The following is a 57,671-nucleotide window of genomic DNA, read 5'->3' as shown; positions in this document are numbered from 1 at the left end:
TACCTAAGTCTTGTAATTCTTTACGCATTTTTTCATCTAATTTATCTGAATCAATCCATTGTTCATAAACTTGTTCCCAAGACATGAAACACACCTCTTTCAAAAATTTTCTTACCATTTAAGTATACCATTACTGTTATATTCAGCAAAGAAAACTTGTATTTTATCATGCTTGAAAAAAATATTTAACCTCATTTTGTGAAGGTGAATCTATTTTACCTAGAAAAAAAGAAGGCAAATGAAATCTGCCTTCCATAAACAATTAATTTTGTGCTTCGATATATTTATAGACTTGTTGACCTGCGATCCCGCCTTCACCGACTGCTGTTGTGATTTGACGTAGATCCTTCTCACGAGCATCTCCGATAGCGAAGACACCAGGGATTTTTGTTTTCATTTCGTGGTCTGTTTCGATCCAGCCGGCAGCATTTGTGATGCCGCTGTTTTTAAATGGTTCCGTCAATGGTTCCAAGCCAACATAGATAAAGGCGCCATCAGCTGGTTCCAAGTGGACTTCACCAGTTTTTACGTTACGGATTTGTGCGCCAGTCACGACCATTTCGTTCCCAACGATTTCTTCTACCACGCTGTCCCAGATAAATGAAATTTTTCCATTGGCAAATGCACGATCTTGAATGATCTTTTGTGCGCGCAATTCATCACGACGGTGAACGATCACGACTTCAGAAGCAAAACGTGTTAGATAGATGGCTTCCTCAACTGCTGAGTCGCCGCCACCAACAACGATTAAGCGTTTGTTGCGGAAAAAAGCACCGTCACATACCGCACAATAAGAGACACCACGACCTGCGAATGATTCTTCACCTGGCACGCCTAGCTTGCGATGGACACAGCCAGTCGCAACGATGATCGTTTTGGCTTGATAGCTTTTATCTTCCGTGATAACTTCCTTGTAATCGCCATGATCCTTGATATCTTGCACGATTCCATACGCATTTTCCGTACCGAATTTTGTGACACCATCATACATTTTCATGGCAAGCTCTGGACCCATGATCGATTCAAACCCTGGATAGTTCTCAACTTCAGCGGTATTGTTCATTTGTCCGCCTGGTGCCCCGCGTTCAATTAAAAGCACTTTTAAGTTTGAGCGTGAAGCATATAAGGCTGCGGTCATCCCTGCTGGACCCGCACCGATAATTATTACATCATACATTCAGTCATTCCCCCATTCGGCTTTACTTTACATCCAAGATGATATTCTGTCGACAAATCTGCTTACTAATTGTAACCTTCTCATAAAACTACGCGTCTTCTGAGCTGATCAGCTCTGCAAATGCACAGCTAACTCACTAATTAAGTAATAAAGAAATTCATTTTCCCAAAATCAGGGAAAATGAGCGTGTTTTCGTACGTATATCTTTCTGCTAGATATCACACTTCAAGCATTTCTTTTGATCACTAACAAACTTCGTCCTTTCATACTGCGAAAAGCAGAACAGGCAAAAAAGAAGGGCAATCATCCTGCGACGATTGTCCTTGTAAGATTATTGTTGGTTTTTCATTTGCTGCATCATTTGACGAACTTTTTTCTCTGAAGGTTTTTGCCCCATCGACATCATCATTTGACGTAACATATCCTCGTTGATTGGAGGATTCTTTTTGAAATAGTCTTGCATATATTTACGGGCTAAGAAGAAACCGCCGACAGCACCTAATAGTGCAGCGATTACTGCGATCAATACTACGATTCCAGTTGATACCATTTTCACCGCTCCTTTCCTGACACATTCTTATACATTTTACTAAAAGTTCCCCTAAAAGAAAAGCTGTTTTAAGAAACTTCAAATCCATACTAGGAATTTTTAGTTCAATCTTAAACTCATTTTTTTCTCTTATCAATAAATTATCAAGATTTTTGGAAATTCTGAATGCCTGAATTTGTGTAACTATCAAAAGATTTTCAATTAATATTAAACAAATGATGAAATATTGATGAGAATATGGTAAAATGCAAAACAATATCTTCCTCGCTGGTGGCTAAGTGAAGAGGTGCAATCATGAGAGACTTTTTAAGATCCGTCAACCGGATCGTGGTGAAGATTGGGACGAGTTCCTTGATCCACCCAAATGGCAAGATCAATTTTGATGGAATTGATCAACTAGCATTCGTATTAACTGACCTTCAAAATCAAGGCAAAGAAATAATATTGGTCTCATCTGGCGCGATTGGCGTTGGGATGGACAAGCTTCGAATACCTGAACGGCCGCAGGAAATTCCTGTGCAGCAGGCCGTTGCAGCAGTCGGTCAATCCGAACTGATGCATATCTACAATCAACGCTTTTTAGTTTACAGTCAACAGACCGCGCAGGTTTTATTGACGCGGGATGTGGTAGATTTTCCTGAAAGCCGCAAAAACGTAATCAATACATTGGAGCAGCTTATCTCGATGGGGATCGTTCCGATCATTAATGAAAACGATACAGTGGCAGTCGATGAAATGGACCACACACGTAAATTTGGGGACAATGACGAGTTATCCGCGATCGTCGCACAATTAATGGATGCAGATGTGCTGATCATGTTGAGCGACATTGACGGTTTCTATTCAGATAATCCCTCAACCAATAAACAAGCCATTCTCTACTCTACCGTCTCTACCATCAATCAAACCTTGATGGATCAGGCTGGCGGTGAAGGCAGTCGTTTCGGCACTGGTGGCATGGTCAGTAAATTGAAAGCAGCACAAAGAATCTTGGAAGCAAAAAGCGCGATGGTGTTAGCCAATGGGAAACCTCCCAGAATAATTTTTGATATTTTAGCTGGAGTTGAAGTCGGAACATTATTTAAGGAGGGAAAACATGGGTAATTTAATGAACACCTTAGGGCAGCAAAGCCGAGCAGCGGCTCAACAGTTGGGACAGCTGGAGACGGCTCAAAAGAATGAATGTTTGCTCCAGATGGCTAAAGATTTAGAAAAGAATGCAGCAGACATCTTAACAGCCAACCAAAAAGATTTAGATCAAGCGAAGGAAAATGGCATTCCAGATCCAATGATTGACCGCTTACGTTTGACTGATGACAGAATCAAAGAGATGGCTGAAGGGATTCGTCAAGTGGCTGCTCTACCAGATCCAATCGGTGTAGTAGAAAAAATGTGGCGTACCGAAGATCAGCTAATGGTTGGTCAGCAACGTGTTCCCTTAGGGGTGATCGGGATCATCTTTGAATCCCGTCCAAACGTAACCACTGACGCCGCTAGCCTGTGCTTTAAATCAGGCAACGCGGTCATCCTGCGAGGCGGCAAAGAAGCCTTCCATTCAAATCAAGCATTAGTCGAGCTAATGCAGCAGACACTGCAAAACTGTCAGCTGAATCCTGCGATGATTCAATTCGTCAGCGACACCTCCCATGATGTGGCAAACGAAATGATGCGCTTGAACGAATATCTGGATGTTCTAATTCCTCGCGGCGGTGCTGGCTTGATCAATCGCGTCAAAAACAGCGCGACCGTGCCAGTGATCGAAACCGGCACCGGAAACAACCACGTGTATGTTGATTCTGCTGCACAACTAGATATGGCGCTTGCTATCGTCAAGAATGCCAAGGTGCAACGCCCTTCCGTTTGCAACGCGATTGAAACACTATTAGTTCATGAAGACGTGGCAGCGGAGTTCTTACCGCTGGTTGAAAAAGAACTGACACCGCTAGTCACTTTACGAGGCGATGCTCAAGCGTTGAACTATTTAGAACAAGCAGAGTTGGCAACCGATGCGGATTGGACAACGGAATTTTTAGATTATATTCTGGCGATCAAAGTCGTTGCCTCCATTGACGAAGCGATTGAGCATATCAACCACTATAACTCCAAGCATTCCGAAGCAATCGTGACGGACAGCTATCATAACGGTCAAAAATTCTTAAAAGAAGTTGATGCGGCGGCGGTTTACATCAATGCCTCCACACGCTTTACCGACGGCTTTAAGTTCGGCTTTGGTGCGGAGATCGGAATCTCTACTCAGAAGCTGCACGCCCGCGGACCGATGGGCTTAGAGCATTTGACTTCAAGCAAATACATCATTTATGGTGATGGACAAATCAGAGAATAATGATAAAAGCACCTGCTCGTCACATTGAGTAGGTGCTTTTATCATTATTGTGCCTGTATTTTCGCTAGTAGATCAGGGTCAAACTGCTGTGATCGCAGCATCGCGATCTCAAAGCCATAAGGCGGTTTAGTATTCTTTTTATCTTCTCCAACATATGGTGTTTCCAGGATCTTGGCTAGATCGGTCAATTTTCCATGATGCACGATATAATTCAGCGCGTCAAAGCCAATCGTGCCAAAACCAATATTCGCATGACGATCCTTGTGGGAACCCATCGGATTTTTCGAATCATTTACGTGAACCACTTTTAAACGATCCAAGCCAATCACGCGATCAAATTCTTCTAGTACACCATCGAAATCATCCTTCACATTATAACCTGCATCATTTGTGTGGCAGGTATCAAACGTGACCGAAAGCTTTTCATTCAACGTCACCCCATCAATGATATACGCCAGCTCTTCAAAGGTTTTGCCTAGCTCTGTTCCTTTTCCTGCCATAGTTTCCAAAGCGATTTGCGCGCGTTGATCTTTGGTCAGTACTTCATTTAATCCTTTGATGATTTGATCCAAACCAGCCTTTTCGCCTGCGCCAACGTGCGCTCCAGGATGCAAAGTAATCTGCATCGCCCCTAAAGCCTCTGCTCGCATGATTTCATCCCGTAAAAATTGAATAGCGAATGGAAACATCTCCGGCTTTTTCGTATTGCCCAGATTAATGATATACGGGGCATGCATGACGATATTCGACAGACCGTGCTCCTTCATGAATGCCTCTCCCGCAGGAATATTCATTTCATCAACCGGCTTGCGGCGGGTATTTTGCGGTGCGCCGCTATAGATCATAAACGTTGATGCTTCATAGCTGGCTGCCTCCTGCGCTGCGCCCAGTAGCATTTCTTTTCCTTTCATACTTACATGAGAACCAATTAACATAAAAACCTCCAGATTTTTTATTTTATAGGAATAACATTAGACTCGTCATCAACGGCAAACTGATCAGAAAACTTAGAGACGAGGTAAACCCAACCACTTCCGCTCGCATTCCTGCAGCCACACTATTGATCACGCCAAATGTCGGAATCGGTCCGACTGAAACAAGACATAAAACGACTTTGATGATAGCCGGTAATGGCAGCAGCATGAATAGAACTGTCAGTAGTAATCCAGCCCCATACTTAATCGCTAAGACACGAGCCACTAAAGTTAGATCCTTTTTCGGTAAACGAAGCTCCAAAAACAAGCCAATCATAAACATCGATAAAAAGGTATTCGCATTTGCGATCGGCTGTGCCATCTGAAAGAACGCTTGTGGCAGATCTATCTGCAAGATTCGTAAAGACAGCATGATCAAATAGCAAAGAAACGGAACCGAACGAAACAAACGACTGAGAACCTTTTTAGCACCGGGACTTCCCATGTTGCTCCCGCTGATACCCTCGATCACTACATTTGACCCACCTGCCAGCATGACACTATTACCGATATCAAAAAAGGATAAGATCGGAATCGCTTGCGGCATGAAGCTTTGGACAAAGGGGATTGCAAAATTTCCAATATTATAGCCAGAAACTCCATACATTAAGAACTCTCGCTCGACTCGTTCCTGCTTCTTTGATAACAAATGGCCAATAATGATCATCACGAGATTTAACAGTAATCCAGCTAAAATCAGCAACAGCAATTGATTCTTTACCACCAAGGATTGCAGATTCACAATGATCGCTGCCGGCAACGTGACATTGACAACGATTTTCGAGATCATCGAACCATCTGCCTTCATCAAAACGTTGAAGCGCTTCGTTAAATAGCCTATTACGATAATAACAAATAATCCCAACGAATTTAATAAAACTGCTCCCACACACTCACTCCTATATCGTATTAAGTGACTTGCCTATAGCTTGATTCTTTTTATCCTAATAGGTTGCAAAAAAAGAAACTAAGACTCATCTAATCTTTAAAACGCTTTCTATTACTACATAGAAAGAGGATTGCTCCAAAAAATGGTACAATCCCTTCCATAATTTTAACTAAAATTGTAAGACAAAATATTTCTTCTTGCCGCGACGAATAACGATGTACTCATCTGACAGCTTATCTTGATCACTTAATGTATAAGTTACATCCTGTACACGATCGCCATTGACATAGATTGCTCCATTATTGATGTCTTCACGTGCTTGACGTTTGGATTTTTCAATCCCTGCTGTCAATAGGATTTCAACTAAATTCAAGTCATCTTCCGCTTGAACCTGGTAGCTTGGTACATTTTTGAATCCTTGTTTGATTTCATCAGCGTTCAAGTTTTTTACATTACCACTAAATAGTGCTTCAGAAATATGCACAGCTTGATTATACGCTTCTTCACCATGAACCAAAACAGTCACTTCTTTAGCCAACGCTTTTTGGGCTGCTCGTTGCTCAGGCGCCGCAGTGAATTCAGCTTCAATTGCGTCAATCTCTTCTAAGCTTAGGAACGTGAAGAATTTCAAGAATTTGACGGCATCACGATCATCGGTGTTGATCCAGAATTGGTAAAATTCGTATGGTGAAGTTTTTTCTCCATCTAACCAAACCGCATTTCCTTCTGTTTTACCGAATTTAGTCCCATCGGCTTTTGTGATCAAAGGCATGGTAAAACCAAAAGCTTGTTTGCCTTCTTCACGACGGATCAATTCGATTCCTGAGGTGATATTGCCCCATTGATCACTGCCGCCCAACTGTAATAAACAGCCATAGCGTTTATTTAGTTCGTAAAAGTCGTAAGCCTGTAACAATTGGTACGCAAATTCTGTGTAAGAAATCCCCGATTCGATCCGGCGTTTAACACTTTCCTTACTCATCATGTAATTGATCGTAAAGTTTTTACCAACATCACGTAAAAAATCAATCATTTTTAATTCACTAAGCCAATCGTAGTTATTCGCGATAATTGCAGGGTTTTCCTTGCTTTCAAAGTCTATAATCCCTGAAAGCTGACTCTTAATATTTTGCGACCAGCTTTGAACAGTATCTAACGTATTCAATTGACGTTCTACATCCTTAAATGAAGGGTCTCCGATCATTCCAGTACCACCACCAACCAAAGCGATCGGCACGTGTCCGTTCTGTTGGAAACGACGCAACGTCAAAATCGGTAGTAAATGACCAATGTGCAGGCTGTCTGCGGTCGGGTCAAAGCCGATATATAGTTTAACAGACTCTTCGTTTAATTGTTTTTCTAGAGCTGCTTCATCTGTTACTTGAAAAATTATTCCACGGGCTTTTAGTTCTTGAAAAAAGTCTGAATGCATGTTTTTTCCTCCTAATTATTCTTGATGCGCTAACAAAATGTTAGGCATATGCTCATTACGCATATCATTCCTAAATGATTTATACTTTCCCATATTAACTGAAAAAACACGGAAATAAAAGCCATTCGTCAGATTTATTCCAAGTTCTAGCCCATTAGAATCGGACATATTCTAAAATGATCACTCACAATATAATAATGCTTGTTTTGTTTTACTTAACAATTAGTTGAAGTTTTGATTACAAACATTGCATCCGCTTGTTAATAGAAGTAAAACTTTGCTATAATTCAACAGATAATTAAAATGTAGAATCTAATGAGGTGGACTTTTTGGCTCACAAGAAAAAAATAAATAAGCAATCGAAAAAGAGCAGCAAAAGCAAATCAAGAACTAGTCTTGGAGGGCCTTTTGCACTTAACGTCTCTTTACGAGTGATTAAGTCCTTGTTACTGGGCTTCATTGTCGTGCTCTTTTTAGGCGGCATGCTCGTCGTCGGGATCGGCGCTGGGTATTTTGCTCATCTTGTCGAAGGGACACCGACGCCGACAAAATCAGAAATGAAGCAAAAAGTCGGCGATATCGCGGAATCGTCAAAATTACTCTATTCAGATGATCGCGAAATTGCGACGATCCAAGCAGATCCAATTCGCGAAAAAATCAATTCTGATGAAATTTCTCCGTGGGTAAAAAAAGCGTTAGTAGCGACCGAGGATGAAAACTTTTATGAGCACCAAGGAGTTGTTCCAAAAGCTGTCGTACGTGCCTTGTTAGGGGAGGTCGTTGGATTTGGTGCTGGTTCTGGTGGTTCAACAATAACGCAGCAATTGATTAAACAACAAGTATTGACCAATGAAACTTCCTTCAAGCGAAAAGCAAATGAGATCGTCTTATCTTTAGATTTAGAGAAATATCTAAGCAAAGATGAAATTTTAACTGCCTACTTGAATGTCTCACCCTTTGGCCGTAATAACAAAGGTCAGAATATTGCTGGTGTTGAAGAAGCAGCTATTGGTATTTTTGGTGTCCATGCAAAGGATTTAAATTTACCACAATCCGCATTTATCGCTGGATTGCCGCAAAGTCCTATATCTTATAGTCCCTATACCAACACGGGAGATTTGAAACAAGACTATTCACTGGGAATGGATCGAAAAGATGATGTGCTCTTCAATATGTACCGAGAACAAATGATTTCCAAGAAAGAATATGAAGATGCTAAAAATTACGATCTGGCAAAAGATTTCCAAGGACGTCAAGATGTAGAAGTTCAGCAACATGGCTTCCTATACTACACTGTTTATAATGAAGCAATCAGCATCGTAGCGAAGCAGCAGGCGAAGGAAGATGGCGTCAGTGATGCCGACTACAACAAAGAAGACGTTCGCAATCGCTACGTCGAACAAGCCAAAGTCAAAATGCAAAATCAAGGTTTAGTGGTTAAATCAACGATTGATAAAAATATTTATGACGCGATGCAACTAGGGGTCGCTGAATATGGCCAGTACTTGGATGATGGCTCCGGTGCTACGATCGAACCAGGTACGGTCATGATGGACAACAAAACCGGCCGCATTTATGGTTTCATCGGCAGTCGCGATTACAACACGAACCAAAACAATCATGCCTTTGATACGGCGCGACAAGCTGGTTCATCGATCAAGCCAGTGTTAGTCTACGGACCAGCAATCGATCAAGGCTTATTAGGCAGTCAAACAAGAATCGCCGATTTCCCTATGAAGTATCAACACGGTGAAGATGCTGGTAAGGAATTAGAAAATGCCGAGAATAAAGGGTCTAAGACTTTCCAAACAGCCCGTCAGGCCTTGGTTCAATCGACAAACATTACCGCCTACCATGTCTATCAAGACCTGCTGTCGAACAAAGGCTCTGATCAATTTGCCTATGACAATTACTTGAAGAAAATGAACTATCCTTCTTCTCATGACTGGGGTGTTGAAGCCGCACCTTTAGGAACAACCAATGTTTCAACCTTAACTGAAGTCAACGGCTTCCAAACGTTAGCTAATGGCGGTGTCTATCAGCAGGGCTACCTAATCGAATCGATCACTGATAGTACCGGAAAAGAAATTTATAAGCATAAGGAAGCACCCGTTCAAGTGTATTCAAAAGCAACTGCATCCATCATGAACGACATGATGCGCAGTGTCATAAATGAACAGCATACCACCCCATTCAAATCTATTCTAAGCGGCGTAAATTATTCGCTAAGTACGGCTGACTGGGTTGGTAAAACCGGGACGACTGATAACTATACCGACAACTGGTTGATTGTCTCAACACCTACCATCACATTAGGTACCTGGACTGGTCGGGATGATAATAAACCGATGTTGGGTGATAATGCAGGAAATCGGACAGCGACTTACATGGCGTATCTGGCTGGTCGTATCTATCAAGTCAATCCAAGTGTCTTTGGAGAAGACGAAAAATTTGAATTATCGGATGATGTCAAACAAATCAAGGTATCTGATTTCACCGGCTTGAAACCTGGAAAAGTCAGCCATAATGGAACAAACTATCAAGTACCAAGCGGCGAAGCTACTTCCCTTTGGGCGAAAGACGGTCCGGCAGAAAACTCCTATGAATTTGGTATCGGCGGCAATGACGATGATTACAAGACATATTGGAACACCCGTAACAAACTAAATGCCAAAGAAAAAGAAGACAAAGAAGATGAAGATGCAAAGACAGATGACTAATCTTCTCAAGGCAAAAAGCTGAACAATCAGCTTTTTGCCTTTTTTCTTTCCCTTTACTAATTAGCAGCATGGCCCACTTCTGACGACCGTCTTGTAGCCGGTCCTGCTTTTTGGTATTCTAGCAAAAGAAATCATTTTGAAATGGAGGAAAAAAAATGACATTTGAAGAAATTTTACCTGAATTAAAAAAAGGCGCGAAGATTATCCGCGCAGGCTGGGGTGGTTTTGAATTATACGTGACCTTGGTTGAAGGAGAAGTTTTTGACGGTTCACCAGTTACTCCCTATTTCTTGATCAAAACGGCAGACGAAGGCTTCTCAAGCTTTGCTCCAACAGTTTGCGATATCTTGGCAGAAGATTGGAAGATCGTTGAATGATGAGCTTCGATTTTTCGAATAAAATCGTTTTTGTCACAGGTGCAGCCTCCGGTATTGGCGCGGCTCAAGCTTCCACTTTCTTGGAATCCGGCGCACTGGTCTTCGCTTTTGACCAACAAACAGCGGGTCTACAAACATTAAAGGATAGTTTTCCCGATCGTTTTGAATTCTTGATTGGAGATGTTCGAGACAAAAAACGACTGCAATCTGCAATCAAAAAATGTCACGAAGTATTTGGCACAGTCGATATCCTGCTAAATACTGCTGGCGTATTGGATGACTACTTGCCGCTGGACCAAACAGGCGAAGAGCTGTGGGAGCAAATTTACGAGATTAATGTGAGAAGTATGTTCACACTGACTAAATTATTACTACCTGATCTGCTGGATAATCATGGAACAGTCATCAATATGGCTTCAATCGCAGGTCTAGTGGCAGGCGGTGGCGGCATCGCCTACACCACTAGCAAGCATGCGATCGTCGGATTTACTAAGCAACTCGCTTTGGATTACGCGGACAAAGGGCTCCATATCAATGCAATCGCACCTGGAGCGATTAGGACCCCGATGAATCAGGCTGACTTTATCGGTGATGGTCAGATGGCCAAATGGGTCGCTGAAGAAACACCTGTCAAACGCTGGGCAAAGCCTGAAGAAGTAGCCTATGCAACCCTGTTCTTAGCAAGTGCAGAGGCTCGTTATATGCAGGGAAATATTTTACCAGTCGACGGCGGTTGGTTGCTAAAATAGCTTGCAATTATTTTAAAATCCTCTAAGATATAGGTTAGCGAGAAATTCGCACTGCGGCACTTCAATCCTTTGGTCGCAGTTATTAACGAGACGCTGTCTTGTAAAGGAGAATGATAAAATGCATCTTGAAAAAAGTACAGCACAACGCTGGACTACCACTGACACAGCCAAAATGGCTGTTGTGACAGGACTTTATGTCGCTGTTACGATCGTTCTATCCGTCATTAGTTTTGGCGCGATTCAATTCCGCCTTGCGGAAATGTTCAACTTCCTACCACTTTTCAACAAACGCTATACCATCGCAGTAACCCTAGGAGTAGCAATCGCAAACTTGGCTTCCCCACTTGGTATCGTCGATGTATTATTCGGCAGTATCTCCACACTGATTGTTTTGCTGATCTGTCGTGGTGTTACTAAAAATATCACCAGTCTTAAGAAAAAAATGATCATCACCGCTTTGATTTTCGCCTTTTCGATGTTTACAGTCGCAGGTCAATTGACCTTCTTCTATCAAGCACCATTTTTCTTCAATTGGCTGATTATCGGTTTAGGTGAATTACTTTCTATGTCATTAGGTGGCATACTGATTTACTTGGTGAATAAACGAGTCGATTTAACGAAATAAAACGCGCGAGCATTTTTGCTCACGCGTTTTTTAACGATAGATTGCAATCGTTTGATAGGGTTTTAATGTCATTTTTTGTTCAGGAGTTTCTGTATCATAATTTCCAATCAGTACTTTACCTGATAAAAACTCCTCGGGCAGTGCAATCGTCGTCTCCTGTGGAAAGAAATTATTAAGAACCAATAATGAATGATCTTCTAGTCGACGAACATAACCGTAAATCTGTGGATGCTCCGGTAAAAAGGCTTCATAGCTGCCACTCGCAATCACCGGGTACTCTTTTCTCAGCTTGATCAACCGTTGATAATAATTAAAGATCGAACCTTCTTGTAATTCTTTCGCTACATTTATTTCATCAGCAGACTTTCCAACCCCTAACCATGGAGTAGCCTTTGAAAAACCGCTGTATTCTCCGCTGTCCCATTGCATCGGTGTGCGAGAATTGTCACGAGACTTCGCTTTGACAATCTTAAAAGCTTCTTGTTCTGATTTTCCAGCGGCTAGCAGCTCCTGATAGGCATTTAGGCTTTCAACATCGACATATTGTTCCATTGTGTCGAAGTCCGGATCCAGCATGCCAATCTCTTCTCCCATGTAAATATAAGGAGTTCCGCGATTTAAATGAATCGAGCTAGCCAACATTTTAGCGCCAGCGACTCGATAGTTATCCACATCAATGAAACGGTTTAGTGCTCGCGGCTGATCGTGATTATTCCAGAAAAGTGCGTTCCAGCCGCTTCCCTCGCTCATCTGCGTTCCCCACGTATGAAACAATTCTTTCAGCTTAGCAAAATCAAATGGCATTTGGGTCCATTTTTTCCCGTTTTCGTAATCCACCTTTAAATGATGGAAATTGAAGGTCATATTCAATTCTTCGCGCTCAGGATTTGTGTATAATATACAATCCTCTATAGTGGTAAAGCTCATTTCACCAACCGTAATGATTTCATTATCCTTCCCGTAAGTGGCTTGATTCATCATGTGAATGAACTCATGAGCGATTGGACGATCAGTATACGCTGGTTTGCCATCATATTCTGGACAATCCTCCAATACTTCATCCTTGCCGATTACATTGATCACGTCAAAACGGAAGCCTTTAATGCCCTTATCCATCCAAAAACGCAGTACTTCAAACAATTCTTCACGTACCTGTGGATTTCGCCAGTTCAAATCAGCTTGTGTAACATCATATAAATGGAGATAGTATTTTCCAGTATCGCCAAAGGGTGCCCAGGCATTTCCACCAAATTTAGAGACCCAATCGGTGGGCCCATCCCTTAAAATAAAGTAATCTTGATACTTCTTATCACCGGCTAATGCCTTTTGAAACCATTCATGTTCAGTAGAAACATGATTGAACACCATATCCAGCATAATTTCAATGTTGTGCTCTTTTGCTGTTGCCATCAAGCTTTCAAAGTCACTCATCGTTCCGAAGACTGGGTTAATTGATGTATAATCAGCGACATCATAGCCATTGTCATTTTGTGGACTTGGATAGATTGGGCTCAACCAAACCATATCCACGCCTAATCGCTTTAAGTATGGCATTTTTTGTTCAATTCCCGGCAGATCACCTATTCCGTCCTGATCCGTATCCAAAAATGATTTAGGATAAATTTGGTAAATTACCTTCTCTTTAAAACTCATGTTGTCCTCCAGCTTTCTATAGTTCTGTCGCAAGTAAGATTTTTTCATTGTTTGTAACAGCTGCTTCTTCCATTAAAGGATCTACTTGGAAATCAGTTGAATTTGTCACGATGATCGGTGTTTGCACTTCATAACCTGCTGCTTTGATCGCCTCAACATCGAACTCCATCAATAGCTGACCTTTTTTCACGCTGTCCCCCTGTTTCACATGGCTGGTAAAATGTTTCCCTTCCAGCTGTACAGTGTCGATCCCGATGTGGATCAACACTTCCGTTCCTTCCGTGCTGACTAATCCAATAGCATGCTTGGTTGGGAAAAGTAGGCTGATCTGTCCGTCAAACGGTGCATACAATTTCCCCTCACTTGGATCGATTACGACGCCTTGCCCCATCATTCCTTCGGCAAAAACTGGATCTTTAGCACTGCTTAATGGATGCAGCATGCCAGCGATCGGTGAGAATAGTTCAACGATTGTTCCGGCTTTTTTTGTTGTTTCACTACCTAATGTTGGAACATTGCCTTCTTCCATACGATCAAGCTTGTTGAATAAGCCAATTCGGCGGAAGGTTAAGGTTAATAAAAATGGAACAGCAATCGCGATTACCATACCGATGGCAAAGATCAAATAGTCTTGCGGGCGAATGGCTAAAATCCCTGGCAACCCGCCGACTCCGATTGACAATGCTCTTACTTTGAATAGTGTCACGAATAAGCCTGCGGCACCACTACCGATCATGGCTGCGATAAATGGATAGGTATATTTCAGGTTGATCCCGAACATCGCAGGTTCAGTCACCCCTAACCAAGCAGAGATAACGGATGGAATTGATACTTGTTCTTCTTTTTTATTGCCGCGATGAGCAAATACGACCGCTAGAACTGCCGCTCCTTGAGCGATATTTGACAAACAGATCATCGGCCATAAGTTTGTTGAGCCAAAGTCCGCAATTAATTGAGAATCGATTGCTAGTGTTGTATGATGCAGCCCGGTTATAACCAGCGGCGAATACAATGCTCCGAATATACCGCCGAACAACCAACTGAAGCTGGAGGTTAAACCAGCATTCACAACTGCGGAAATCGCCGTTCCGATTTTCCAGCCGATTGGTCCTAAAATGATATGTGCGGCTAATATCGTCGGAATCAATGAGAAGAATGGGACAAAAATCATTGAGACTGCTTCTGGTATATGTTTACGGAAGAAGCGCTCTAGATAAACGAGTAAGAAGCCAGCCAGCATTGCTGGAATAACTTGTGCTTGGTAACCAATCTTATCAACGGTGAAGAACCCAAAGTCCCAAGTCCAATTCTTTGCGATCTCTGCGGCAGCCGTACCATTCACCGCGTAAGCATTCAATAATTGCGGCGAAACTAACGTGATCCCTAAAACGATACCGAGAATCTCTGTCGCTCCCATCTTACGGGCGATGCTCCACGTAATACCGACTGGCAAGAAGTGGAAGATCGCTTCACCCGGCAGCCACAAGAACCCATTTACACCGTTCCAAAAAGTTGAAGCCTCAACAATCGTCTGCCCATTGAGCCAGCCCATCGGTACAGCTTCTAATATATTCCGAAATCCTAAAATCAAACCACCGACAATAATTGCTGGTAACAATGGTGTAAAAATTTCTGCTAAAACAGTAATGGCGCGTTGAATTGGATTTTGATTTTGTTTCGCGGCTGACTTGGCAGCTTCTTTAGAGACTCCTTCGATACCTGAAACTGCGGCAAACTCGTTGTAAAATACTGCGACATCATTTCCGATAATTACTTGAAACTGACCTGCGTTCGTAAACATTCCTTTAACACTGGGAATATCCTCGATCCGCTCCTCATCTGCCTTTTTCGGATCATTCAAAACAAAACGCATCCGTGTGGCACAGTGAGTGACTGCGGAGATATTTTCCTTGCCACCAATGGCCGCCAGCAGGTCCTTTGTGTCCTTCTCATATTTTCCCATCTTTTTTCCCTCCGAATAATTTTAACTTGTATGGATAAGTTCAGCTGATACATTTACTATAAAGGGTAGAAGCTTTTTTGTAAATCGCTTACATTTTCGGCATCTCACCAAATATGAGAACTTTCTAATCTAAAGAGAGTGTAACAAGTTTTATAAACTAAATGTCGGTATTATGTGTACCAACAGGTTGGCTAATAACCCAACAAGTCTACCAAAAAATAAAAGTTTTCTCATTTTATCTTTCAGCATCCATTAGAAAGCGTTTTACTTTTGGTTTTCTTATTTGTATAATGAATATACATATACGGACAAGTTAGGAGGATACGATGAAAAATTATGAAGTGATCTATCAAGCAATCGAGCGTGGGATTTTAAAAGGCGTTTATGAAGCGGGCTCTTACCTGCCGAGCGAGAATAAACTGCGACAAACCTACCATGTATCAAGAGATACTATTCGGAAAGCTTTGTCTCTATTAATGGCGAATGGCTACATTCAAAAAATTCAAGGAAAGGGTTCGCTTGTCTTGAAGCGAGAACAACTACGTTTTCCCGTTTCTGGTCTGACCAGCTTCAAGGAGCTGCAGAATTCTTATGGTTATGAAAGCAGTACGAATGTCGTCAGCCTGAAAAAAATTACAATCAATGAACGAGACGCCCAGGTGACCGGCTTCGAAGTAGGTTCTGTCTGCTGGGAATTGATTCGTACTCGAGCGATCGATCAAAAAAAAGTCATCCTCGACAAAGACATCCTATTAACTACGATCGTACCGGAGTTAGATACTGAGATTGCTAAGGATTCGATCTATCGCTATTTTGAGAACCAATTAGGATTGAATATTTCTTTTGCAGAAAAAGAAATCACGATCGATGCCTTAACGGACGAAGACCGTGATCTGCTGGATCTTAATCAACACGATATCAATATCGTTTCAGTAAAAAGTCGTGTCTTTATCAGTGACGCCCGTCAGTTTCAATATACCGAGAGCCGGCATCAGGTTGATAAATTCCGCTTCTTCGATTTTGCGAGACGTCATCCTTCTACCATGTAGCCGCCAAGTTCTATTGAGTATCAAAAAAAGTGCCAAAATCACTTTTTGATTTTGGCACTTTACCTTTATTCTTTTGTTGACCCTTTTTCGAAGATGCCATGAGGCAATTCAATCGTTTTTTGTTCGATTTCTTCTTTGTTCATCATTTTTGTCAATAGACGCATTGCTACGGCACCGATATCATACAATGGTTGAGTCACACTGCTTAGACGTGGACGAGCCACTTCAGTAAGCAATGAGTCATTGCTTGTGATGATTTCGAAGTCTTCTGGCACTTTCACGCCTTTGTCGATCAAGCCATCCAATAAACCGATTGCTAATTCATCATCAGTCACATAAGCTGCTGTCGCACCGCTGTTCAAGATACGGTCAGTCAATGCCAAGCCTTCTTTGAAGTTGTACGGTGCTTCAAAGATCAAACCTTCATTATAGTCTAAACCATTTTCAGCTAAAGCTTCTTTGTATCCGCCCATACGAGCTTGTCCGTTGATCGCGTCGATCAACGCACCGCTGATGAAAGCAATTTTCTTATTGCCGTGTTTAGCTAATAAGTCGATTGATTCTTTTGTTGCTGCTTTGTAGTCAATGTTTACACTCCCAACTTGTTCGTCAGGGTCAATTGAACCAGCCAAAACGATCGGTGTTTTTGAACGAGAGAATTCCGCACGGATCTCATCAGTGATTCGGTGACCCATGAAGATCACGCCGTCTACTTGTTTCGCTAATAAGTTGTTCAGCACGTTGACTTCTTTTTGTGCTTCGCCGTCAGAGTTGGCTAAAATAATATTATATTTGTACATCGTCGCAATATCGTCGATTCCGCGAGCTAATGATGCGAAAAACATGTTGCTGACATCAGGAATGATGACACCGACTGTCGTTGTTTTCTTGCTTGCTAGTCCTCGTGCGACAGCGTTTGGACGATAATCTAGACGTTCAATAACTTCTAACACCTTTTTACGTGTTGTTGGTTTCACATTGGGGTTGCCGTTGACCACACGAGAAACGGTTGCCATTGAAACGTTTGCTTCGCGGGCAACATCATAAATCGTAATTGTTTGCTTTTCCATGGATATGCTCCTTTAAAATTGTTTTCAGAAAATATCATTTACATTTCTAAAAGATAATAGCACGTTGTTTCACTGATTGCAACCGTTTTACACATTTTTTCTTAAATTTTTGTAAGCGTTTTATAAGAATCGTTTTTCAATAAAATTTATTAGTGTTACAATGATAATAACGCTGAAGGAAAGAAGGATGTTTTAATGAACCAAGAAAAAGTTTCAGAATTACGTAAATGGATGCAATCAAACGAAGTAGATTTAGCTTATGTATCGGATGCAAGCCATATCGGCTACTTCTCTGGATTTGACAGTAATCCAATGGAACGTGTATTAGCGTTATTCATTCCACTTGAAAAAGACCCATTTCTATTTGCACCTGGTCTGGAGGTAGAAGATGCGAAGGCCAGCAGTTTTGAATATGACGTGGTGGGATACTTAGATAGTCAGGACCCATTCGCCATTATCGTGGATGAAATCAAAAAACGTTACGGTTCGCCTAAAAAAATCGCCTTAGAGAAGAATCAATTAGTGTTGGATCGTTACCTGCGCTTAAGTGAAGCCTTCCCAGCTGCTGATTTCTCAGCTGACCTAACTCCGCTAGTTCAAGAATTACAATTATATAAGACCGAAGAGGAATGCCAACGCTTAATCGAAGCCGGCTCAACCGCTGATCTTGCTTTTGAAATTGGTTTTAGACATGTGAAACCAGGCATGACTGAAGAGGAGATCGTAGCAGAGATCGAGTACGAATTGAAGAAAAAGGGCATCAAACAAATGTCCTTCCCGACAGAAGTTTTAGCTGGGCCAAATGCTGCTAGTCCTCACGGAACACCCGGAAAGAACACTTGTAAAGAAAACGAACTTGTACTATTTGACCTTGGTACGATTGTTAATGGCTATTGCAGTGATGCGACTCGGACTGTTGCTTGCGGCAAACCAACCGATCACCAAAAAGATATCTATAACATCGTATTAGAAGCACATATGGCTGCACTAGATGCTGTGAAACCTGGTGTCACTTGTGGACAGCTGGATAAGCTAGCTCGTGATGTGATCGAAAAACAAGGCTATGGAGAATACTTCAATCACCGTCTAGGCCATGGAATCGGTACAACGATCCATGAATTTCCGCAAATCGTTGGCGGCAATGACCTGGAAGTTAAAGAAGGCATGTGCTTCTCGATCGAACCAGGCATCTATTTGCCAAATGATGTCGGCGTCAGAATTGAAGACTGCTTGTTCGTAACCAAAGATAGTTGCGTTCCATTCACTAAGACTTCAAAAGAACTGATCGTCTTATAATAATAAATCCCCCTATTCTTATTTGAATAGGGGGATTTATTAGTTGCTCGCTGTTTTCTTATCACTGAAAAAGTAATAACTTGTGATCAAATAAGCCACTAAGATCAAACCTAAGAATAGATAGAACACATTATCCTTAAGTATATGCAGATACCATAATGAAAATGCTATACTCACAGGTACCAAAACAAAACGAATCAACGTATGCTCCCAATTTCGACGAAGCATGACCCATAGGAAACGCAGCGGGAAAAATAAAACACCAAACAACACAACTCCAGCAAACCATTGAATTTTTTTCATAAAACCTTCCTCCTTCTTTGTTGAAGAAGACTCCTCGACGAATCGAACAGCTAAAATAGTTTCCAGATTTTTTCTTGAAATAAGATCAGGCTCACTTTTTCCCAATTCCCATTTAGAAATTGTTTGTCTAGTAACGTAGAGTTGATCTGCTAGCTGCTGTTGAGTCATCTTCAGTTCTTCTCTTTGTGCACGAATCATTTTGCCTATCTCCATTTTTGTTACACCCCTATTATTGATTACTTTGACTCAAGAATACAGCAACGGCAGGCGTTGCGCACGCAATGGTTGCAGGTTGCAAGCTACTTATCCTTGTTTTTCTAAATCAGCATCCTCCCAAACATCACTTTGGCAAAAAAGGACAAAAAAATAGCCCTCCTTACAGAGGACTACAATAGAATCGTTTTTATTCCGGATTGTTTTTTTCTACTTCTTCTTTCAGCTCTTCTTTGACTTCTTCAAAAGCAGGCTTTTCTTCATTGATTTCATTCGCTTTATCCGCTAGATCATCGGCACCTTCAGCGACTGTCGCTTTTGCTTCTTCTTTTGTTTCTTTAGCATCGATCACGATATCTTCTGAAGCATCTTCAGCAACATCTCTGGCATCGCCGGCAGCTTTACGGAAACGATCAGACAGATCAGAACTTTGACGTTTTAGATCTTCTAAAGTATCAGAAGTAATATCATCCATGTCATCCATTGAATCGCTGACCTTTCCTTTTACACTTGAAGCGAGATCACTTGCTTGATCTCCCAAGTCAGAGGCCCGATCTTTTACGATTGAACCCATTTCGCCAGTCTTAGAAACAAAATCATCTGTATAATCTGACGCTAAATCTAACCACTCATCTGTTTTTTCTGCCAAATCTTCACGTAATTCTTTTCCTGATTTTGGTGCCAATAGCAATGCGACTACTGCCGCTGCTGTTCCGCCAATCAAGGCACCTGCTAAAAATCCTCCACGTTTTGCCATTCTTATCCCTCCGTTTTCGTTGTTTTGTTACGATCTCTAAAGAATCTCATAGTTGTTGCGCCAACTTTTCCTGCAACACTCGCTTTCGCTGCATTCTTACCAACACCGCCAACTTTTCCTGCCAGATTTCGACTCGTAGTATTTAAATCAGAAACACTCTGACTCAAATCAGCTACCGCTGTAAACAGTGGATCAATCGTCTCCACTTTCCCATTGATATCATTCAGCAGGTGATTGCCCTTAACTAGCAATCCTTCTACCTGTTGCATGAGCAAATCTACATCCTTGGTAAGGACGTCAATCGTAGTATTAGCCTCAGTCACTGTTGTCTCAACCTTTTCGACCGTTTTTGAGACTTGGCTCAAAACACGAACTAAAAAGATGACCAAAACAACAAATGCGAGTGCTGCAATAATTGCTGCAATGCCGCCTAAACTCATTCAATCGCTCCTCTCATTTTTCACTCATAATGCTAACTTAAATTATACCATTCCCATAGAAATTAATGAAAGAGAAAGAGTTCTAATCAATTCTAATAAAAAAAATATCTCAAATAAATTATTGAGATACTTTCGAAAAATTTTGCAGGATGCCATTATAAAGGATTTCTAAATCGCTGATCAGCTCAGCTTCTTTGAAATTTGTGTCTGCGAACCCATCAGCATGACCGCGGAAATAATTGGTCATCACACGTTCAACTTGAATCAGTTCCTGATCAGTCAGGTTGCATTTTAAGAAGATTCGTTCAAAGGCGGCTCTTAGAAAAACCGAAATACTCTTTTCATAAGAGTCTATGTATTCTTTTTCGTAAAAAACAGTATAAAAAGCATGTTGATTTTTGGCATAAGCTGCCCAGGTTTTCCCTAATTCTACAAAAGCACAGAGATCTGCTCTGCCTAATAAGGAGTCTACTAATTGCTCACGAAATCCTTCCATTGCACGTCCGATGACTGTTTGGCGTAATTCTGTAACACTACCTGTATGCGTATACAAAGAAGGGGACTTCACATCCAAGCGATCAGCGATTTTATTTAATCGTAGTCCATTGATGCCAGACTCGCAAACCAGATCCATCGCACATTCGATGACGATTTCTTTATTTAGTCGAGAAGTTTTCATTCAATCTCCTTTTTTTAATCGTTATTTTCAAAAAACATTATATAACAAAATAACTAATATTTTCTATTAATTATAGTGATAATTAGCATTAAAAAATCCAATAATTCTTTCGTTTAAAATAACTGACAATATAAAAAGCGCAGAATCAATTCTGCGCTTCAATAATTATTTTTTTGTTTTATTTTGACCGCTTAGTTCTTTGCCTAATGCGATGATGTAATCATGTAATTTATCTTTGATTTCTGGGTGTTTTAAGCCATATTCAATGCTGGTTGTCATGAAGCCGAATTTATCGCCGACATCAAAACGTTTTCCGTTGAATTCTTGTGCAAAGACGCGTTGTGTCTTGTTCAAGGTATCAATGGCATCTGTCAGTTGGATCTCGTTACCAGCACCTGGTTTTTGTGTTGCCAATACATCAAAGATTTCAGGCGTCAGTAAATAGCGGCCGATGATCGCCAAATTACTTGGTGCTTCTTCTGGCTTTGGTTTTTCCACAAAGTTCTTCACATTGAACAAGCCTTTAGAAACTTCCTCGCCTGGATTAATGATCCCGTATTTAGATGTATCTTGTTTCGGTACGCGCATTACCGCAATAGTTGATGCATGAGTTTGTTCATAATCGTTCATCAATTGCTTCGTTAAAGGTACCTGATCTTCCATTAAATCATCACCCAGCATGACAACAAATGGTTCATTGCCAACGAAGGCGCGGGCTTGTAATACAGCATGTCCAAGGCCCATTGGATGTGACTGACGAATAAAGTGCAGATTCACATCTGTCGTTTCTTCGACTAATTTTAATAGTTCTGTCTTGCCTTTTTCTCGCAAATTCGTTTCCAATTCAATGTTTGAGTCGAAATGATCTTCAATTGGGCGTTTTGCTTTTCCAGTCACAATCAAAATATCTTCGATCCCAGATTTTAATGCTTCTTCAACGATAAATTGGATCGTTGGTTTGTCGACGATTGGCAACATTTCTTTGGCCATCGCTTTTGTAGCTGGTAAAAATCTTGTTCCCAACCCAGCGGCTGGAATAACTGCTTTTTTTACTCGCATGAATCTTGTCCCACTCTTTCTATTCTAAAGTAAATTCATTTTCAAACGTACCTTCACGCATCATCAACTCGCGACAAGCCTGACGCACGTCTTTATCATTATATAACACATCATAGATTGTTTCAGTGATCGGCATGCTGACATCCATACTGTCAGCCAGCTCTTTTGCTGCTTTCGTCGTAGAGACACCTTCGACGATCATACCCATATTGTCTAGAACCTCACCTAGCTTATGCCCTTTACCTAAAAGATTACCCGCACGCCAATTCCGTGAATGAACAGAAGTACAGGTTACAATTAAATCACCGACACCGCTCAAACCGATGAAAGTCAATGGATTAGCACCCATCTTGACTCCTAAGCGACTGATTTCCGCTAGTCCGCGGGTCATGATTGCTGCTTTCGCATCATCTCCGTAAGAAAGACCTGCTAAGGCGCCGGCACCTAAGGCGATAATATTTTTCAATGCCGCTCCCATTTCAACACCGATCACATCTGGATTTGTGTAGATTCTAAGATACTCATTCATAAACAGCTTCTGAACATATGCTGCCAGCTTTTCATCTTCGCAGGCAGCCGTGATCGTAGTAATATCGTGTACCGCTACCTCTTCCGCATGGCTTGGCCCAGATAGTACGACCACGCCTTGGCGACGTTCTTCTGGAATCTCTTCAATCAAGATTTCAGAGATTCGTTTATGTGTTTCTTGTTCTAATCCTTTACTTGCATGTATGATGACAGGCTTGTTTTCCGCTACTTGAGCAAATTCCTGCGCAACCGAACGGATTGCTTTGGTTGGAACAACGAATAAAACTGCAGCCGCATCCTTCACCGCATCCTTCAAGTTTTTCTCGCCCTTAATACTCTCGGGAATTTTTAAATCTGGCAAATAATGACGGTTCGTATGATAGGTATTGATTTCGTCAATTTGCGCTTCATGATTTCCCCAAAGTTTTACCTCGTGGCCATTTTCAGCTAATGTTTGTGCTAGTGCCGTCCCCCAAGAGCCCGGGCCTAATACTGCAACTTTTTGCTTCACAGAGATTTCCTCCTAGTTCATAATAGAGCATTTAATTGGAATTTATTCTTTCATCCAGCAGACTCTTTAAAGCCGGCAGCGAATGACGTGAAATTGATCCGATTAACAACATTTCTATTTACTATCATAGCATAGAAAGCCATCAATCCGTTATTATATTAACGCTTGATTAGTACCTTTATCTCGTTCATATTGTTTGATATCCGTGCGTTTTTTTCGCCGATAGATCAACAAAGCAATCCCTCCAACAAAAAGTACCAGTGATAATACTTGGGATACTCGCAATCCGCCAAAGAAATAGAGACTGTCTGTCCGCATTCCTTCGATAAAGAAGCGCCCGAAGCTATACCAAGTCACATATCCTAAAAAGAGTTCGCCACGTTTGACCGTCACTCTTTTTCGGATAATCAAAATCAAGATGAAACCCAGCAGGCTCCACATGGATTCATAGAAAAAGGTCGGTTGACGAAAGGCGCCATCAATATACATATTATTGATAATAAACTGTGGCAGATGGATACTCTCTAAAAACTGACGCGTCGTTTCTCCGCCAAACGCTTCATGGTTGGTGAAGTTTCCCCAACGTCCCATCGCCTGCGCCAACATCACACTAGGGGATACGACATCTAAAAACAACCACGGATCAATAAAATTGTGGCGCGTGTATACGATTAAAACAATCACTGCCGCAATCAGACCGCCATAAATAGCTAGGCCGCCGCTTCTTGTGTTAAATATCTGGATGGGATCAGCAAGATACGGTTCTAAATCAAACAAAATATAATACAGACGAGCTCCGATGATCGCGATCGGCAGCGCCCACAAAATGAAGTTGGTCATGTCATCTTCCTTTAGACCAACTCGTAATGCTTCGCGGTTAGACAACCACAAAGCGATCGCGATCGCTGAAACAATAATGATCGCGTACCAATAAATTTGTAGACCAAACAAATCAAAGGCCACGCGATTAATTTGACCCGCCATCTTATTGTCCAGAGTTTTCTTCAATTAATTGGGTCAGACGATCTTCAAAGGTCTTCGTCGCGTCGTACCCCATTGTCCGTGCACGGAAATTCATTGCCGCAACTTCAATAATGATCGCGACATTTCGTCCAGTTTTTACCGGAATCTTTACTTGCGGGATTTTTACTTCCGCGATTTCCACTTCTGTGTTGCCGCTGCCTAGTCGGTCATATTTCTTATCTTTAGACCAGCTTTCCAAATAGACGACTAATTGGACGGGCATTGAGCCGCGAACGGCACTGGCACCGAAAAGATTCATCACATCAATGATCCCGATCCCGCGAATTTCGATTAAGTGCTGTAAAATTTTTGGCGGTTCACCCACAATCGTCAATTCATCTTGTTGATAGACATCTACACGATCATCCGCAATCAAACGATGCCCGCGTTTAACTAGTTCTAATGCTGTTTCACTCTTACCAATTCCGCTGTCCCCTTGGATCAAAACGCCCAAGCCATAAACGTCGACCAATACGCCGTGAACACTCGTCCGCGGTGCCAGACCGCCATTTAAAAAGCTTGATATCTCGCCTAACAAACGCGAGGTCGAAATCGGCGAACTCAACACCGGAATATTCCGTTCGCTAGCGGCTTCGATCATTTCCTTTGGTGGAGTTAATCCACGTGAAACGATGAAAGCTGGTGTATCGTCACTGCACATCCGGCGCAAGACCATCAAACGCTCTTCCGGCATCATCCGTTCAGCGAAGGTGATTTCTTTATTTCCAAAAAGCTGCAAACGATCATGGGAATAGTAATTAAAATAGCCGGTCAATTCTAAACCTGGACGAGAAATATCGCCAGTGGTAATGACCCGCTCAAGACTTTCTTCATCACCTGTTACTACTTCCAATGAAAGTTTATCAACTAGTTCTTTTACTTTTACTGTTTCAGCCATTTAATCCCTCTTTTCTACACTTCCGCTCTATTTTATCATTTTATCCATGGAGTGACTAGGTTGAGACAACCATCTCAGGACAGAATAAAAAAAGCCTTTACAAATAATTCATAAAGTCCAAGGGATAGGGATCATTTAATTGGTTTTTCGAAAACTTTTCGTGACACACTTGCTTGCAAAATAAAACAGATTAGCAACTGAAGGCCAGGTCGAGAGTAAAGTATTTATTTTTTCCAAACCTGTGAAAAATGTTTTGTTTTCATCGCAATTAATGAAACACGCAAAACGGATAGGTAAATTTACCTATCCGTGTACTTGTCGATATTATGATCTGAAACGATCGCATTGACAATCGCCATGACGACTGCCACCATGATTGAGATGGCAAAGCTTGAAAAGCCAAAACGATAATTTCCTATTAGGTTGGAAGTCAATTGCAACATACCAGCGCTGATCACAAAACTGAATAACCCTAAAGTCAAAATATTCAACGGTAATGAAAGCAATACTAAGATTGGTTTCACTAAGGTATTCAAGATTGATAGGATAAAGCTTGCGAATATAGCCATCGTCAGACTTTCCACATATACCTGGTTAGGAAAGAGCACTGATAGTGAAATAAAAATCAGTGCATTAGCTATTAAGCGCTGTAAGTAAGTCATTAAAAGTCGCTCCAGTCATCTTCGTCGATTTTGTCCGCTTTTTTGCGTTTAGGGGACGTTTTTCTCTCATAGTTGTCATAGTCGCTGCTACCGTAGTCATTGTTTCCGTAATATGGATTGTTGTGTCCATAAGAATCCCGGCCTCCTCTTGGGCCCGCTGGAATCACTAATGCTAACAAGACATATAGTACAATCGGTGAGCCGATCAAGACGAAACTCAAGAAAACATAAATCACACGTACGATCGTCGCATCGATCCCGAAGTATTCGGCAATCCCGGCTAAGGTACCTGTCAGCACCACATTTGTTCGTGACTTCTGTAATCTCTTTTGCATATGAATCTTCCTTCCTTATTATTTCCTAATTGTCAAAATCTTTCAAGAAAATACTACCTGTGGTCGTTGAGACCTCAATTTTCGCCATATCCTCGGCTACCCGACGGAATTGCAATAAGCGGTTCGTTTTTTCTTTTTTCTCTCTGATCACTTCATAATTTGATAGACGATCATTGATACTACCCAAGCTGGTTTTCGCCAATCCTTCCAAGCCAATCGTTTTTCCTACAGAAACTTTGACATTTCCGTTAACTGAGCTTGCTTTGATTTTTTGTAAGCTGGCATGTCCAGCCGTTAACTTCACATCACCATTAACTAATGAGATGCCGTAATTTTGAATAGCTGCTTTAGTCGTGATGTTTCCATTAACTGTTTCGATGATTGAGTCTAAGATCGCGCCTTCATTGATAGTGATATTGCCATTAACACCTTGAATCTCAAGCATTGTTGCATCGATATGTTTGAAGTTGATATTGCCGTTGGTTGATTTCGCATATACATCCTTGGCATCCATCTCTTCAACAGTCAAATCACCATTCAGTAATTTAACAGCTACATGATCGTAAGTCCGTTTTGGCAAGTAGAAAATTAATTCTGCTTGAACACGTTTATTCGGAATTTGGAATGAGATATGTTCATCATTCACTTCGATCTGGCTGCGTTCCATCAATGATTGTAGTGGTGTTGCTTCATTCATTTTACCATAAAGTTTGATTTTCGCATCTACTTTGATAGCCGCGTCATCCCAAGCTTTTAAGGTTACTTTACCATTCGCTAGCTTGATATCGATCAACGTTGGTTCAACATCTGTATATAGGAATTGATGTTCAAACTTGGACGTTACTAGACCAGGAACTTTGACATTGAAGTCTTTCCAATCAACATTTTCTTCGACTGTGTCAGAAACAGTTTTCCAAGTTTTCTTCATCAAGCGCCCTAATTGAACGCCGGCTTCTCCCAATTTTTCACCAACTTGCGAGAAAGTTTCACTCGCTTGGTCCTTCAAATCATCAGGAATATCAAAGCGTGTGCCTTTACGTGCTTTACGAGACTCATCTTGGTTGTCCTGCACGTTCTTTAATTCCTCTTCTTGCTCTTCGACCTGTTCATCTAAGTCAGCGATTTGTTCTTTCAACTCATCGATTGCTTCTTCAACTGCTTCACGGATGTCATCATCTTCATCTGATAATGTATCCAATTCTTCCTTCGTGTCTAACTCCATCAAGACTTCTTGTTTTTCATGAAGTGCAGCCTTTAGTTCTTTTTTCTTTTGATTGATTTCATCGATATGAGCAGAAATCTGGTTGGCTTCTGTTGCTAAGTCATCAAAGTATGCTTCAAGATCTTCCAAGTCCTGTTCTTCAGATCCTTTAGCATCTTCTGTGTCTTTTCCTGTTTCCCACTCATCAACTAAATTCGTTGCTTGGTCGCGGTGATAAGAATCCACTTTGTCGGCAGCCTGTTTGATCTGCGCTTCATCCTTCGCCTTGGCCATGCTTTCTAATAAATCTAAACCTTCTTCAGTTGATAAAATACCTTTTTTAACTAATTCCAAAATTCGTTGTCTTTCATTCATAGAAATTGCCTCCTTCAAAAAGCAAATACATTACTTTTGTTTACATTCATATTATGCATGGTTTTTGTGAGTTTGTCATAGGACTAAAGACCCATCTTTTTATCCGACTTCTTGAAGAGCGTGTTTCTCCCTATTATAATGTAGAATCTTTGTGCTCATTCAGGAAAACTTTTTTATGATCTTCCACAAATTTTGCGAATGAAATCGGTTCTCGTGAAAGAAGCTCTTGGACTGTATAAGTAACTTTTTTCGCATTGCCTAACTGAGTAATCAGATAAAGCATGACCATCACATTCACATAGTCCTTTTTCATGCCCCGTCGCAGCATCGTTTTACGAAATTTAAACAGACTAGGTTTACTGTAAGTTATCGGTGTCTGTAATTCCTCAGTCATAATTTGACTTGCTTCACCGTAAGTCAATGCTTGGGCACCAGTGATCTCTAATTCTTGATTTAAATACTGCCTATTCAGTAAACACTCCGCTCCCACTGCACCAATATCTCGCGTATCAATAAAACTAGTTTTTGAATTTCCGGCAGGAACAAAGAGATCATGATTTTTTTGGATATCCTCTAAATGAGTCGTACTCAAATTCTGCATGAAAAAACTTGGTCGGATAAAGGTATGGAGAATTCCTAGTTCAAGAATTTTTTTCTCGATTTTATGATGAGGCGTCATCGGATTCTTCTCCACACCAATCAAAGATACAAAAACGATTTGCTTTACCTTTTCAGCTTTGGCTGTCTCTAAAAAAGGATACATGTCCTCTTGGGGATTCGCTAACTGCGGAGGACGAACGAAAAAAATCCGATCCACACTAGCAAGTGCTGCTGCGAATGTCGAAGCATCCGTAAAATCAAAAGCTTTGACCTGTACATTTGAAAATGGTCTGAAGTTCTCTTGGACTTTATTAGGATTTCGTACACCAGCGATAATTTCTACTTCTTTCATACTTAAATTTTCTATCAATGGCCAGCCGATATTTCCTGTAGCTCCAATAACCAATATTTTTTCCATGTCCTCACTCCTGATTCAGTTTTTGCAGCAAAGTATTTAACGATTCTTGTTCCTCTGCCGACAATGGCAGTATAAAATTTTTAAGCACCTTATCACTTGTGTTCTTTGCGAATTCATAAGCTTCTTTTCCCGTTTTTGTTAAATACAAATCGTATGATCGATTGTCATGATGACTTTTTCTTCTATTAATAAGGTTTTTTTGCTCCAATCGTTTAATGATGGCCGAAATTGTCGGCTTATCCATTTCCAAAAATTTCGTTAATTGAATAGCGGTAATCGACTGATTGGTGTCTTCGAATCGTTTCAGTTGTTGAATAACTGCCCATTGAGGCGCAGTCAAATTTTTTTCACGTAAGGCTTTATTTAACTCATAGGTTAGTTTTTTGGAACTGTTCATGATTAGATAACCTGTATTTTCCATAAATAATCCTCCAATGCAATATAGTTAGTTTACTAACTATATTGTTAAAAGTAAAGAAGGAATATCCCAGCAGACAAAAAAACCAGATAGAATCATTTTCTATCTGGCCCATCTAATCTCTTATTAAAATGTTTCATTTCGATTGCTATTAAGTTCCGTGATTTTCCCAGTCGCCAAGTAAACGATCCATTCACAGATGTTTGTGACATAATCCCCTACGCGTTCTAAGTAACCCGCAACATGCAGATAATCGGTTCCGCTGATAATCGTATCGGATTCCTTCTCCATCGTGTTGGTAGTCATATCATAGATTTTTTGGAAATAATCATTCACGCGTTCATCCATCTTCGCGATCATTCGAGCATCTTTTTCATCGGTCTTTACGTAAGCGATCAAGACATTGTCCACCATCTTTTTCACGTAGTTGGACATTTCATTGATTTCTTTTTCGACCTCTAAGATTCGAGGAAGTCCTTTTAAGCGAATCGTTGATTTTGCGACTGAAACAGCGTGGTCGCCCATGCGCTCCAAGTCAGAGCTAGCCTTCATGATCGTAATGATCGTCCGCAAATCCGTTGTGACTGGCTGCTGTAAAGCAATCATTTCAAAGCTTTTTTTCTCTAAACGGACTTCCATGTCATTGATCTCGATGTCGTGATCAATCACCTCTTGTGCTAGTTTTTTATCATGGTCAATATATGAACGGACCGATTTATGCACAGCGCTGGAAACCATCATACCCATTTCATAAAACTGATTGTGAAGATTCAGCAAATCTTCTTCAAATTGTGTACGTAACATCGTTGCCCTCCTTAAATGAATTAATTTCTACCCAAATTTTCCTGAGATATAATCTTCGGTTTCTTGTTTTGCTGGATCTAAGAATATTTTCTTCGTCTTGTCGAACTCAATCAGCTCGCCTTGTAAAAAGAAAGCCGTACGATCTGATATTCGTGAAGCCTGCGACATATTATGCGTCACGATAATAATCGTATAATTTTCTTTTAGCTCCAGCAGCATGTTTTCGATCTTCCCTGTTGATACAGGATCTAGAGCACTAGTCGGTTCATCCATTAGGATAACTTCAGGATTCACGGCTAAAACACGTGCGATACATACCCGCTGTTGCTGCCCACCAGATAAAGACAACGCACTTTCATGCAGCTTATCTTTGACATCGTTCCAGACCGAAGCTGCCTTCAAGCTCTGCTCCACCACTTGATCCAGTTTGTTTTTATCCTTCTCACCTTTTAATTTTAACCCATAGATGACGTTCTCGTAAATCGAAAATGGAAAAGGATTCGGTTGTTGAAAAACCATCCCGATTTCTTTGCGCAACTTAACTGTATCCGTCTTAGGGCTATAGATATCTTTGTCCTTATACATGACGCTGCCAGTGATTGTCACACCGGGGATCAAATCATTCATCCGATTCAAGGAACGTAAATAAGTCGATTTTCCACAACCAGAAGGTCCGATCATCGCGGTGATTTCACCTTTTTCAATTTCCATATCAATGCCTTTTAAGGCTTCTTTTTTACCATAATACAAATGAAGGTCTTTGGAAGTAATAATCTTCGACATTCAATTTCCCCCGTCTCTTAACCAAAATGTCCAGACACATAATCTTCGGTCGCCTGGATTTTCGGCCGTGTGAAGATTTTAGCTGTTTCATCATACTCAATAACATGGCCTAAATAGAAGAAGGCCGTGTAGTCACTGATCCGCGCAGCTTGCTGCATGTTATGAGTCACGATGATGATTGTGTAGTTTTCTTTTAATTGAACCAACGTCTCTTCTACTTTACCAGTCGAGATTGGATCCAACGCACTGGCAGGTTCATCCAATAATAAAATATCCGGTTTCATAGCGATTGCTCGCGCGATACAAAGACGTTGTTGCTGTCCGCCAGAAAGAGCTAAGGCGCTTTTATCCAGATTATCTTTGACTTGATCCCATAGAGCCGCTTGCTTCAAGCTGGTTTCAACAGTTTCCTCTAGTTGATGCTTATCACGCATTCCATGCTGCTTCAGGGCAAAGGTAATATTATCGCGAATTGATTTACTGAAGGGATTTGGTCGTTGAAATACCATCCCGATTCGTTTCCGCATTTCATAAACATCGATGTTTGCTGCATTAACATCAACATCTTTATACACGATCTTTCCTGTCACACGAGCACTAGCGATACCGTCATTCATCCGATTCAACGAACGCAGATATGTCGACTTGCCGCAGCCTGAAGGCCCGATTAAAGCCGTGATTTTATTTTTTTCAAATTCCAGGTCAACACCTTTGATTGCTTCGTTGTCGCCGTAATAAACGTGCAAATCTTCCGTATGCAACGCAATTTCGCCTGGCATTTTTATCAGGTTTCGTTCATCCCAATTGTATTCTTTCATTAAAGTTCTCCTATATTCGTTCTCAGTTTCAATGTCTTAGCCTCAACGGGTTATGTTGAAGTCATTCTTTTATGCAGTCGTTTACCGATTGCCCGAGCTCCGAAGTTAAACAACAGAACCGCTAAAATCAAAACTGCTGAAGCGCCTGCTGAGACAGAAGTTCCATCCGGCATCGTGCCTTCTGTATTGATTTTCCAGATATGCACAGCCAATGTTTCAGCTTGGCGGAAAATACTCAATGGACTTGAAACACTTAGTGGATTTAAATTGGTAAAATCCAAAGCTGGAGCACTTTGTCCTGCCGTATAGATCAACGCTGCCGCCTCACCAAAAATCCGACCAGAGCTTAAAATGACCCCAGTCAAAATCCCCGGCAATGCATCTGGTACAACGATTTTTGTGACCGTCTCCCACCGTGATAACCCTAAAGCTAACCCAGCTTCGCGCTGAGTATAATGAATCGCTCTTAACGATTCCTCAATATTTCTTGTTAGTAATGGTAAATTGAACAAGGTCAGTGCTAAAGCTCCTGAAAGAATCGAGAAGCCGTAACCAAACTGAATAACAAAGATTAAGAAGCCAAACAAACCGACAACAACTGAAGGTAAAGAACTCAAAATTTCGATCGATGTACGAATGACATTCGTCACCCAATTTTTCTTTGCATACTCAGATAAATAAATCCCAGCTCCTAATGAAATAGGTAAGCTGATGATCATCGTGATCAACAGTAAGTAGATTGAGTTGAATAATTGGATCCCGATCCCGCCGCCTTTTTGGTAGGCTTTTGAAGGCGAGGTCAAGAATTCCCATGATACGTGGGGCAAGCCGCGAATCAAAATATATAATAATAGAAAGGCAAGGATCGCAACGATCAAGCCAGAGACAGCGTATAGGACTCCAGTCGCGATTTTATCTGCGCGTTTTGCTTTATCCATTCGTTATCTCCCCTTTCTTTCCGATGTAACGAATCAAAATGTTAAATACTAAAGACATGAACAACAGAATCAATGCTAATGACCACAAGACATTGTTTTCCACTGTGCCCATAATCGTGTTCCCGATCCCCATCGTCAAGATTGAAGTCAACGTTGACGCAGGCGTGGTCAAACTAGTCGGCATCAATGCCGCATTCCCGATTACCATTTGGATCGCTAAGGCTTCACCAAAAGCACGAGCCATACCAAAGACAACTGCTGTTAAAATTCCTGGAACTGCCGCGCGTAAAACAACTTTATAAATCGTTTGCCAGCGGGTTCCGCCCAAAGCTAATGACGCTTCACGATAATGCCGCGGTACTGATTTTAAGGTATCTACTGTCATTGTTGTAACTGTTGGTAAGATCATAACGAACAAAACGAAAGTTCCTGACAAGATTCCGAACCCTGTTCCGCCGAAGATCGAACGAATGAAGGGAACGATTACCGTCAAACCGATAAACCCATATACAACCGAAGGAATTCCAACCAGCAATTCAATAACCGGTTGTAAGAATTTCTGTCCTTTGGTTGGAGAAATTTCTGTCATGAAGACTGCCGCCCCAATAGCGAATGGTGTTGCTACAATCGCAGACAAAAATGTGACCATAAATGAACCTAAAATCATCGGCAATGCACCAACTAACGGCTTGCCATCCGGCCCGGTCGCACTAGGATTCCAAACTGTTCCAAATAAAAAGTCGAACACATTAATCTTATCTACAAAAAAGGTCGACAACCCTTTGCTTGCTACAAAATAGAAAATCGCTCCAACGACAAATACGATCAACGCTATACATACAAAACTTACAAATCGTCCTCGCTGTTCAATCCTCGCACGCTTTGATTTCGTCGTGAGCGCTTTTTTTACATCTTCATTATCCAAGGCCTACTCCTCCTGATTCCTACAAACTAATCCACTTGGTTTTTTACAAACCAACAAAGCCATTTTACCTGTTGAAAATCAATTTCCTTTTAACCTCCTGTAACGCTTCCATGACATTTGTAAAGAAAGTGTAAACCAGATTAGAGACCCACTGCAACTGAACTGCTTGAAAATACAAAAGTCCCCGTTCAATCCTATGCCAATTAATGACCAAGGTCGAACGGGGACTTAAACTATTTATCTTGCCACTCCCACCAATTTTGTTTATCTGGCGGAAGCTCACCATCATGATCCGCATAATGCACAGCGATCAACTTTTTGCCCTTGCGTTACACAATCCTTCAAATAGATTTCTTCAGGATCCTGCTGCTTCAAAGAAGCTACATCGGGATAGCCCGCATTAATCAAATGCTGCGCCATATTTTTTCCGATACCGGGAATCACCTGCAAATCATTTTTCATCACTAATCATCCTTCCTTATATTCAGTGAAGGTCAATACATAGCCATCTGGGTCTGTAATAGCGAATTCTTGCGCACCATAAAATGTGGTATGTGGTTCAGTATAAATCGGATAACTACTTTTAACATCTGCATAAAATTTTTCAAAATTCTCCACCTTAATATACAACGTAATTGACGGCTGAATCTTTTCGGCAGCCAAGATCGGATACTCTTCACTTAAATTGCTTTTTTCCTGCAGCATCAATGTCATAGCCTCTTTCCCAAGAATCGCAAATTGTAACGTTTGGTCTTTTGCTGGAACGGAAGCCACCACTTCTAACCCAAGAATTTCTTGATAAAACTTCACTGATGCGTCCACGCTTGCCACCATTAAATTCGTTGTGATACTTTTATACATTTTAACCAGCTCCTTTAATTTATAGTCTTATTCTAGCAAGACCTGACAGCTAGTTATTGTAAAAATGCGTCAATTTTTATAGCGAGCCAGCAACTCCAGCGGCGTAATTCCCAGATGATGTTTAAAATCCTTATTGAAATGCGGTTGATCGTAGTAATTTGTAACTGCTAAAATATCAGCTGGTCGCGCTTGTTCTGAAGTTAAGATCTGCAAGCATTTTTGAAAGCGCAGAATACTCAGTACCATTTTGGGTGTCAAACCAAAATTTTTCGCAAAGATTCGCTGACATTGTCTCGGACTGAAGTAGAGCTGCTCGTATAATTCTTTTGTTGTTTGCGGAATTTTCTCCGACAATCGCGGAAAGAGTCGAGTGAAATCGTTGGGCTGCTTCCCTTCAAATTTTCCAACCACATAGTTTTGAAAAATTTCTTGCCCTGCTTCAAATGTTCCCGCAAATAAATTTTCTTGGTCCAAGTCGTTAAAGACATCTGAAAGTAAGATGAACTGATCCATGGCTGCTCCTGCCGGTAAACCTGTCAACTGATGGAAAGCCCCCGGCATCATTCGAGCTCCGAAAAAATGTGCCGGGGTTTGGATTTCATAATCAAAATCAGTCTGCTGATTTCCGGTAAAAAAGATCATTCTTTGATCGAAATCCACAATCAGATCAATGCAGCCATCCGCAATGATCACATTCTTAACACATGCCTGTTCTTGCGTTTTCGACTGTATCGACCAAAAACACAAGACAAACTCACTGCAGTCAGAAATTATTTTTTCGCGATAGCTCATCACTCGCGTAAAATCATCATTCAAAAGAAAAGGCAATTGAATCGGATAGTACATCGAATTAATCCTCCTATTGCTATATTAGCTAATTATATAAAAAGGGACATGGAAATTCATCCATGTCCACAAAAAATTATTATATTACATTTCCCTGCCAATCACGTTCGACCTTCATATCAGAAATAGGAATATACCCAAGTTGAGGCACAACTTTTCCTTGAACTTCTTTTGAAAGCATATAATCGAGAAAATCCTTCACCAATTCAGTTGGCTGCCCCTTCGTATACATATGCTCATAGGCCCAAATTTTCCAGCGATTGGTAGTCACATTCTCATCTGTTGGCTCAATATTATCGATATTCAGTGTTTGTACTTCTTTCGTTACATAAGAGAAGGCCGTATAACTAATTGCTCCGGGTGTATCGGCGACGATCTGACGCACCATTCCGCTTGAATCCTGCTCTTGCGCGCGAACCGCTGTCTTACCGTCCAAGACCCACTGCTCAAAGGTCGAGCGTGTGCCGCTACCGCTGGCTCGGTTCAAAATGACGATATCTTGATCCTTACCTCCCAAATCTTTCCAATTTTTGATCTCACCAAGAAAAATCTTCCGCAGATTCTCCAATGAAATATTCGTTACCCCAACGCCCTTATTAACGATCGGAGTGATGCCGACAACTGCAACCTTGTGATCGACTAACTTCTTCGCGTCGATCCCATTTTTTTCTTCTGCAAACAAATCTGAATTACCGATCTCAACTGCTCCCGATTGTACCTGACTCAAGCCAGTCCCGCTTCCGCCACCCTGGACATTGATAAATCTGCCAGGATTCTTACTTTGATATTCTTCTGCAACAGTTTCAACAAGCGGCTGCAGAGCAGATGATCCGACTGCTGTAATTGACTCGCCACGGTCGATCCATTTTGAACAACCGGACAAAAGTAAAAGCGTCCCTAATAGAGGAATTAACCATTTCTTCATGAAAAAGCTCCTTATTTCAATTAATTGAGCCAACTCTAGTAAAATGAAAAAATTGTATCAACTTTTCTGACTGTCGTTGCCTATGATCCCACTAACGTCTTAAAAATGAAATTGGGACTCGCAACTGACATCTTATTCATTTTCTAAATGTTTGACTTACTAAACAAGCTAGTTCATTTTATACTATCAAACCATGAAAGCGCAAATGATTTTTACAGGAGAGGAGAAATCAAACGTGCAATTCCTTCTTTGAACTTAATAACAATCCCGCGCTGATCGTATTTTTCTTGAGTCAAAAGTTCTGATTTCATGGAGTCTTTATAAAATTCTTCACGCAACTCCTCGGCAAACGCCGCGTCGTAAACGATCGTATTCACTTCAAAGTCCAGTTTGAAGGAACGAACATCGATATTGGCTGATCCCACTGAAGCGATTCCAGCGTCAATCACCATCGTTTTTGCGTGAATAAAACCATTCTCGTAGGTCTCGATGATTGCTCCATATTCCAGCAGCTCAGCTGAAAAAGAATAGGTCGCCCAATAAACCAGCATATGATCGGGTTTATTCGGAATTTGAATACGAACCTTGACTCCTGATAATAATGCCAGTTTCAACGCTTCATGGATCGGTGCGTCTGGGATGTAGTAAGGCGTTTGAATCAGAATTTCTTTCTTGGCTAAATTGATCATTTTCAGGTAGGTCAATTTAATTTGCTCGTGCTCACTATCAGGTCCGCTGCTGACCATTTGCAAGGCCAGCTTCCCTTCTGATTCGATCTCAGGGAAATAATCCGGTTGATAAACCAGTTCATGTTTTTGCTGGGAATTCCAATCCATCAAAAAACGGTTCTGCAACGTGTAAACAGCATGACCGTGAATACGCAAATGATTATCTCGCCAATAGCCGAACTTTTCGACTAATCCTAGGTATTCATCCCCAACATTGAAGCCGCCAGTATAGCCGATCTCCCCATCGATCACCACGATTTTCCGATGATTGCGATAATTCATACGCGGATTCAAATACGGTAAAAATAGTGGGAAGAAGAAATCCACTTCTCCCCCTGCTTCGATCAGTGGGGCGAGAAAACGCCGATTGACCTGGGTAGAACCCCACGCGTCTAAAAGCAGTCGAACTTTTACTCCACGAGAGGCTGCGGCTACTAATGCTTCCCTTACTTCAAGCCCCAGATCATCTGCACGATAAATATAGTACTCCATATGGATGTGGTATTTTGCCTGTTTGATATCCTCAAGCAGCGCGTCGAACTTTTCGCGTCCATCAGTGTATAGAATAACCTCATTATTGGTCGTATATAAAGAACTCTCAAACATCGTCAGCATATAGATCAGCTGCCTCGGATCGACTTGATTCGTTGTTGGCTTGGGAAAAAGGCCTCGTGCCAATGCTCGCTGCTGCTGCTGGACCTCCACGTTCATCCCGATTTTGGTCTGCATCTTCAAATCAAAGATCCGTTCCTTCGAAATTCCCTTTCCAAAAAAGACATATAAAATAAAGCCGAGAACTGGAATGAAGGTCAAGACTAACAACCAAGCCCATGTATTGACCGTATCCTTCCGTTCTCGAAAAACAATAATAAATGATAAAATCGTATTAATAATCAGGAACACTAATCCCAAGTGCTCTGTCACAAAAGACATGTTTCCACACTCCTTCTACTAAAGAATAGCCGAGAAGAAGCTGATTGTAAACCACGTGCTTTAGCGTTTTTTTTCATTTTGCAACAACATGTCAATGTGAGGGATTTCATCCTCTAAATAAACATCGGAAGTTTTTTCAAAGCCAAATGAACCATAGAAATCAGCTAGGTGCGCTTGCGCTGAAATAATAACTGGACGATTGGGATAGCGGACTTCAATCTCGCCTAATGTCTTCCTTACAATCTCTCGACCTAACTGCTGTCCTCGGTACTCTTTCACCACTAAAACTCGACCAAAATGAACCCCGTCCTCTTCATCCAAAATACGCGCATAAGCTTGCAATGTTCCATTTTCCGCTATGCAAACGTGAACCGCCTGACGATCTGCCTCATCGACTTCTTGATAAGGACATTTTTGCTCCACAACAAAAACTGCTGTGCGAGCCTGTAAAATAGTTACTAATTCTTGTGGTGTTAATTCATCCGTTGATTTGATCATAGATTCCCTCCAGGATTTTATATTAAAAATAGTTTAACTTACTTTCTGCTTAATGTCCGCTAGTAACCTTGATTCCGATAATTCCTGCGACCAAAAGTATGACAAAAAAACTGGTCAATAACGATAGATGATCTTTAAAGAAAATGACTCCGATCAAAATTGAGCCTACCGCTCCGATGCCTGTCCAAATCGGATACGCCAAACTCATTGGTAACGAATGAAGTGATTTTGCCAAAAAATAGAAACTTGCGATCATTCCAATCACCGTTAATAGTGAATAATTGATTTTACTGAAGCCTTCACTCAGCTTCATCATCGTCGCCCAAAACATTTCAAACACTCCTGCTACGACTAAAGATACCCATGCCATCATAAAAATTCCTCCTAAACACACCGCTAATTCATTTCAAGGTATTCATTTTTCCAAAAACACGAAAAATGAGTTCGATTTTCATTACGCATATCATTATGCTAATCGCCTGCCTATTAACTGGTTAAAAATTGATCCCTTCGACACAAACCAAATAGACTGCAAAAAGCATAACTGACAAAATAAGGGAGTCCAATTTCTTCAATGACCTAACGAAATTGGCTCCCTTGCTCGGTAGCGTTATATAATTGATTTCTATCTTAGAACCTTTCCAAGAAAAAATCAAGGAAGAGCTTTTTCTGATTTTATTAAGGAACAAAAAAACTTCTCCGAATTTGTTTCGAAGAAGTTTTGTTTATTAAATTTTTAAGAAGCGACGCATTGAAATGACCGATCCTAATGAACCAATCAAGTAACCGCCAACGGCCATCGTGATATCCAAAATCCAAACGATTTGGTTCGGACGCAGCAGTTCTAGATTTGACTGTAAAAGATACGGTGCAGCCAATCCGTACACTTGCGAGTAGCCATAGGTCAAGACTAGAATCGGCACGATTGAACCAATCAAACCGATCCAACCACCCTCAAGGAAGAATGGCCAACGGACATATCCATTCTTGGCACCAACTAAGCGCATGATTTGAATCTCGGTTTTCCGTGAAATGATCGTGATCCGAATAGTATTCGAAATCAAGAAGATTGCCACAAAGACTAATAGAGCAGCTGCTGCTAAGCCCCAAGTCCGTACGACCTTCGACATTTGAATGATTCGGTCAGCAGAATTTCCGCCATAATTGGCACGGAAAACATTTGGTAATTGACTTGCTTCTCGGGTTACTGGACGAATATATTGTGCGTCTGTTGCTTTTACAACATATACATCATAAAGCGGGTTGCTGTCGCCTTCAAATAGGTCCCAGGCATCTCCCATTTGTTTTTGTAATTTTTTCAACTGCTCTTCTTTACTAGAAAAGGTCACCTTATCTACATGGCTGATATCTTCCAGATCTGTCTTCAACTCTTTTAAATCCTTTTCCTTCGTACCGATATCAACAAAGACGGTTACCTCGACATTGCCTTCAACATCCTGAGCTAGTTTCGTCGCATTCATGATCACTGCCATGAAAATTCCTGCCATCGTCAAGGTGATCGTTACCGCGCTGACTGAAGCTAACGTCATCCAGCCGTTACGTTTGACACTCTTGATACTTTCCAACAAGTGCCGGAAGAAATTTCTAATCATCAAACTCGTATTCTCCTTCCGCTTCATCCCGAACGATCAAGCCATTTTCAATCGCGATCAAGCGATGACGCATTGTATCTACGATCGTTTTGTTATGAGTCGCCATGACGATCGTTGTTCCTTGATTATTGATTCGTTCTAATAGATGCATGATTTCCCAAGAAGTATCTGGGTCCAAATTTCCTGTCGGTTCATCGGCGATCAACACTTTCGGGGTATTCACGATCGCGCGTGCAATTGATACCCGTTGTTGCTCCCCACCAGATAGTTCACTTGGGAACACGCGGACTTTATGCTTCAACCCAACAAGGTCCAGCACTTCCATAACACGTTTTTTGATGTCCCGCGGTTTACGTCCAATAACCTGCATTGCATAGGCAACATTTTCATAAACGGTCTTGCGGGGCAGTAGCTTGAAGTCCTGGAAAACGACGCCGACATCACGACGCAAATAAGGAACTTCTTTATTTTTAATTTTTAATAAATCGTGACGGGCAACATCTAATACTTTTCCAGAGGTTGCTTTTTCTTCACGATACATCAACTTGATAAAGGTAGATTTTCCACTACCAGAGGGGCCAACGACATAGACGAACTCACCTTGATCGATACGGACCGAAATCCCACGTACAGCAGTTGTCTTGTTAGGATATTTTTTTGTTACATCCTGCATTTCAATCATGCTTTATCTCTCCAAATCCTCTTAAATTCTTTGTTATTATAGCATGCCAACATTGCAACTGGCTTTCATTACTTTACAGTTTGATTTCATTTTGGCCTTAACCCTCTTGAGCTAATCGCCATTTCAAGTAAGCGTCAATGAAAGGATCCAATTCGCCGTCCATTACTGCCTGTACATTTCCTGTCTCATGTTCGGTGCGATGATCCTTCACCATCGAGTAAGGATGAAATACATAAGAACGAATTTGCGAGCCCCAGCCGATTTCCTTTTGTTCACCACGTAATGCAGCAGCTTCCTGCTCCTTCTTCTCGATCTCTAATTGATAAAGCTTCGCCTTCAGCATCTGCATCGCCGTTTCGCGGTTATGGAATTGCGAACGCTGTGCTTGACTGGCGACAACGGTGCCGGTCGGTAGGTGCGTGATTCGAACGGCTGATGAAGTCTTGTTGATATGCTGACCGCCAGCACCACTAGCACGATAAACATCGACCTTCAGATCATCTGGATTGATCTCGACTTCGATATTTTCATCTAATTCCGGCATCACTTCAACCGAACAAAAAGAAGTATGGCGTCGGCTAGCTGAATCAAAAGGTGAGATTCGCACTAAACGATGAACACCCTTTTCTGACTTCAAGTAGCCATAAGCATTCGTTCCTTTGATCATTAGCGTCACACTTTTGATACCCGCCTCGTCACCTGATTGGTAATCGATCGTCTCAACTGAAAATCCATGCTGCTCCGACCAGCGTGTATACATCCGCAAAAGCATCGAACCCCAGTCCTGAGATTCTGTTCCGCCAGCACCTGGATGCAATTCCACGATCGCATTATTTTTATCGTAAGGTTCATCAAGTAAAAGAGACAGTTCGAAGCCAGAAACTTTTTCCTGCAATTGACCTAACCGTTCTTCAAGTTCACTGTGCAGTTCATAGTCATATTCTTCCTGCTGCATTTCCCACATGACATTCAATTCATCGGTTTCATTTGCGATCGCTTGAAACTGGTCATATGTATCCTTTGCTGCATTGTTACTATTGATCAATGCCTGCGCCTTTTCCGAATCATCCCAAAAACCTGGAGCGGTCATTTGATTTTCCGCCTCCGCGATGTCTTCTTCTAACTGCTCTAGGTCAAAGAGACCCCCTGAAGCTTACGACCTGCTCTTGCATCGTGTCTAACAAATTTCGTATTTCTGCATTTTCCACATCTATTCCCTCTTTCTTCCGGGTAAAAAAATACCCGTAAAACCATGAATCAAAAAAATCGTACTTCAATCTCAATACACATACCATTCTGCTGAAGGTTTTGTCAACCATAAAAAAATATTTGTTACAAAATGAACCTTTAAAAAAGGTTTAATAAAACATGATTCGGATCCTGTTCTATATACGATTACGCTATGGTTTTAAGCCAAGACTCTTTAAAAATCAAGCTGTGAGAAGCAAAACTGGCAGCTAATTCGTTTTAAAGGATTAACTTTTTCAAAAAGCGAAAAAGTTAGTTTTATTTTCATCGCGCATACCATCCAACTAAACATCACGTGTCAATACTGTGTTTCAACCATTTAATTACCAGTCCAACTTTGAGAGCTGAGAAAAGTTGAACTGGCAGCTAGCTCATATTAAAGTAATCATTTTTCGAAACCCATGAAAAATGAATCTGATTCTCACTGCGCGTACGATTACGCTAAACAGTTCGTGCCTTATTTCATCAGAACATATCAACTTAGATTTCGTTCTATATCAAACTGCTAAGAAAACTGGCAGCTAATTCGTTTTAAAGCATTAACTTTTTCAAAAAGCGAAAAAGTTAGTTTTATTCTCACCACGCATACCATTTTTCTAACCCGCTAAAGCGGGAAGAAAAACTCGCAAAACAAACGAGACATAGTAGCTATGTCTCGTCCTAAGTCCGCTCTTTATCGTAAAAAACTATTGTCCTTTGCCGTGGCAGTTTTTGTATTTTTTACCACTGCCGCATGGACAAGGATCGTTCCGTCCAACTTTTTCTACATGAACTGGTTTTTGTTTCGTATGAGTCAAGTTTTTCGGATCGCCATCGGCTTCTACCGGATGTTCTTGCTGGTTTTGCGCCACTTGTTCACGTTGAACGTTTTGGCGTATTTCTGCCTTCATGAAGAGACGTGTTACTTCAAATTCGATCGCCCCAACCATGTCTTCGAACATCTTGTAGCCTTCTGTTTGATACTCAACCAATGGATTATTTTGTCCATAGGCACGCAGACCAACGGATTGACGTAATTGATCCATCGCATCGATATGATCAGTCCACTTCGTATCCACGACACGCAAGATAACGACTTTTTCAAATTCCAATAATTGTTCTGGACTTTGCAACTGAGCTACCTTCGTATCAAAGACAGCTTTCGCACGACCATACAGATAGTCTTTCATCTCTTCTGGCGTCTTGCCTTCGAAATCCGCTTTTGAGATAGAGTCCTCATGAACTAGAGTCGTTCCGGCAAAATCAGCCAACGCTTCAAGATTCCAGTTTTCCTTTTCTAATTGCGTATGGCTATCCACAACCCGTGAGATCGTCCGACGTACCATGTTCAATAAGTTCGGCGTCAAATCTTTTTCGCCCATGATAACATCTTGACGTTGTTTGTAGATAACTTCCCGTTGTTCACGCATCACATCATCATATTGCAGGACGTTTTTACGTGTGTCGTAGTTGTTTCCTTCCACGCGTTTTTGAGCAGATTCTACTTGACGAGTCAGCATCTTGCTTTGGATTACGGCATCTTCGTCTTCGACCTTCATCCGATCCAAGAAGGCTTTGATTCGTTCAGAACCAAAACGTTTCATCAAATCATCTTCCAATGAAAGATAAAATTGTGTGACACCCGGATCTCCTTGACGACCTGAACGTCCACGCAGCTGATTATCAATACGACGTGATTCATGACGTTCCGTACCAATTACGGCTAGTCCGCCTAATTCAATGACGCCTAGACCTAACTTGATATCGGTTCCTCGACCGGCCATGTTGGTAGCGATCGTAACAGAGCCTTTTTGTCCGGCGTTCATAATGATTTCCGCTTCTTTAAAGTGGTTCTTCGCATTTAAGACTTCATGTGGAACTTTTTCGCGATCTAACATGTTTGAAAGTAACTCAGACGTTTCAACGGCTACGGTACCGACCAGGATCGGTTGTCCTTTACGATGACGTTCTTTGATGTCTTGAACGACCGCATGGAATTTACTTTCTAGTGTTGGGTATAACAAATCCGCGTTGTCTTCCCGAATAATCGGGCGGTTTGTTGGAATTTGAATAACTTCGATATTGTAGATTTCACGAAATTCTTCTTCTTCCGTTTTGGCAGTACCTGTCATCCCGGCTAACTTCTTGTACATCCGGAAGTAGTTTTGGAAGGTGATGGTTGCCATCGTCTTCGTTTCGTCTTCAATCTCAACGCCTTCTTTGGCTTCGATCCCTTGGTGCAAGCCGTCAGAATAACGACGACCATCCATGATCCGTCCAGTAAATTGGTCAACGATCAACACTTTTCCTTCTTGAACCACGTAGTCAATGTCGCGAATCATAATGTAATTTGCCCGCAACGCTTGATCTAAATGGTGAGTCAACGCAGTATTTTCCAAGTCGTACAAGTTTTCCAAGCCGAAGTTTTCTTCCGCTTTTTCGATCCCTTGCTCAGTCAAACCGATTGTTTTTGATTGGATATCGATTTTGTAATCTTCATCTTCTTTTAACCGTTTGACAAAATTATCTGTCCGTGTGTATAACGCTGTAGATTTTTCAGCGGCACCAGAAATAATCAATGGTGTCCGCGCTTCATCGATCAAGATCGAATCGACTTCATCGACGATCGCGTAACTCAATGGGCGTTGAACCATCTGATTCTGATAAACAACCATGTTATCACGCAGATAGTCAAATCCTAACTCGTTATTCGTACTGTAAGTGATGTCGCAATTGTAAGCTTCTCGTTTTTCGTCAGATGTTTTTGAATTGATGTTCAATCCGACACTTAAGCCTAAGAAGTTATACAATTCACCCATTTCAGTGGAGTCACGTGTTGCTAAATATTCATTTACTGTTACAACATGGACACCTTCACCTGTCAAGGCATTCAAATAAACCGGCATCGTTGCTGTCAACGTTTTCCCTTCACCGGTTTTCATCTCAGGAATATTCCCATCGTGTAAAACGATCCCACCCATTAATTGGACGTGGTATGGATAGAGACCCAAGACACGTTTTGCCGCTTCACGAACTACCGCGAAAGCTTCTGGCAGTAAATCATCCAGAGTTTCGCCAGCTTGGTAGCGTCCTCTGAATTCTTCAGTCTTCCCGCGTAATTGTCCATCCGACAATTTTTCCATATCGCCAGAAAATTCTTCAATTTTGTCAGCGATCCCGCTTAATCGTTTCAATTCTTTTTTATCATTTTCAATCATTCGTCTCAGAAAGTTTGCCATTCGTTTATCTTACTCCTTTAATTCTTTTCATTTTCTATTTTATGATAGAAACCCGCTAGTATATTTTATCATTACTCCTTGAGAAAAGAAACTTATCATAGCGAATAAAGAACGACTTATATAATGATTAATCTTTTTTGTGAATTTCTAAAATAGCTCATGATATCAAGAATAACCCCTTGGTGGAAAACTATTGTATTCCAAAACTTTATTTTCAATGAAAATAAAAAACCTTCCAGCATCAGCTGGAAGGCCGTAAATTCAAATTAATCTGTTTCGATTAAACCATATTTGCCATCTTTACGACGATAAACGATGCTAGTGCCGTTAGTTTCAGCATCTTCAAAAATAAAGAAGTTATGGCCAAGCATGTTCATCTGTAAGACTGCTTCTTCGCTGCCCATTGGTTTCAATGATAAGCGTTTTGTCCGAACGATCTCTAATTCAGATTCTTCTGAACCTTCTGCGTTCACTAACACTTCAACTTCACGTTCAGGCACGCCCGTTTCACGAGCTTTGCGATTAATTTTTGTTTTAAATTTGCGGATCTGACGTTCTAATTTATCCACAACCAAATCAATACTTGCATATAAATCTGGTGAAGTTTCTTCCGCCCGAAGAACCAAGTAAGGTAATGGAATCGTTACTTCAACTTTTGCCGTTTTTTCTGTGTAAACTTTCAAATTGACATAAGCAGTTGCGTCCGGAACATCAGTGAAGTAGCGTTCTAACTTTCCTACTTTCTTTTCAACGTAATTACGGATAGCTTCAGTAACTTCGATGTTTTCTCCACGAACATTATATTTGAACATACGTATTGCCCCTTTCGTCTTGCCAACTGAAGAGAAGGAAGGACCACTCTTACCTCTTCTTCTTATCCCTATTATATCGAAATCTAATCCTTTTGCAAAGTAAATCGCTATCAATTTCCTAAGTAAAAACGATGCATTTTAACGTGCAAAAGTCAAGCTCTTCACCGTTTCAGCGCCATTTTCGTATAGTAATTCGGCCGCATGGAAGAGCGTCCGCCCCGTCGTATAAACATCATCGACTAATAAAACTCTTTGTTTTCTAATTTTTCCATTTGATTCCAACAATTCGAAGGGCTGTTCCATTTTTAGCCGCTCTTCCCGTGATTTTTCTGACTGGGGAGACAGCTCCTTCCGCTTCAGCAAAGGTTCAAAAGAAACCCTCGTAAAAGCCAAACAGCTGCTGACCTGATTAAAGCCTCTTTGCTCAAATCGCTCCTGTGAAAGAGGCAGCGGACAAATCAAATAATCCTGATAGTGCCGCAACATCTGCTTCAATTCAGTCGCAAAAGCCCCCCGTAGACGATAGTCTCCTGTAAATTTATAGGCTTCAATCCATTCTCGAAAGCCTTCATCGTATTGAAATAAGCTTTTATTCTCCAGCACAAAACCAAGATTCTGCCGCCATAGCCGACAATCTGAACAAAGCTCTGACGAATTTGCCCGACCGCAGCCTGGACAGGCTATCGACTGATTGATTTTGGTAAACAGCTTCTCGCAGTGATAGCATCGTTGACTGGTCGAAAAAAAGAGTTCTCGCAGAGTTAGATTCCGTGTCAGTTGCTTTTGGCAGCAGCTACATCGCATCGATCAAGCCCTCCTGCATAGCACGCTGATTATTATCTTTGATCTCCTTGATTGCAGACTTGATCGAACGAGTCATTTCGCTAGTCACAAAGAGTACCTTCGCTTTAGAAAAGTCCCCTTTGCGGTCTGCTCTGCCAGCAATCTGGACCAGTGCAGCTTTTTTGAAGACACGGTGGGAAGCCTGCAATACGATGACAGATACCTTTTCAAAGGTGACTCCCCGCTCAAGAATTGTGGTTGTCAGCAGCAATTGATACCTTCCAGCACGCATATTTTCCACCTTGACTAGACGTTCTTGGTCCTGTGAAAAAACAGTCGTCAATCTAACCTCGGGAAACATTGCCTGAATACAGTCAGCCATTTTAGCCAATAAGGGAATATTCGGACAAAAAAGCAAGACATTGTTTTCCTCTAATAGTGCAGCTATCTTCATCAAAATTTTCTTTGACAAATGTCCCGCCAGCAGATCTTTTTCTAAACGCCATGAGAATAATAGTTCAGGAACAGGCAGTGGGCGGCGATGGTATCGTGCTGGCAGATAATAAACACGATCGACTTGCTTCTTCAAGTTATCAGCAGGAGTAGCACTTAAATAGACACGTTTACCCGCCTCTCGCTGGGCCTTATCCACGGCACGATGCAGTAAGGGATCTTCTGCATAGGGAAAGGCGTCCACCTCATCGACAATCAACAGGTCAAAATAATTATGGTAGCGCAGAAGCTGGTGAACCGTACATATCACAAACTGATCCCCGGTATCCTTTCGCTCCTGTCCGTGGAAAAGACTGATTTTTTCGTTAGGAAACGCTTGGCGAAAACGCAGAAATAGTTCGTTGCAGACATCGACCCGCGGAGACGTTATAGCTATCCGCTTTCCTTGTTCTAAAAATGATTTAAGCAAAGGAAATAAAATTTCAGTTTTTCCAGCCCCTGTTACCGCCCAAAGCAAGAAGGACTGCCTATTCAATTGATCCTGCAATAAGCCCTCGGCAATATTCCGTTGTGCCGCGGAAAGTTTTCCCGACCAGCTAAGCTCAACCTTCCTAGAAAGCAACTTTTTAGCAGGAAAGAAATAAAGAAAGCTGCGGTTATCCACACGTCCCAACGCTAAACAAGCTGGACAATAGATAAAACCGGCAGGAACTTTTTCTCGAGAAACTTCTCCACAGCGCTGACAGAACCAGCCTGTTTCCCTCTCGATCATCGCAGGGACTTTTTCAGCATGCGCCAAGTTTACTTGAGGATAAAACGTCTGCCATTCATTCAATAATAATCGTTGACCCGTGATTTCCATTCATGTTCTCCTCACTAAAACGCTTTTCAAGAAGGTACGCAATTTATCAACTTTGGCTTCGACTATTTATATCTAACAGATGCAAAAAACGGAAGCACGGCAATTGATTGCCGCACTTCCGTTAATTACTTTATTATATCAACCAGCTTGATTTTACTAATTTGTTAAAGACCACGTACTCCTTGTCGAGGTTGACCTGAACGACTTCATAATTCGCGTTTAACCAGCCATAAGCACCTTTTTCAGGATGACGATAATCATTTGCCCACCAATCCAGATCTTGTCGCGCGGTTTGCGGCAAGCCGCTGCGAGGAAATAGCAACTCGTCAAATTGAGTAAAAGTCAATGTTACCTGTGAACCATTATTACTTTTCAAATAATGAGTAATTCCATCGTATTTTTTTGCACGTGTCATGCACATCCCTCACCTTCAAACAAAATCCTTCTGGCAAACAAGCCGCTAGTTGAAACTTACCCCGCTTTTCTCCTATACTAAGGTAGAGAAAATAAAAGTGAGGCAAAATCATGCTGCAAAATTATCGAACCATCAAAGAAGACAATCAACACGAAATCGAGATCAAAAAATCTCGCTTCATTTGTTTTTTAAAACGTATCGAATCCGAAGAGGAAGCCAAAGACTTCATTCAGCAGATTAAAAAGGAGCACTGGAAAGCCAATCATAATTGCAATGCCTTCGTGCTGGGCGAGCGCAGTGAAATCCAACGCTCTTCAGATGACGGCGAGCCCAGCGGAACTGCTGGTGTCCCCATGCTGGAGGTACTGAAAAAAAATGAGCTGATCAATGTTTGCGCCGTTGTGACTCGTTATTTTGGCGGAACCAAACTGGGCGCTGGTGGATTAATCCGTGCTTATTCTGGGTCCGTTGCTCAGGCGATCGCGGCAACAGGCATCGTTGAAGGTCGGCTACAGCAAGAAGTTTTCGTTAAGCTTGAATACCCCAATTGGGGCAAGATGGAAAACTTCATTACCAATGAGCATCTAGCCGTCAAAGACACCCAATTCACCGATCAAGTCGTTGTTACCTGCATGGTTGATGAGAATCAAATTGATTCCTTCGAAGCGCAAGTAACCGATCTGTTAAATGGTCAAGTCAGCTTCACTCTCGGCGAGGTCGATTACCATGAACAACTGATCCAAGAGGCCTAGCCGCTTGGATTATTTTTCTAGATAAAACTCGAAGCGGCTGCCGACATATTGGGTTCTCACATATTCAAATGGGCGTTTATCCGCTAAATAGGACACTTGGCGCAGCCGTAGAATCGCGTCCCCGCGTTTTACTGCTAAATATTCTGCGATTTGTTCCGAAGCTAGGGTCGCAGATACCGTTTGATTGGCCTGCCCAATCTCAAATCCTTTTTCCTGCAGGCTGTGGTAAAACGATTCAGTAATTTCTTCCTTACTGAAGCCTTCGATCAGCTTAGCCGGAATACTAGCGACTTCAAAACAGATTGGCAGATCATCCGCGTAACGAATCCGCTCCATCCGTAAAACCTGTTCGCCCTTTTCCAAACCTAATTTTTCCGCTTCACTGGAGCTGGCCCGTGAATGGAAGAAAGAAATTGTTTTGCTGGACGGCACTTTGCCCAAGGATTCCATGATATCGGTAAAGCTTGTGGTTCCAGTCATTTTTTCTTGGACCTTTTGGCTAGCCACATAGGTTCCTGAACCGATCTTGCGTTCTAAGATTCCCTCATCCGATAGTGTTTGGATCGCTTGCCGCAGTGTCATTCGACTGACACCAAAGCGCAACGATAGTTCTCTTTCAGAAGGCAGGCGAGCACCGACCTTCCATACACCGTTTTCAATTTCATGTTTTAACTGATCATGTATTTGAATATATACTGGCACTTGATTCGCCATACTCTGTCACCCCGTTCAATTTTCTATCCTTATTATAACTGGTATATACCTAATGTACAACAATAATCCTTTTTATCTTCGAATTGGTTCATCTTTTTCGCTGGATCATTTTTGCCGTGTCTTCATCATTTACAATAGAAAAAAGGAAATAATTTTTGTTTATTAGCCTGACATAATTCTTGGTTAACAATAGTGCAGATGATTGATAGCTAGCGAATTGAATAGGATTCAGTTTTCCAAGAATAGAAAAATAAGTCGTTTTTTGTGCGTGTTGCATCTTTCTAATCGTGGTAAAGCACGAAAAAAAAGAGCAGACCTTTTATTAATTGGTCTACTCTCGTAATTAACGATAATCAACTTTTGACTTCTTCTTTTAATTGCTTATTAGCCGTTGCCATCATCAAACGAATTCGATTCAGTTGGTTCACGATCGAAACCCCTGGATCGTAATCGATCGCGGCAATGTTCGATTTTGGAAACTGATGCCGTAATTCTTTGATCACACCTTTACCAACCACATGGTTCGGCAAACAACCAAACGGCTGCATGCAGACGATGTTGTTAACTCCGGTCTTCAATAGATCGATCATTTCACCCGTCAAGAACCAGCCTTCACCTGTGTGATTTCCGATAGAAAGAATCTTGCTGGCATCCTCGGCTAATTGATAGATCGAATGGATTCCGTTGAAACGTTCAGAGGCACGTAAAGCTCGGTCCATTGGTTTTTCAACAAATTCAATCAGCTTGATCGCCATTTCAGCCAAGTTTTTGTTTTTCTTCGGCATCCCCATGTTGTCGTATTTCCAAATCTGGTTGTACAAGGAATAGTTCATGAAGCCGATTAGATCTGGAACCACCGCTTCAGCACCTTCTGCTTCTAATAATCGCACGATATCATTATTGGCTGTTGGTGAGTATTTCACCAAGATTTCGCCAACGACACCAACTTTCGGTTTGACCTCATTTGAGATCGGCACCGTATCGAAGTCTTGAATGATTTTTTTCATATTCATGTTAAAGAGCGTCAGTGAGCCATTCCGAACATTTCCTTCGACTTTCTTCAGCCATTTTTCATGCAGTGCATCGATTTGTCCTTTTTTCAACTCATAAGGACGTGTACGGTAAACGACGCGTTCAAACAAGTCCCCGTAAAGGATCGCGACAACAATTCGTTTCAGCATTGGCAATGTGTATTTAAATCCTGGGTTGCTCTCCACTCCTTTGTTTCCAAGTGAAACAGAAACCACTGGAACCTGTGGGAAGCCCGCATCATTCAAGGCTTTACGCAGCAACGGAATATAGTTTGTTGCCCGACAGCCGCCACCGGTTTGACTCATCATGACACTGGTGTTGTTCAAATCATACTCGCCACTTTGTAACGCTTCGACTAATTGCCCGATGGAAATGATTGCTGGGTAGCATGAATCATTGTTAACATATTTCAAGCCAACATTGACCGCTTCACGATCCATCGCTGGCAAGCAAACCACGTTATAGCCGGAAGCCTCCAACGCGATATCAAACAAGCCTGATTGATGGATCGGACTAAGCATTGGCAATAGCAAAGTATGCTTCTTGCGCATTTCTTTCGTGAAGACGATTTTTTCAGGTTCTTCGAAACGTTTGACCGGTTCGTAATTTGATTTGTCCCGTTCGTTGACCGCTGCTTTTAATGAACGGAGACGAATTCTGATAGCACCGAGATTGGAGCCTTCATCGATTTTCAAGACAGTATAAATCTTGCCGTATTGATCCATGATCTCTTCCACTTGGTCCGTGGTTACCGCATCGAGTCCGCAGCCAAATGAATTCAATTGAACGAGCTCAAGATTTTTCGATTTTGCGACAACACGAGCCGCTGCATATAAACGAGAATGATAAACCCATTGATTCACCACCCGTAAATTGCCGACATCGCTTAAATGAGAGACACTGTCTTCCGTCAATACGTGGAAGCCTTCTTGTGTAATCACTTCCGCGATCCCGTGATTGATCTCAGGGTCCAAATGATACGGACGACCCGAAAGAACCACCCCACGTTCGCCTTTTTGATTAAGCATCAGCAAGGTTTCTTCGCCTTTTTGACGAACATCTTCTTTGAAGGCTTCTAGTTCTTCATAAGCATGATGCAGAGCGTTATCAATTTCATCTTGTGTAATACCCAAATCTTGGAAACAACGTCCCAATACCTTAGCTACTGAAGCTTCATTGGCTAAATTCAAGTAAGGATTGCGATAATCGACTTTGCCTTCGCGAATATCATCGACATTGTTGCGAATCACGTCAGGATAGCTTTGAACGATTGGACAGTTGAAATGATTATCCGCTTCTTTCGACTCTTCTCGTTCAAATACGACACCTGGATAGAAAATCATCGGCACGCCGCCGTCGATCAACGCTTGGATATGTCCATGGGCGATCTTCGCTGGATAACAAGCCGTGTCACTCGGAATAGTTTCCATTCCTTGTTCATAAAGCTCTTTGTTTGAGCGTGGTGATAATTTCACGCGGAAACCTAGATCACTGAAGAAGGTATGCCATAACGGATAATTTTCATACATGTTCAAGACTCGCGGAATCCCGATCTCGCCTCGCACCGCTTCCTTCTTGCGTAGTGGCCGATATTTGAATAAGCGACGGTATTTGTAATCCACCAGATTGACTTTTTTATCTTCCCGTTTAACTTTGATCCGTGCGCCGCGTTCACAACGATTTCCAGTGATGAACTGACGACCGTCGGAGAACAAGGTCACTGTCAGCATGCAATTATTTTCACATAATCCGCAGTGAGTGAATTCCTTTTCAGCTGTGAAGCTATCAATCTCCGCTAAAGAAAGGGTTTCGGTTTTTTCACCGACTTCGTAATTTTCCAACGCGATTAAGGCAGCACCAAAGGCTCCCATTAAACCAGCGATCGAAGGGCGAACAACTTCACGTCCTGTGACTAGTTCAAACGAGCGCAAGACTGCTTCATTATAGAAGGTTCCGCCTTGGCAGACAATCTTTTCTCCAAGCTCTTCCGGACGACGCACTTTGATTACTTTGTAGATCGCATTTTTGATGACTGAATAAGACAGTCCAGCAGAAATATCGCCGACAGAGGCGCCTTCTTTTTGCACTTGTTTTACTTTCGAGTTCATGAAGACCGTACAACGAGAACCTAAGTCAACTGGTGCTTTTGATTTCAAGGCAGCCTTGGCAAAATCTTCGACATTATAGTTCAACGATTTAGCGAAGGTTTCAATAAACGAACCGCACCCTGAAGAACAGGCTTCATTTAATTGGATTGAAGATAACGCACCGTCTTTGATCGTCATGGCCTTCATATCCTGCCCGCCAATATCTAAGATGAAATCTACACCTGGTTGGAAATGATTGGCAGCTTTATAATGCGCCATTGTTTCAACTTCGCCGATATCAACCTTTAAAGCATTCTTGATCAATTGCTCGCCATAGCCGGTTACTGCGGCCTTCCCAATGAAGACATTCTCTGGTAATTTCGTATACAGGTCCTTCAATACCGTCATGGTCGTTTCCAACGGTTGCCCTTGGTTATTCCCATAAAATGAATACATCAAATTTCCGCTGTCATCGATCAAGGCGACTTTTGTGGTCGTTGATCCAGCATCAATCCCTAAGAAGGCAACCCCTTCATGTTCAGCCAAACTTTTTTCTTGCGCTTGTGCTTGACCGTGACGCATCCGAAACTCAGCCAAGTCAGCTTCGTCTTCAAACAATGGCTCTAACGTATCAGAAGGAGATAAATGACCTTCTTCCGCTGTTGTTAGGCGATGCAATAATCCCTCTAAAGAGGTAACATCTGCTTCTTCTGAATAAAAAGCAGCCCCCATTGCCACAAAAAGCTGGGGATTTTCTGGAAAGATCACATTTTCCGGCGCAATATCCAACGTTTCAATAAAGCGTTGACGCAATTCAGACATGAAGAATAGCGGCCCACCAAGAAAAGCGATGTTCCCTTTGATTTTACGACCAGCAGCTAAGCCAGCAATCGTTTGATTAACAACCGCCTGGAAAATACTCGCCGCAATATCTTCCTTCGCAGCCCCTTCATTAATCAACGGTTGGACATCCGTTTTCGCGAACACGCCGCAGCGTGAAGCAATCGGATAAATCGTTTTATAATTTTTCGCTAATTCATTGACGCCATTTGCATCGGTCTTCAGTAAAACAGCCATCTGGTCGATAAAAGCTCCCGTACCGCCAGCACAGCTACCGTTCATCCGTTGCTCCAATGCCCCTTCAAAGAACGTGATCTTCGCATCTTCTCCGCCTAGTTCGATAGCCACATCCGTTTCAGGAATGATTTCCTCTACAGTGCGAGTACACGCGATCACCTCTTGGACAAAAGGGATCTCCAGCACATCTGCCAGACCCATCCCGCCGGATCCAGTGATGCTCATGGTCATTTCCTGGTTACCAATCACAGCTTCAGCTTCTCGCAGCACGCGTTCTGTGGCAGCTTTCACATCTGAAAAGTGACGTTCATACTTTGAAAACAAACTTTCATTTTGTTCATTTAAAATGACCAACTTGACGGTTGTAGAGCCAACATCAATCCCCGCTCGTAATGTCATAATTTTTCCTACCTTCCATTTTAACAACACATGTTGATTAACTTACAAAGTGTTTGTTATACTACTCACGTATATTCTAAAAACATTTCGAAGGTTATGCAATACGCAAAACCATTTCATTCGTGTGATAAGCAACAATCTACCCAATTATGTTGTCAAAATGAAAGGATTTTACCATGCCAAAAAAAATTGATCTCCGAGTAAAGCGAACCAATAAAATGATAATGGAAGCTTTTATTCATTTAGTAGAAGTAAAAGGTTACGATAATATCACTGTGCAGGAAATCGCGGATGAGGCAATGATTAACCGTGCGACCTTCTACGCCCACTTCAAAGACAAGCAGGATCTCTATGATCAAATCTTTAAACAAGCCATTGATGCCTTCGCTTCCGTACTGGATCCTGATCAAATCGTCCAAGGCAATCGCCTAAAAGTACGCAAGATTGAAATGGTATTAAAAAACATTTACGAACAAATCCAAGCAAATCGAAAATTCTTTTTAACGATTATGGATGCGTCGGGTAATGAAATCTTGCGCAAAAAAATCGCAGAAATTCTGGACGAAAAGTATTCCCATATTTTTAAACGATTAAAGATCACTGAAAACGACATCGAAGTCCCGCTAGATTTTATCATCGAGTACATGACCTCAATTTTTGTCGGTACCCTTCATTGGTGGATCACGAGCGAGACAGATATGAGCGCGGACAGTCTTTCAAAACTGGTGATCAAATTAGTTGGCAACGGACATCTGACGATTTTAGGGATTGAGATCGATCATTAAAAAAGAAGCGCCCAGAAGAAATAATCTGGGCGCTTCTTTTTCGATAGTTACTTGATTAATGATTTTTCGCTTTCCATTTGATCGTATGGCGAGTTGGACGAACATTTCGCACACGGGGAGCTTGTCCTTTTTCTTTTGTTACTTCTATTGTACTATCTTTGATCGTACTGTAAATTTTTGCCACCGTATCGGTCAGCATTTCCTTCACTTCTTCTACTTTCCTCACAATTATCGACTCCTTTCTGATTCAACTAAAAAAATCCAATGACCATTGTGCCGATGATTTCTCTTAATAATAAATGATAGCAACACGACTAATAAAATTTATCACATAGCACAACCTATACCCTTTACTTAACTTTAGCGCATTTTAAAAACAGCAGCAAGTGAGAGAAACTTTCTTCGCTCATTTTTTTGAGAAAGCTTGATTTATCAAGACTCTACGCAAAGTAGAATCACTTTTTCACTGGATTTCATACCCATTTCCCTGCTAATCCGCTATGCTAGATTTATCAACAAGAAAGAGGAATTGAAATGGGAAATTTTTTAGGGAAGCAATTAAGAAATTATCGGCAGCGAAATGAACTGACGCAGAAACAATTAGCGAATATCTTGTATGTATCGGATCGAACAGTTTCCAAATGGGAACGTGGGGCCGGGTACCCCGACATCGATACGTTAAAACGCATCGCGCAATTACTAGATCTTTCGCTGGACAATTTGTTAAATGAACGTGAACCAGAATTATATTTTGAATATCGCTCGGCAACAATTTTATTCAACCTGCCTTTACTGCATATCATCATTCCAAATCTTTCAGAGCTGTTGTGGCACAATCGTCAATTTGCACTCAGTACGTTGCGCCATAAAAAGCAATTAATTCCAACAGCACACGGCATATTCAGTATCGGCTTTTTCTCATCAGGAATTTTTTCATTAGGTGTTTTTACTAAAGGAATTCTTTCTATCGGATTCTTATCCTTAGGCATATTTTCAGCAGGCGTCTTAACACTAGGAATTGTTGCCGCTGGAAATCTAGCCATAGGTGCGATCGCGTTGGGAAATCTAGGTATCGGATTATTTACTTTCGGCAATCTTGTCGTCGGTTTCTTCGGATTGGGAAATTTTGCTTTAGGTTATCTTGCTATCGGTAACAAAGCCTTTGGCGCTTATACCAGCATATTGCCGGAGCATAGTAATCTTCCCGAAATCTCTAAAGCATTTGCTGAAATACAGCAACAAGTACCCGATGCTATTCGCAAACTAATCCTTGAACCTTTTTTATCAGTGACGCAAGCATCGCTATTTCCATATGCCGCATTATCGTTTGTTCTTTTTCTAGTCTTTCTATTTTGTCTCATCGGCTTCTTTGGTATTCAAAAAGTACGACGCAATCTTACTAATCAATAATCCTGAAGCGACTGAAATAAAAAAATAGCCGAATGACTGCTCGCTATCACTTATGATAACAAAATGTCAATCGGCTATTTTTTTGATTAACTGTTCTGGTGGATTGTTAAAAAAAGCGCCACAATTTGAACACATCGGAAAATAAAACAATTTGATTTGTCTTGATAAATTGAACAGCACAAAGAGATATGCCTTTCAGCATACCTGCGAAATAATTATATGTGCTGAATCCATGACAAATAAACCTGCTGCCCATTCAGTACTCGTACAGCGATACTTTAGCAATCTAAGAGAGAGCATCCTTCTGGTGAAGAATCCCGTTCGTTATGAATGATCGCCGCAAATTCTTTGTGAGTTGAAATCAACGTGATCCTCTACTCAAGAACCAGATTAGCGCGCACTCCTCTGATTTCTTTTTGGATGATTCACTTCGATGTTCTTCAAAAGAATCCACGGCCCTTGTCGCCTAGATCGCCCTGTTGAGTCATCCAGAAGGGCAGCTTTAATACGCCGGAGGTACTACAGCCAATCCGCGGTAATTGGCTGGTACGGTCCTTAGGTATTTATAGATTTATTCTAGCCACCTTCGTTTTTTCAAACGGTCCCAGAGGCTCTGTTTTTCTCGCTGGTCCTGTGGCGGCGAGGCGTTGGCTTTCTCCTCTATCTCTTCTTTGAGCTTCACCAGCAGCTCGATACGGACAGGATTCTCCTCATTGTGGATGTTCGCTTCAATCGGCTTGCCGCCCTCCGGCACTTTAGAGACGATTAATGCGCGTTTCTGTTCTTGAAACAGATGATTCAGCTTGAAGCCCAATGGTAATTCCAGCACTTGTTTCAATACAGTCGGTTCGACCATTTTCTCTTCAACGACAGTTAACTTGAACTCTTCAAACGATGGTTTTTGCTGTTCACTAACGACTACGTGCTCGTCCATTACCTGCGTGTTCACAGGCGCAGCTTCTCCCACGGTCACTTCAATCAC

Annotated in this window: 57 protein-coding genes (1 of these 57 running past the window's edge); 11 read left to right on the top strand and 46 right to left on the bottom strand. The window is 41.6% G+C overall.

Annotation, left to right across the window (positions count from 1 at the left end; all coding sequences use genetic code 11):
- From E6139_RS16340 to E6139_RS16330, 3 genes are all read right to left on the bottom strand, one after another.
- Positions 1–85: the 5' end (the start) of a phospho-sugar mutase gene (locus tag E6139_RS16340; protein ID WP_316404277.1), read on the bottom strand. It extends 1,640 nt beyond the left edge of the window; the window shows 85 of its 1,725 coding nt (coding positions 1–85); it begins with the start codon at positions 83–85; the stop codon falls past the left edge of the window.
- Positions 86–262: 177 nt separating this feature from the next.
- Positions 263–1,177, bottom strand: a complete 915-nt coding sequence (trxB, locus tag E6139_RS16335) for a thioredoxin-disulfide reductase (RefSeq protein WP_316404276.1) — start codon at positions 1,175–1,177, stop codon at positions 263–265.
- Positions 1,178–1,508: 331 nt separating this feature from the next.
- Positions 1,509–1,727, bottom strand: coding sequence for a YneF family protein (locus tag E6139_RS16330; protein WP_010740033.1), 219 nt, complete (start codon positions 1,725–1,727; stop codon positions 1,509–1,511).
- Positions 1,728–2,021: 294 nt separating this feature from the next.
- Between E6139_RS16330 and proB the strand changes: the two genes are divergently transcribed.
- Together proB and E6139_RS16320 are read left to right on the top strand one after the other, a co-directional pair.
- Complete coding sequence (gene proB / locus E6139_RS16325; RefSeq protein ID WP_316404272.1) at positions 2,022–2,831, top strand: glutamate 5-kinase; 810 nt, start codon at positions 2,022–2,024, stop codon at positions 2,829–2,831.
- Positions 2,824–4,071, top strand: coding sequence for a glutamate-5-semialdehyde dehydrogenase (locus tag E6139_RS16320; protein WP_316404271.1), 1,248 nt, complete (start codon positions 2,824–2,826; stop codon positions 4,069–4,071). Before proB ends, E6139_RS16320 begins: the two co-directional genes overlap by 8 nt.
- A 44-nt stretch (positions 4,072–4,115) precedes the next feature.
- On the opposite strand, the gene E6139_RS16315 is transcribed toward E6139_RS16320, so the two are convergent.
- The 3 genes from E6139_RS16315 to tyrS form a co-directional block, all read right to left on the bottom strand.
- The gene (locus E6139_RS16315; RefSeq protein ID WP_316404269.1) at positions 4,116–5,006 is read right to left on the bottom strand and encodes a deoxyribonuclease IV; all 891 of its coding nucleotides are present in this window, start codon (positions 5,004–5,006) and stop codon (positions 4,116–4,118) included.
- Positions 5,007–5,028: 22 nt separating this feature from the next.
- Positions 5,029–5,934, bottom strand: a complete 906-nt coding sequence (locus E6139_RS16310; protein ID WP_316404268.1) for an AEC family transporter — start codon at positions 5,932–5,934, stop codon at positions 5,029–5,031.
- Positions 5,935–6,103: 169 nt separating this feature from the next.
- Entirely contained in the window at positions 6,104–7,366 is a 1,263-nt protein-coding gene (gene tyrS, locus E6139_RS16305) for a tyrosine--tRNA ligase (protein ID WP_316404267.1), read from the bottom strand.
- A gap of 329 nt (positions 7,367–7,695) precedes the next feature.
- Here tyrS and E6139_RS16300 point away from each other — a divergent pair, with 329 nt between their 5' ends.
- The 4 genes from E6139_RS16300 to E6139_RS16285 all read left to right on the top strand — a co-directional run bounded on the left by E6139_RS16300 (position 7,696) and on the right by E6139_RS16285 (position 11,837).
- Entirely contained in the window at positions 7,696–10,086 is a 2,391-nt protein-coding gene (locus tag E6139_RS16300; RefSeq protein WP_316404265.1) for a transglycosylase domain-containing protein, read from the top strand.
- Positions 10,087–10,241: 155 nt separating this feature from the next.
- Positions 10,242–10,463: a DUF2829 domain-containing protein gene (locus E6139_RS16295; protein WP_316404264.1), complete on the top strand. Its 222-nt coding sequence runs from the start codon at positions 10,242–10,244 to the stop codon at positions 10,461–10,463.
- The gene (locus tag E6139_RS16290) at positions 10,460–11,212 is read left to right on the top strand and encodes a 3-oxoacyl-ACP reductase (RefSeq protein WP_316404263.1); all 753 of its coding nucleotides are present in this window, start codon (positions 10,460–10,462) and stop codon (positions 11,210–11,212) included. Before E6139_RS16295 ends, E6139_RS16290 begins: the two co-directional genes overlap by 4 nt.
- A gap of 118 nt (positions 11,213–11,330) precedes the next feature.
- Positions 11,331–11,837 (top strand): QueT transporter family protein, encoded by a 507-nt coding sequence (locus E6139_RS16285; protein WP_316404261.1) that lies wholly within the window; start codon positions 11,331–11,333, stop codon positions 11,835–11,837.
- A 30-nt stretch (positions 11,838–11,867) separates the two neighbouring features.
- On the opposite strand, the gene treC is transcribed toward E6139_RS16285, so the two are convergent.
- The gene (gene treC, locus E6139_RS16280) at positions 11,868–13,490 is read right to left on the bottom strand and encodes an alpha,alpha-phosphotrehalase (RefSeq protein ID WP_316404260.1); all 1,623 of its coding nucleotides are present in this window, start codon (positions 13,488–13,490) and stop codon (positions 11,868–11,870) included.
- Between the two features lie 16 nt (positions 13,491–13,506).
- Positions 13,507–15,453: a PTS system trehalose-specific EIIBC component gene (gene treP, locus E6139_RS16275; protein WP_316404259.1), complete on the bottom strand. Its 1,947-nt coding sequence runs from the start codon at positions 15,451–15,453 to the stop codon at positions 13,507–13,509.
- Between the two features lie 326 nt (positions 15,454–15,779).
- On the opposite strand from treP, the gene treR reads away from it, so the two are divergent.
- Positions 15,780–16,502 (top strand): trehalose operon repressor, encoded by a 723-nt coding sequence (treR, locus tag E6139_RS16270; RefSeq protein WP_316404257.1) that lies wholly within the window; start codon positions 15,780–15,782, stop codon positions 16,500–16,502.
- Between the two features lie 65 nt (positions 16,503–16,567).
- Here treR and ccpA read toward each other — a convergent pair whose 3' ends face one another.
- Complete coding sequence (gene ccpA, locus E6139_RS16265; protein WP_316404255.1) at positions 16,568–17,572, bottom strand: catabolite control protein A; 1,005 nt, start codon at positions 17,570–17,572, stop codon at positions 16,568–16,570.
- 195 nt (positions 17,573–17,767) lie between these two features.
- On the opposite strand from ccpA, the gene E6139_RS16260 reads away from it, so the two are divergent.
- On the top strand, positions 17,768–18,868 hold the full coding sequence (locus tag E6139_RS16260; protein ID WP_316404254.1) for a Xaa-Pro peptidase family protein: 1,101 nt from the start codon (positions 17,768–17,770) through the stop codon (positions 18,866–18,868).
- A gap of 39 nt (positions 18,869–18,907) precedes the next feature.
- Here the strand turns inward: E6139_RS16260 and E6139_RS16255 are convergent, their stop codons facing one another.
- The 33 genes from E6139_RS16255 to E6139_RS16095 form a co-directional block, all read right to left on the bottom strand.
- Positions 18,908–19,384 carry a helix-turn-helix transcriptional regulator gene (locus E6139_RS16255; protein ID WP_316404253.1) on the bottom strand — a complete coding sequence of 159 codons (477 nt, stop codon included), beginning with the start codon at positions 19,382–19,384 and terminating at the stop codon, positions 18,908–18,910.
- 190 nt (positions 19,385–19,574) lie between these two features.
- A complete protein-coding gene (locus tag E6139_RS16250; protein WP_316404251.1) occupies positions 19,575–20,141 on the bottom strand; it encodes a YtxH domain-containing protein in 567 nt (188 codons plus the stop codon).
- Between the two features lie 2 nt (positions 20,142–20,143).
- Positions 20,144–20,581 (bottom strand): DUF948 domain-containing protein, encoded by a 438-nt coding sequence (locus tag E6139_RS16245; protein ID WP_316404249.1) that lies wholly within the window; start codon positions 20,579–20,581, stop codon positions 20,144–20,146.
- 118 nt (positions 20,582–20,699) lie between these two features.
- Positions 20,700–21,260: a TetR/AcrR family transcriptional regulator gene (locus E6139_RS16240; protein ID WP_316404247.1), complete on the bottom strand. Its 561-nt coding sequence runs from the start codon at positions 21,258–21,260 to the stop codon at positions 20,700–20,702.
- Between the two features lie 165 nt (positions 21,261–21,425).
- Complete coding sequence (galU, locus tag E6139_RS16235; protein WP_316404246.1) at positions 21,426–22,319, bottom strand: UTP--glucose-1-phosphate uridylyltransferase GalU; 894 nt, start codon at positions 22,317–22,319, stop codon at positions 21,426–21,428.
- 19 nt (positions 22,320–22,338) lie between these two features.
- Positions 22,339–23,358 carry an NAD(P)H-dependent glycerol-3-phosphate dehydrogenase gene (locus E6139_RS16230; RefSeq protein WP_316404245.1) on the bottom strand — a complete coding sequence of 340 codons (1,020 nt, stop codon included), beginning with the start codon at positions 23,356–23,358 and terminating at the stop codon, positions 22,339–22,341.
- A gap of 153 nt (positions 23,359–23,511) precedes the next feature.
- Positions 23,512–24,342, bottom strand: coding sequence for a prolipoprotein diacylglyceryl transferase (gene lgt, locus E6139_RS16225; protein ID WP_316404243.1), 831 nt, complete (start codon positions 24,340–24,342; stop codon positions 23,512–23,514).
- Position 24,343: 1 nt separating this feature from the next.
- Positions 24,344–25,279, bottom strand: coding sequence for an HPr(Ser) kinase/phosphatase (gene hprK, locus E6139_RS16220; RefSeq protein ID WP_316404242.1), 936 nt, complete (start codon positions 25,277–25,279; stop codon positions 24,344–24,346).
- 299 nt (positions 25,280–25,578) lie between these two features.
- Positions 25,579–25,941 (bottom strand): phage holin family protein, encoded by a 363-nt coding sequence (locus tag E6139_RS16215; RefSeq protein ID WP_316404241.1) that lies wholly within the window; start codon positions 25,939–25,941, stop codon positions 25,579–25,581.
- Entirely contained in the window at positions 25,941–26,276 is a 336-nt protein-coding gene (locus E6139_RS16210; RefSeq protein WP_316404239.1) for a PspC domain-containing protein, read from the bottom strand. The genes E6139_RS16215 and E6139_RS16210 overlap by 1 nt, the downstream gene beginning before the upstream one ends.
- A 25-nt stretch (positions 26,277–26,301) precedes the next feature.
- Positions 26,302–27,852, bottom strand: coding sequence for a daptomycin-sensing surface protein LiaX (gene liaX / locus E6139_RS16205; protein WP_316404237.1), 1,551 nt, complete (start codon positions 27,850–27,852; stop codon positions 26,302–26,304).
- A gap of 133 nt (positions 27,853–27,985) precedes the next feature.
- Positions 27,986–28,870: an SDR family oxidoreductase gene (locus E6139_RS16200; protein WP_316404235.1), complete on the bottom strand. Its 885-nt coding sequence runs from the start codon at positions 28,868–28,870 to the stop codon at positions 27,986–27,988.
- Positions 28,871–28,874: 4 nt separating this feature from the next.
- Complete coding sequence (locus E6139_RS16195) at positions 28,875–29,291, bottom strand: MarR family transcriptional regulator (RefSeq protein ID WP_316404234.1); 417 nt, start codon at positions 29,289–29,291, stop codon at positions 28,875–28,877.
- Positions 29,292–29,414: 123 nt separating this feature from the next.
- Positions 29,415–30,092, bottom strand: coding sequence for a phosphate signaling complex protein PhoU (gene phoU / locus E6139_RS16190; RefSeq protein ID WP_316404232.1), 678 nt, complete (start codon positions 30,090–30,092; stop codon positions 29,415–29,417).
- Between the two features lie 27 nt (positions 30,093–30,119).
- Positions 30,120–30,875, bottom strand: a complete 756-nt coding sequence (gene pstB / locus E6139_RS16185; RefSeq protein WP_316404231.1) for a phosphate ABC transporter ATP-binding protein PstB — start codon at positions 30,873–30,875, stop codon at positions 30,120–30,122.
- A 17-nt stretch (positions 30,876–30,892) separates the two neighbouring features.
- Positions 30,893–31,693 (bottom strand): phosphate ABC transporter ATP-binding protein PstB, encoded by an 801-nt coding sequence (pstB, locus tag E6139_RS16180; RefSeq protein ID WP_316404230.1) that lies wholly within the window; start codon positions 31,691–31,693, stop codon positions 30,893–30,895.
- A gap of 50 nt (positions 31,694–31,743) precedes the next feature.
- Positions 31,744–32,631 (bottom strand): phosphate ABC transporter permease PstA, encoded by an 888-nt coding sequence (gene pstA / locus E6139_RS16175; protein WP_316404229.1) that lies wholly within the window; start codon positions 32,629–32,631, stop codon positions 31,744–31,746.
- Positions 32,624–33,556, bottom strand: a complete 933-nt coding sequence (pstC, locus tag E6139_RS16170; RefSeq protein ID WP_316404228.1) for a phosphate ABC transporter permease subunit PstC — start codon at positions 33,554–33,556, stop codon at positions 32,624–32,626. The genes pstA and pstC overlap by 8 nt, the downstream gene beginning before the upstream one ends.
- A gap of 285 nt (positions 33,557–33,841) precedes the next feature.
- The gene (locus E6139_RS16165; RefSeq protein ID WP_316404227.1) at positions 33,842–34,018 is read right to left on the bottom strand and encodes a helix-hairpin-helix domain-containing protein; all 177 of its coding nucleotides are present in this window, start codon (positions 34,016–34,018) and stop codon (positions 33,842–33,844) included.
- A 6-nt stretch (positions 34,019–34,024) separates the two neighbouring features.
- A complete protein-coding gene (locus E6139_RS16160) occupies positions 34,025–34,417 on the bottom strand; it encodes a VOC family protein (protein ID WP_316404226.1) in 393 nt (130 codons plus the stop codon).
- Between the two features lie 69 nt (positions 34,418–34,486).
- Positions 34,487–35,263 (bottom strand): helix-turn-helix domain-containing protein, encoded by a 777-nt coding sequence (locus E6139_RS16155; RefSeq protein ID WP_316404224.1) that lies wholly within the window; start codon positions 35,261–35,263, stop codon positions 34,487–34,489.
- Positions 35,264–35,342: 79 nt separating this feature from the next.
- Positions 35,343–36,188, bottom strand: a complete 846-nt coding sequence (locus E6139_RS16150) for a phosphate ABC transporter substrate-binding protein PstS (protein WP_316404222.1) — start codon at positions 36,186–36,188, stop codon at positions 35,343–35,345.
- Positions 36,189–36,400: 212 nt separating this feature from the next.
- Positions 36,401–37,849: a cardiolipin synthase gene (gene cls / locus E6139_RS16145; protein ID WP_316404220.1), complete on the bottom strand. Its 1,449-nt coding sequence runs from the start codon at positions 37,847–37,849 to the stop codon at positions 36,401–36,403.
- A 60-nt stretch (positions 37,850–37,909) separates the two neighbouring features.
- Complete coding sequence (locus E6139_RS16140; RefSeq protein WP_316404219.1) at positions 37,910–38,347, bottom strand: GNAT family N-acetyltransferase; 438 nt, start codon at positions 38,345–38,347, stop codon at positions 37,910–37,912.
- Positions 38,348–38,396: 49 nt separating this feature from the next.
- Complete coding sequence (locus E6139_RS16135; RefSeq protein WP_316404381.1) at positions 38,397–38,717, bottom strand: multidrug efflux SMR transporter; 321 nt, start codon at positions 38,715–38,717, stop codon at positions 38,397–38,399.
- A gap of 358 nt (positions 38,718–39,075) precedes the next feature.
- Positions 39,076–39,960 carry a permease-like cell division protein FtsX gene (gene ftsX, locus E6139_RS16130; RefSeq protein WP_316404379.1) on the bottom strand — a complete coding sequence of 295 codons (885 nt, stop codon included), beginning with the start codon at positions 39,958–39,960 and terminating at the stop codon, positions 39,076–39,078.
- Complete coding sequence (ftsE, locus tag E6139_RS16125) at positions 39,953–40,642, bottom strand: cell division ATP-binding protein FtsE (protein WP_016181267.1); 690 nt, start codon at positions 40,640–40,642, stop codon at positions 39,953–39,955. Before ftsE ends, ftsX begins: the two co-directional genes overlap by 8 nt.
- 97 nt (positions 40,643–40,739) lie before the next feature.
- Positions 40,740–41,850 (bottom strand): peptide chain release factor 2 gene (gene prfB, locus E6139_RS16120; protein WP_316404217.1). Its coding sequence is split into 2 segments (ribosomal slippage): positions 40,740–41,777 and positions 41,779–41,850, totalling 1,110 coding nucleotides; the frame shifts between segments, so codons are not numbered across the junction.
- A gap of 726 nt (positions 41,851–42,576) precedes the next feature.
- Positions 42,577–45,108, bottom strand: coding sequence for a preprotein translocase subunit SecA (gene secA, locus E6139_RS16115; protein ID WP_316404216.1), 2,532 nt, complete (start codon positions 45,106–45,108; stop codon positions 42,577–42,579).
- Positions 45,109–45,374: 266 nt separating this feature from the next.
- Positions 45,375–45,920 (bottom strand): ribosome hibernation-promoting factor, HPF/YfiA family, encoded by a 546-nt coding sequence (gene hpf / locus E6139_RS16110; RefSeq protein ID WP_316404215.1) that lies wholly within the window; start codon positions 45,918–45,920, stop codon positions 45,375–45,377.
- Positions 45,921–46,058: 138 nt separating this feature from the next.
- Entirely contained in the window at positions 46,059–46,724 is a 666-nt protein-coding gene (locus E6139_RS16105; protein WP_316404214.1) for a ComF family protein, read from the bottom strand.
- Positions 46,714–48,018 (bottom strand): DEAD/DEAH box helicase family protein, encoded by a 1,305-nt coding sequence (locus E6139_RS16100; protein ID WP_316404212.1) that lies wholly within the window; start codon positions 48,016–48,018, stop codon positions 46,714–46,716. The genes E6139_RS16105 and E6139_RS16100 overlap by 11 nt, the downstream gene beginning before the upstream one ends.
- A 133-nt stretch (positions 48,019–48,151) precedes the next feature.
- Positions 48,152–48,439, bottom strand: a complete 288-nt coding sequence (locus E6139_RS16095) for a hypothetical protein (RefSeq protein WP_316404210.1) — start codon at positions 48,437–48,439, stop codon at positions 48,152–48,154.
- A 104-nt stretch (positions 48,440–48,543) separates the two neighbouring features.
- On the opposite strand from E6139_RS16095, the gene E6139_RS16090 reads away from it, so the two are divergent.
- Complete coding sequence (locus E6139_RS16090; RefSeq protein ID WP_316404209.1) at positions 48,544–49,185, top strand: YigZ family protein; 642 nt, start codon at positions 48,544–48,546, stop codon at positions 49,183–49,185.
- A gap of 9 nt (positions 49,186–49,194) precedes the next feature.
- Here the strand turns inward: E6139_RS16090 and E6139_RS16085 are convergent, their stop codons facing one another.
- Positions 49,195–49,899 (bottom strand): GntR family transcriptional regulator, encoded by a 705-nt coding sequence (locus E6139_RS16085; protein ID WP_316404208.1) that lies wholly within the window; start codon positions 49,897–49,899, stop codon positions 49,195–49,197.
- 353 nt (positions 49,900–50,252) lie between these two features.
- Positions 50,253–54,494, bottom strand: a complete 4,242-nt coding sequence (locus tag E6139_RS16080) for an acyl-CoA dehydratase activase-related protein (RefSeq protein WP_316404206.1) — start codon at positions 54,492–54,494, stop codon at positions 50,253–50,255.
- 176 nt (positions 54,495–54,670) lie between these two features.
- On the opposite strand from E6139_RS16080, the gene E6139_RS16075 reads away from it, so the two are divergent.
- Positions 54,671–55,279 carry a TetR/AcrR family transcriptional regulator gene (locus E6139_RS16075; RefSeq protein WP_316404204.1) on the top strand — a complete coding sequence of 203 codons (609 nt, stop codon included), beginning with the start codon at positions 54,671–54,673 and terminating at the stop codon, positions 55,277–55,279.
- Between the two features lie 55 nt (positions 55,280–55,334).
- Here E6139_RS16075 and E6139_RS16070 read toward each other — a convergent pair whose 3' ends face one another.
- On the bottom strand, positions 55,335–55,505 hold the full coding sequence (locus E6139_RS16070; RefSeq protein WP_316404202.1) for a hypothetical protein: 171 nt from the start codon (positions 55,503–55,505) through the stop codon (positions 55,335–55,337).
- 308 nt (positions 55,506–55,813) lie between these two features.
- Between E6139_RS16070 and E6139_RS16065 the strand changes: the two genes are divergently transcribed.
- Positions 55,814–56,689: a helix-turn-helix transcriptional regulator gene (locus tag E6139_RS16065; RefSeq protein ID WP_316404201.1), complete on the top strand. Its 876-nt coding sequence runs from the start codon at positions 55,814–55,816 to the stop codon at positions 56,687–56,689.
- A gap of 571 nt (positions 56,690–57,260) precedes the next feature.
- Here the strand turns inward: E6139_RS16065 and E6139_RS16060 are convergent.
- Positions 57,261–57,671: hypothetical protein (locus tag E6139_RS16060; RefSeq protein WP_316404199.1), on the bottom strand; the 411-nt coding region annotated here is incomplete at its 5' end.

Origin of the sequence: Enterococcus sp. (assembly GCF_032555305.1) — a bacterium.
Taxonomy (GTDB): Bacteria; Bacillota; Bacilli; order Lactobacillales; family Enterococcaceae; genus Enterococcus_A.
This window is presented reverse-complemented; position numbering and strand designations above follow the sequence as displayed.

Excerpts from the sequence above, each read along its gene's own strand:
- proB (WP_316404272.1), top strand. The coding sequence starts at position 2,022 with ATGAGAGACTTTTTAAGATCCGTCAACCGGATCGTGGTGAAGATTGGG.
- pstB (WP_316404230.1), bottom strand. The coding sequence starts at position 31,693 with ATGAAAGAATACAATTGGGATGAACGAAACCTGATAAAAATGCCAGGC.
- E6139_RS16140 (WP_316404219.1), bottom strand. The coding sequence starts at position 38,347 with ATGATCAAATCAACGGATGAATTAACACCACAAGAATTAGTAACTATT.
- E6139_RS16290 (WP_316404263.1), top strand. The coding sequence starts at position 10,460 with ATGATGAGCTTCGATTTTTCGAATAAAATCGTTTTTGTCACAGGTGCA.
- E6139_RS16105 (WP_316404214.1), bottom strand. The coding sequence starts at position 46,724 with ATGCGATGTAGCTGCTGCCAAAAGCAACTGACACGGAATCTAACTCTG.
- E6139_RS16075 (WP_316404204.1), top strand. The coding sequence starts at position 54,671 with ATGCCAAAAAAAATTGATCTCCGAGTAAAGCGAACCAATAAAATGATA.
- tyrS (WP_316404267.1), bottom strand. The coding sequence starts at position 7,366 with ATGCATTCAGACTTTTTTCAAGAACTAAAAGCCCGTGGAATAATTTTT.
- ftsE (WP_016181267.1), bottom strand. The coding sequence starts at position 40,642 with ATGATTGAAATGCAGGATGTAACAAAAAAATATCCTAACAAGACAACT.
- E6139_RS16160 (WP_316404226.1), bottom strand. The coding sequence starts at position 34,417 with ATGTATAAAAGTATCACAACGAATTTAATGGTGGCAAGCGTGGACGCA.
- secA (WP_316404216.1), bottom strand. The coding sequence starts at position 45,108 with ATGGCAAACTTTCTGAGACGAATGATTGAAAATGATAAAAAAGAATTG.
- E6139_RS16085 (WP_316404208.1), bottom strand. The coding sequence starts at position 49,899 with ATGGCGAATCAAGTGCCAGTATATATTCAAATACATGATCAGTTAAAA.
- E6139_RS16285 (WP_316404261.1), top strand. The coding sequence starts at position 11,331 with ATGCATCTTGAAAAAAGTACAGCACAACGCTGGACTACCACTGACACA.
- E6139_RS16245 (WP_316404249.1), bottom strand. The coding sequence starts at position 20,581 with ATGAGTTTAGGCGGCATTGCAGCAATTATTGCAGCACTCGCATTTGTT.
- phoU (WP_316404232.1), bottom strand. The coding sequence starts at position 30,092 with ATGTTACGTACACAATTTGAAGAAGATTTGCTGAATCTTCACAATCAG.
- E6139_RS16315 (WP_316404269.1), bottom strand. The coding sequence starts at position 5,006 with ATGTTAATTGGTTCTCATGTAAGTATGAAAGGAAAAGAAATGCTACTG.
- E6139_RS16240 (WP_316404247.1), bottom strand. The coding sequence starts at position 21,260 with ATGAAAACTTCTCGACTAAATAAAGAAATCGTCATCGAATGTGCGATG.
- cls (WP_316404220.1), bottom strand. The coding sequence starts at position 37,849 with ATGTCTTTTGTGACAGAGCACTTGGGATTAGTGTTCCTGATTATTAAT.
- E6139_RS16080 (WP_316404206.1), bottom strand. The coding sequence starts at position 54,494 with ATGACATTACGAGCGGGGATTGATGTTGGCTCTACAACCGTCAAGTTG.
- galU (WP_316404246.1), bottom strand. The coding sequence starts at position 22,319 with ATGCGAGTAAAAAAAGCAGTTATTCCAGCCGCTGGGTTGGGAACAAGA.
- pstB (WP_316404231.1), bottom strand. The coding sequence starts at position 30,875 with ATGTCGAAGATTATTACTTCCAAAGACCTTCATTTGTATTATGGTAAA.
- E6139_RS16135 (WP_316404381.1), bottom strand. The coding sequence starts at position 38,717 with ATGGCATGGGTATCTTTAGTCGTAGCAGGAGTGTTTGAAATGTTTTGG.
- E6139_RS16065 (WP_316404201.1), top strand. The coding sequence starts at position 55,814 with ATGGGAAATTTTTTAGGGAAGCAATTAAGAAATTATCGGCAGCGAAAT.
- E6139_RS16215 (WP_316404241.1), bottom strand. The coding sequence starts at position 25,941 with ATGACTTACTTACAGCGCTTAATAGCTAATGCACTGATTTTTATTTCA.
- E6139_RS16295 (WP_316404264.1), top strand. The coding sequence starts at position 10,242 with ATGACATTTGAAGAAATTTTACCTGAATTAAAAAAAGGCGCGAAGATT.
- hpf (WP_316404215.1), bottom strand. The coding sequence starts at position 45,920 with ATGTTCAAATATAATGTTCGTGGAGAAAACATCGAAGTTACTGAAGCT.
- E6139_RS16090 (WP_316404209.1), top strand. The coding sequence starts at position 48,544 with ATGCTGCAAAATTATCGAACCATCAAAGAAGACAATCAACACGAAATC.
- E6139_RS16195 (WP_316404234.1), bottom strand. The coding sequence starts at position 29,291 with ATGGAAAATACAGGTTATCTAATCATGAACAGTTCCAAAAAACTAACC.
- E6139_RS16260 (WP_316404254.1), top strand. The coding sequence starts at position 17,768 with ATGAACCAAGAAAAAGTTTCAGAATTACGTAAATGGATGCAATCAAAC.
- E6139_RS16200 (WP_316404235.1), bottom strand. The coding sequence starts at position 28,870 with ATGGAAAAAATATTGGTTATTGGAGCTACAGGAAATATCGGCTGGCCA.
- treP (WP_316404259.1), bottom strand. The coding sequence starts at position 15,453 with ATGGGAAAATATGAGAAGGACACAAAGGACCTGCTGGCGGCCATTGGT.
- E6139_RS16250 (WP_316404251.1), bottom strand. The coding sequence starts at position 20,141 with ATGGCAAAACGTGGAGGATTTTTAGCAGGTGCCTTGATTGGCGGAACA.
- ccpA (WP_316404255.1), bottom strand. The coding sequence starts at position 17,572 with ATGGAAAAGCAAACAATTACGATTTATGATGTTGCCCGCGAAGCAAAC.
- liaX (WP_316404237.1), bottom strand. The coding sequence starts at position 27,852 with ATGAATGAAAGACAACGAATTTTGGAATTAGTTAAAAAAGGTATTTTA.
- treC (WP_316404260.1), bottom strand. The coding sequence starts at position 13,490 with ATGAGTTTTAAAGAGAAGGTAATTTACCAAATTTATCCTAAATCATTT.
- E6139_RS16150 (WP_316404222.1), bottom strand. The coding sequence starts at position 36,188 with ATGAAGAAATGGTTAATTCCTCTATTAGGGACGCTTTTACTTTTGTCC.
- hprK (WP_316404242.1), bottom strand. The coding sequence starts at position 25,279 with ATGGCTGAAACAGTAAAAGTAAAAGAACTAGTTGATAAACTTTCATTG.
- E6139_RS16155 (WP_316404224.1), bottom strand. The coding sequence starts at position 35,263 with ATGTACTATCCGATTCAATTGCCTTTTCTTTTGAATGATGATTTTACG.
- E6139_RS16330 (WP_010740033.1), bottom strand. The coding sequence starts at position 1,727 with ATGGTATCAACTGGAATCGTAGTATTGATCGCAGTAATCGCTGCACTA.
- E6139_RS16165 (WP_316404227.1), bottom strand. The coding sequence starts at position 34,018 with ATGAAAAATGATTTGCAGGTGATTCCCGGTATCGGAAAAAATATGGCG.
- trxB (WP_316404276.1), bottom strand. The coding sequence starts at position 1,177 with ATGTATGATGTAATAATTATCGGTGCGGGTCCAGCAGGGATGACCGCA.
- E6139_RS16210 (WP_316404239.1), bottom strand. The coding sequence starts at position 26,276 with ATGCAAAAGAGATTACAGAAGTCACGAACAAATGTGGTGCTGACAGGT.
- E6139_RS16320 (WP_316404271.1), top strand. The coding sequence starts at position 2,824 with ATGGGTAATTTAATGAACACCTTAGGGCAGCAAAGCCGAGCAGCGGCT.
- ftsX (WP_316404379.1), bottom strand. The coding sequence starts at position 39,960 with ATGATTAGAAATTTCTTCCGGCACTTGTTGGAAAGTATCAAGAGTGTC.
- treR (WP_316404257.1), top strand. The coding sequence starts at position 15,780 with ATGAAAAATTATGAAGTGATCTATCAAGCAATCGAGCGTGGGATTTTA.
- E6139_RS16100 (WP_316404212.1), bottom strand. The coding sequence starts at position 48,018 with ATGGAAATCACGGGTCAACGATTATTATTGAATGAATGGCAGACGTTT.
- E6139_RS16255 (WP_316404253.1), bottom strand. The coding sequence starts at position 19,384 with ATGGAGATAGGCAAAATGATTCGTGCACAAAGAGAAGAACTGAAGATG.
- E6139_RS16095 (WP_316404210.1), bottom strand. The coding sequence starts at position 48,439 with ATGTGCATGACACGTGCAAAAAAATACGATGGAATTACTCATTATTTG.
- pstA (WP_316404229.1), bottom strand. The coding sequence starts at position 32,631 with ATGGATAAAGCAAAACGCGCAGATAAAATCGCGACTGGAGTCCTATAC.
- lgt (WP_316404243.1), bottom strand. The coding sequence starts at position 24,342 with ATGGCGGGTCAAATTAATCGCGTGGCCTTTGATTTGTTTGGTCTACAA.